Origin of the sequence: Bacillus sp. AFS077874, assembly GCF_002566505.1 — a bacterium.
In the GTDB taxonomy this organism is placed as follows: domain Bacteria; phylum Bacillota; class Bacilli; order Bacillales; family Bacillaceae_G; genus Gottfriedia.
The window spans coordinates 1-57,671 of record NZ_NUYF01000001.1 but is presented as its reverse complement, the minus strand read 5'-3'; the positions used below and the strand labels follow the sequence as shown (position 1 = coordinate 57,671).

53 protein-coding genes (1 of these 53 running past the window's edge) are annotated in these 57,671 nt (G+C 32.6%); 33 read left to right on the top strand and 20 right to left on the bottom strand.

The window, feature by feature from the left end:
* From COJ46_RS00265 to COJ46_RS00235, 7 genes are all read left to right on the top strand, one after another.
* Positions 1-587, top strand: the 3' portion of a protein-coding gene (locus tag COJ46_RS00265) for a MurR/RpiR family transcriptional regulator (protein ID WP_097978271.1). It extends 268 nt beyond the left edge of the window; only the last 587 of its 855 coding nucleotides appear in the window; the start codon falls outside the window, past its left edge; the stop codon is at positions 585-587.
* A 403-nt stretch (positions 588-990) separates the two neighbouring features.
* Positions 991-3,369, top strand: coding sequence for an immune inhibitor A domain-containing protein (locus tag COJ46_RS00260; protein WP_097978272.1), 2,379 nt, complete (start codon positions 991-993; stop codon positions 3,367-3,369).
* 209 nt (positions 3,370-3,578) lie between these two features.
* On the top strand, positions 3,579-4,643 hold the full coding sequence (locus tag COJ46_RS00255; protein ID WP_098565573.1) for a DUF871 domain-containing protein: 1,065 nt from the start codon (positions 3,579-3,581) through the stop codon (positions 4,641-4,643).
* A 157-nt stretch (positions 4,644-4,800) separates the two neighbouring features.
* A complete protein-coding gene (locus tag COJ46_RS00250) occupies positions 4,801-5,409 on the top strand; it encodes a methyltransferase domain-containing protein (RefSeq protein ID WP_097978274.1) in 609 nt (202 codons plus the stop codon).
* A 91-nt stretch (positions 5,410-5,500) separates the two neighbouring features.
* Complete coding sequence (locus COJ46_RS00245) at positions 5,501-6,592, top strand: threonine aldolase family protein (RefSeq protein ID WP_286145479.1); 1,092 nt, start codon at positions 5,501-5,503, stop codon at positions 6,590-6,592.
* A 57-nt stretch (positions 6,593-6,649) separates the two neighbouring features.
* Positions 6,650-7,048, top strand: coding sequence for a VOC family protein (locus COJ46_RS00240; protein WP_097978276.1), 399 nt, complete (start codon positions 6,650-6,652; stop codon positions 7,046-7,048).
* Positions 7,049-7,221: 173 nt separating this feature from the next.
* Positions 7,222-9,444, top strand: a complete 2,223-nt coding sequence (locus tag COJ46_RS00235; protein WP_098565571.1) for a glycoside hydrolase family 65 protein — start codon at positions 7,222-7,224, stop codon at positions 9,442-9,444.
* 61 nt (positions 9,445-9,505) lie between these two features.
* On the opposite strand, the gene gloA2 is transcribed toward COJ46_RS00235, so the two are convergent.
* Complete coding sequence (gloA2, locus tag COJ46_RS00230; RefSeq protein WP_097978278.1) at positions 9,506-9,892, bottom strand: SMU1112c/YaeR family gloxylase I-like metalloprotein; 387 nt, start codon at positions 9,890-9,892, stop codon at positions 9,506-9,508.
* Positions 9,893-10,087: 195 nt separating this feature from the next.
* On the bottom strand, positions 10,088-10,306 hold the full coding sequence (locus tag COJ46_RS00225) for a hypothetical protein (RefSeq protein WP_056468254.1): 219 nt from the start codon (positions 10,304-10,306) through the stop codon (positions 10,088-10,090).
* A gap of 223 nt (positions 10,307-10,529) precedes the next feature.
* Between COJ46_RS00225 and COJ46_RS00220 the strand changes: the two genes are divergently transcribed.
* Positions 10,530-11,564, top strand: a complete 1,035-nt coding sequence (locus tag COJ46_RS00220) for a DUF3048 domain-containing protein (RefSeq protein ID WP_097978279.1) — start codon at positions 10,530-10,532, stop codon at positions 11,562-11,564.
* 186 nt (positions 11,565-11,750) lie between these two features.
* Positions 11,751-12,611: a pentapeptide repeat-containing protein gene (locus COJ46_RS00215; RefSeq protein WP_098565570.1), complete on the top strand. Its 861-nt coding sequence runs from the start codon at positions 11,751-11,753 to the stop codon at positions 12,609-12,611.
* A gap of 789 nt (positions 12,612-13,400) precedes the next feature.
* On the opposite strand, the gene COJ46_RS00210 is transcribed toward COJ46_RS00215, so the two are convergent.
* Positions 13,401-14,246 (bottom strand): FtsW/RodA/SpoVE family cell cycle protein, encoded by an 846-nt coding sequence (locus COJ46_RS00210; protein WP_141437825.1) that lies wholly within the window; start codon positions 14,244-14,246, stop codon positions 13,401-13,403.
* 31 nt (positions 14,247-14,277) lie between these two features.
* A complete protein-coding gene (gene pdxR, locus COJ46_RS00205; protein WP_097978282.1) occupies positions 14,278-15,711 on the bottom strand; it encodes a MocR-like pyridoxine biosynthesis transcription factor PdxR in 1,434 nt (477 codons plus the stop codon).
* A 138-nt stretch (positions 15,712-15,849) separates the two neighbouring features.
* On the opposite strand from pdxR, the gene COJ46_RS00200 reads away from it, so the two are divergent.
* The 7 genes from COJ46_RS00200 (at position 15,850) to COJ46_RS00170 (ending at position 22,674) form a co-directional block, all read left to right on the top strand.
* On the top strand, positions 15,850-16,779 hold the full coding sequence (locus COJ46_RS00200) for a DMT family transporter (protein ID WP_097978283.1): 930 nt from the start codon (positions 15,850-15,852) through the stop codon (positions 16,777-16,779).
* A gap of 493 nt (positions 16,780-17,272) precedes the next feature.
* Positions 17,273-18,670 carry a DEAD/DEAH box helicase gene (locus COJ46_RS00195; protein WP_098565569.1) on the top strand — a complete coding sequence of 466 codons (1,398 nt, stop codon included), beginning with the start codon at positions 17,273-17,275 and terminating at the stop codon, positions 18,668-18,670.
* Positions 18,671-18,775: 105 nt separating this feature from the next.
* Positions 18,776-19,732: a glutaminase A gene (glsA, locus tag COJ46_RS00190; RefSeq protein ID WP_097978315.1), complete on the top strand. Its 957-nt coding sequence runs from the start codon at positions 18,776-18,778 to the stop codon at positions 19,730-19,732.
* A 605-nt stretch (positions 19,733-20,337) separates the two neighbouring features.
* Positions 20,338-21,087, top strand: coding sequence for a sulfite exporter TauE/SafE family protein (locus COJ46_RS00185; protein ID WP_097978314.1), 750 nt, complete (start codon positions 20,338-20,340; stop codon positions 21,085-21,087).
* Between the two features lie 107 nt (positions 21,088-21,194).
* Entirely contained in the window at positions 21,195-21,686 is a 492-nt protein-coding gene (locus COJ46_RS00180; protein WP_097978313.1) for a DinB family protein, read from the top strand.
* A gap of 12 nt (positions 21,687-21,698) precedes the next feature.
* Positions 21,699-22,175 carry a GNAT family N-acetyltransferase gene (locus COJ46_RS00175; protein WP_097978312.1) on the top strand — a complete coding sequence of 159 codons (477 nt, stop codon included), beginning with the start codon at positions 21,699-21,701 and terminating at the stop codon, positions 22,173-22,175.
* 16 nt (positions 22,176-22,191) lie between these two features.
* Positions 22,192-22,674 (top strand): methylated-DNA--[protein]-cysteine S-methyltransferase, encoded by a 483-nt coding sequence (locus COJ46_RS00170; RefSeq protein WP_097978311.1) that lies wholly within the window; start codon positions 22,192-22,194, stop codon positions 22,672-22,674.
* Between the two features lie 70 nt (positions 22,675-22,744).
* On the opposite strand, the gene COJ46_RS00165 is transcribed toward COJ46_RS00170, so the two are convergent.
* The 4 genes from COJ46_RS00165 to COJ46_RS00150 form a co-directional block, all read right to left on the bottom strand.
* Positions 22,745-23,896, bottom strand: coding sequence for an AI-2E family transporter (locus COJ46_RS00165; protein ID WP_097978310.1), 1,152 nt, complete (start codon positions 23,894-23,896; stop codon positions 22,745-22,747).
* A gap of 185 nt (positions 23,897-24,081) precedes the next feature.
* Positions 24,082-26,004: an LTA synthase family protein gene (locus tag COJ46_RS00160; RefSeq protein ID WP_097978309.1), complete on the bottom strand. Its 1,923-nt coding sequence runs from the start codon at positions 26,002-26,004 to the stop codon at positions 24,082-24,084.
* Positions 26,005-26,226: 222 nt separating this feature from the next.
* Positions 26,227-28,104 (bottom strand): vWA domain-containing protein, encoded by a 1,878-nt coding sequence (locus tag COJ46_RS00155; protein ID WP_097978308.1) that lies wholly within the window; start codon positions 28,102-28,104, stop codon positions 26,227-26,229.
* A gap of 19 nt (positions 28,105-28,123) precedes the next feature.
* Positions 28,124-29,017, bottom strand: coding sequence for an ATP-binding protein (locus COJ46_RS00150; protein ID WP_097978307.1), 894 nt, complete (start codon positions 29,015-29,017; stop codon positions 28,124-28,126).
* A gap of 385 nt (positions 29,018-29,402) precedes the next feature.
* On the opposite strand from COJ46_RS00150, the gene pflB reads away from it, so the two are divergent.
* From pflB to COJ46_RS00135, 3 genes are all read left to right on the top strand, one after another.
* Entirely contained in the window at positions 29,403-31,628 is a 2,226-nt protein-coding gene (gene pflB, locus COJ46_RS00145; RefSeq protein ID WP_420488157.1) for a formate C-acetyltransferase, read from the top strand.
* A gap of 95 nt (positions 31,629-31,723) precedes the next feature.
* Positions 31,724-32,473: a pyruvate formate-lyase-activating protein gene (pflA, locus tag COJ46_RS00140; RefSeq protein ID WP_098565568.1), complete on the top strand. Its 750-nt coding sequence runs from the start codon at positions 31,724-31,726 to the stop codon at positions 32,471-32,473.
* 177 nt (positions 32,474-32,650) lie between these two features.
* On the top strand, positions 32,651-32,830 hold the full coding sequence (locus COJ46_RS00135; RefSeq protein WP_091023201.1) for a hypothetical protein: 180 nt from the start codon (positions 32,651-32,653) through the stop codon (positions 32,828-32,830).
* A 106-nt stretch (positions 32,831-32,936) separates the two neighbouring features.
* On the opposite strand, the gene COJ46_RS00130 is transcribed toward COJ46_RS00135, so the two are convergent.
* The 4 genes from COJ46_RS00130 to COJ46_RS00115 all read right to left on the bottom strand — a co-directional run bounded on the left by COJ46_RS00130 (position 32,937) and on the right by COJ46_RS00115 (position 36,054).
* The gene (locus tag COJ46_RS00130; RefSeq protein WP_069035250.1) at positions 32,937-33,062 is read right to left on the bottom strand and encodes a YfhE family protein; all 126 of its coding nucleotides are present in this window, start codon (positions 33,060-33,062) and stop codon (positions 32,937-32,939) included.
* A 68-nt stretch (positions 33,063-33,130) separates the two neighbouring features.
* Positions 33,131-33,691 (bottom strand): GNAT family N-acetyltransferase, encoded by a 561-nt coding sequence (locus tag COJ46_RS00125; RefSeq protein WP_025671591.1) that lies wholly within the window; start codon positions 33,689-33,691, stop codon positions 33,131-33,133.
* Between the two features lie 317 nt (positions 33,692-34,008).
* On the bottom strand, positions 34,009-35,139 hold the full coding sequence (locus COJ46_RS00120; RefSeq protein WP_025671592.1) for an amidohydrolase: 1,131 nt from the start codon (positions 35,137-35,139) through the stop codon (positions 34,009-34,011).
* Positions 35,140-35,157: 18 nt separating this feature from the next.
* Positions 35,158-36,054, bottom strand: a complete 897-nt coding sequence (locus COJ46_RS00115) for a TIGR01777 family oxidoreductase (protein WP_097978304.1) — start codon at positions 36,052-36,054, stop codon at positions 35,158-35,160.
* A gap of 79 nt (positions 36,055-36,133) precedes the next feature.
* On the opposite strand from COJ46_RS00115, the gene recX reads away from it, so the two are divergent.
* Both recX and COJ46_RS00105 read left to right on the top strand, forming a co-directional pair.
* Entirely contained in the window at positions 36,134-36,952 is an 819-nt protein-coding gene (recX, locus tag COJ46_RS00110; RefSeq protein WP_097978303.1) for a recombination regulator RecX, read from the top strand.
* Positions 36,953-37,014: 62 nt separating this feature from the next.
* Positions 37,015-37,338, top strand: a complete 324-nt coding sequence (locus tag COJ46_RS00105) for a YfhH family protein (protein ID WP_069035247.1) — start codon at positions 37,015-37,017, stop codon at positions 37,336-37,338.
* Between the two features lie 17 nt (positions 37,339-37,355).
* On the opposite strand, the gene sspK is transcribed toward COJ46_RS00105, so the two are convergent.
* On the bottom strand, positions 37,356-37,511 hold the full coding sequence (gene sspK, locus COJ46_RS00100; RefSeq protein WP_084007022.1) for a small acid-soluble spore protein K: 156 nt from the start codon (positions 37,509-37,511) through the stop codon (positions 37,356-37,358).
* 120 nt (positions 37,512-37,631) lie between these two features.
* Between sspK and COJ46_RS00095 the strand changes: the two genes are divergently transcribed.
* Positions 37,632-37,910, top strand: a complete 279-nt coding sequence (locus COJ46_RS00095; RefSeq protein WP_097978302.1) for a YfhJ family protein — start codon at positions 37,632-37,634, stop codon at positions 37,908-37,910.
* A 48-nt stretch (positions 37,911-37,958) separates the two neighbouring features.
* Here COJ46_RS00095 and COJ46_RS00090 read toward each other — a convergent pair whose 3' ends face one another.
* On the bottom strand, positions 37,959-38,936 hold the full coding sequence (locus COJ46_RS00090) for a metal-dependent hydrolase (protein ID WP_097978301.1): 978 nt from the start codon (positions 38,934-38,936) through the stop codon (positions 37,959-37,961).
* An 86-nt stretch (positions 38,937-39,022) separates the two neighbouring features.
* On the opposite strand from COJ46_RS00090, the gene mutY reads away from it, so the two are divergent.
* Positions 39,023-40,123 (top strand): A/G-specific adenine glycosylase, encoded by a 1,101-nt coding sequence (gene mutY / locus COJ46_RS00085; protein ID WP_097978300.1) that lies wholly within the window; start codon positions 39,023-39,025, stop codon positions 40,121-40,123.
* Positions 40,124-40,173: 50 nt separating this feature from the next.
* Here mutY and COJ46_RS00080 read toward each other — a convergent pair whose 3' ends face one another.
* Complete coding sequence (locus tag COJ46_RS00080) at positions 40,174-40,398, bottom strand: hypothetical protein (RefSeq protein ID WP_056468341.1); 225 nt, start codon at positions 40,396-40,398, stop codon at positions 40,174-40,176.
* 129 nt (positions 40,399-40,527) lie between these two features.
* Between COJ46_RS00080 and COJ46_RS00075 the strand changes: the two genes are divergently transcribed.
* The 4 genes from COJ46_RS00075 to COJ46_RS00060 all read left to right on the top strand — a co-directional run bounded on the left by COJ46_RS00075 (position 40,528) and on the right by COJ46_RS00060 (position 43,906).
* On the top strand, positions 40,528-40,827 hold the full coding sequence (locus COJ46_RS00075; RefSeq protein ID WP_097978299.1) for a gamma-type small acid-soluble spore protein: 300 nt from the start codon (positions 40,528-40,530) through the stop codon (positions 40,825-40,827).
* A gap of 304 nt (positions 40,828-41,131) precedes the next feature.
* Positions 41,132-41,389 carry a YgaB family protein gene (locus tag COJ46_RS00070; protein ID WP_025671838.1) on the top strand — a complete coding sequence of 86 codons (258 nt, stop codon included), beginning with the start codon at positions 41,132-41,134 and terminating at the stop codon, positions 41,387-41,389.
* Positions 41,390-41,519: 130 nt separating this feature from the next.
* Positions 41,520-42,050, top strand: coding sequence for a nucleoside tri-diphosphate phosphatase (gene ntdP / locus COJ46_RS00065; RefSeq protein ID WP_097978298.1), 531 nt, complete (start codon positions 41,520-41,522; stop codon positions 42,048-42,050).
* 95 nt (positions 42,051-42,145) lie between these two features.
* Positions 42,146-43,906: an ABC transporter ATP-binding protein gene (locus tag COJ46_RS00060; protein WP_097978297.1), complete on the top strand. Its 1,761-nt coding sequence runs from the start codon at positions 42,146-42,148 to the stop codon at positions 43,904-43,906.
* Positions 43,907-44,281: 375 nt separating this feature from the next.
* Here the strand turns inward: COJ46_RS00060 and COJ46_RS00055 are convergent, their stop codons facing one another.
* From COJ46_RS00055 to COJ46_RS00045, 3 genes are all read right to left on the bottom strand, one after another.
* Complete coding sequence (locus tag COJ46_RS00055; protein WP_097978296.1) at positions 44,282-45,379, bottom strand: FUSC family protein; 1,098 nt, start codon at positions 45,377-45,379, stop codon at positions 44,282-44,284.
* Between the two features lie 336 nt (positions 45,380-45,715).
* A complete protein-coding gene (locus COJ46_RS00050) occupies positions 45,716-50,107 on the bottom strand; it encodes a glutamate synthase-related protein (protein WP_097978295.1) in 4,392 nt (1,463 codons plus the stop codon).
* A gap of 95 nt (positions 50,108-50,202) precedes the next feature.
* Entirely contained in the window at positions 50,203-51,504 is a 1,302-nt protein-coding gene (locus tag COJ46_RS00045; RefSeq protein ID WP_097978294.1) for a glutamate-1-semialdehyde 2,1-aminomutase, read from the bottom strand.
* 273 nt (positions 51,505-51,777) lie between these two features.
* Between COJ46_RS00045 and COJ46_RS00040 the strand changes: the two genes are divergently transcribed.
* The 6 genes from COJ46_RS00040 (at position 51,778) to COJ46_RS00015 (ending at position 56,078) form a co-directional block, all read left to right on the top strand.
* Positions 51,778-52,791, top strand: coding sequence for an ABC transporter ATP-binding protein (locus COJ46_RS00040; protein ID WP_097978293.1), 1,014 nt, complete (start codon positions 51,778-51,780; stop codon positions 52,789-52,791).
* A complete protein-coding gene (locus tag COJ46_RS00035; protein WP_097978292.1) occupies positions 52,784-53,575 on the top strand; it encodes an ABC transporter permease in 792 nt (263 codons plus the stop codon). The genes COJ46_RS00040 and COJ46_RS00035 overlap by 8 nt, the downstream gene beginning before the upstream one ends.
* Before the next feature lie 3 nt (positions 53,576-53,578).
* Entirely contained in the window at positions 53,579-54,364 is a 786-nt protein-coding gene (locus COJ46_RS00030; protein WP_097978291.1) for an ABC transporter permease, read from the top strand.
* A 52-nt stretch (positions 54,365-54,416) separates the two neighbouring features.
* The gene (locus COJ46_RS00025) at positions 54,417-54,824 is read left to right on the top strand and encodes a potassium channel family protein (RefSeq protein WP_097978290.1); all 408 of its coding nucleotides are present in this window, start codon (positions 54,417-54,419) and stop codon (positions 54,822-54,824) included.
* Positions 54,825-54,847: 23 nt separating this feature from the next.
* Entirely contained in the window at positions 54,848-55,312 is a 465-nt protein-coding gene (gene bcp, locus COJ46_RS00020) for a thioredoxin-dependent thiol peroxidase (protein WP_097978289.1), read from the top strand.
* Between the two features lie 328 nt (positions 55,313-55,640).
* Positions 55,641-56,078, top strand: a complete 438-nt coding sequence (locus COJ46_RS00015; protein WP_025672070.1) for a Fur family transcriptional regulator — start codon at positions 55,641-55,643, stop codon at positions 56,076-56,078.
* A 41-nt stretch (positions 56,079-56,119) separates the two neighbouring features.
* On the opposite strand, the gene COJ46_RS00010 is transcribed toward COJ46_RS00015, so the two are convergent.
* Entirely contained in the window at positions 56,120-56,479 is a 360-nt protein-coding gene (locus COJ46_RS00010; RefSeq protein ID WP_091023209.1) for a YgzB family protein, read from the bottom strand.
* A gap of 138 nt (positions 56,480-56,617) precedes the next feature.
* A complete protein-coding gene (locus tag COJ46_RS00005) occupies positions 56,618-57,343 on the bottom strand; it encodes a YwaF family protein (protein WP_098565567.1) in 726 nt (241 codons plus the stop codon).
* Positions 57,344-57,671 lie beyond the last annotated feature (328 nt).

Genomic DNA, 57,671 nt, shown 5'->3' with positions numbered 1-57,671 from the left:
TGGATAAAAAAGACACACCGTATGATTTATTTAATAAAGTAACTTATGTAAATAAAGCCGCTATTGAAGCTACAGTATCAACTTTAGATAAAAGAGAATTAGAAAAAGCAACAGATGAAATTGTAAAAGCTAAGAAGATTATATTTTATGGGGTAGGCGGTTCAGCTGTATCAGCTATGGACGGAGCATATAAATTTGGGAAAATTGGCTACCATGCCATTATGTCTCCTGACTTCCATATGGTAATCACTTTAGTAGGTCATATGGAAGAAGGCGATATTTTTGTTGCCGTTTCTAATTCAGGGAAAACAAAGGATGTATTAGAGCTTGCTCGTTTTGCTAAGAAAAAGGGAGCAACGATCATTGCGATTACTAAGCTTGGCAAGTCTCCGTTATTTAAGGAAGCTGATATCAAACTTTGTACACCTGACATGGAACAAGATATTCGAATTGGAAGTATAGCTTCTAAAATGGCACAACAAAATATAATCGATTCATTATATGTCATATGCTTTAACCGAATCGGTAACAAAGTATCTAGTAAACTTCATGAGTATAGTGAAGAAGCAGGTAAATTAAGAAGGTAATCTCAATCTAGTCAAGGAAGATAGGTAAAAAAAATTTACTTATCTTCTTTTTTGTTATACTGATGAGGAAAAAAATGTCAAAATTTGAAAATGGAAATTAACATTAAATAGTTACAATTACATGTATTATTTTTCATTTTTTATTTTAATACAATTTTAATAATTCTAAAGTTCTAGTTATAAAAACTAGATAAAAAGATTAATACAAGACTAAAGATAGATGTTGTAAAAAAGCAAGTTATAAAAATTGACGAAACTCGACGTGCTTTTATGTGATAAAGTAAATTTTTTGTAAAAATATTGCGAATTTTGTAAGTATTTGATGAATAAAACCCTCTATAATCCTTAGAATTTTTAGAATATTATTAAAATGTACTTTGAAAATTATTAAGGGGGGCTTATTTTGAACAAGTTTGTAGTAACTAGTTTTGCATCAGTAATGGTTGCCGGAACTTTATTTTCTGGAATTCCATTAAAAACAGCATCATCTGAAAGCTTAAGTAAAGTACATAGTGCATTAGCTAAGCATTCAAAAAGTACTTTAGATTTATCGTTAGTTAATGACGAAAAGTTATTAGATGCATTAATTAAACGTGGTGTGGTTTCTGCTAATGCTTCAGAAGCACAGAAACAAGCTGCATTACAAAGTTATTTAGCGGTTAAAGGTCAATCGGATCAAGTAACAGAAAAAGATCCAATTGCAAGCAAAGTAAAAAAAGCAGATGCTGCTAAACACGGAGAATTTAAAGACTTCAATAATGGCCTATTACACGGAAACGGTAAGAAAAATGGTCAATTAAAAGGTACTCCTGATCCAGTTCAAGAGTCAGCTTCACCAGGAATTCAAAAGAAGGGTAAACTTCTAACATTAATGGTAGAGTTTTCTGATTTTTCTCATAACAATATTAAGAAGAATGAAACAGACAACTGGTACCCAGATTTTACTCAACAACATTATGAAGATATGATTTTTGGTAAAAATGGTGTGAAAGGTCCAAACGGAGAAACGTTCCTTTCACAAAAACAATATTATGAACAACAATCTGGTGGAACTTATACAGTTGATGGTAAAGCATTTGGCTGGTTAAAAGTACCAGGAACTGCAGCATATTACGGAAAAGATTCTAAAACTGGACATGATAACGTAACACCAGGTGGATCAAAACAATTAGTAATTGATGCTTATGCTGCTGCAAAAGCTGCAGGAGTTCCTTTACAAGATTACGATTTAGAAGATCCACATGATTTAGATGGAGACGGTAACTACTGGGAGCCAGATGGTTTAGTTGATCACCTTCAAATCATCCACTCAGGTATGGGACAAGAAGCTGGCGGTGGATCACTAGGAGACAACGCAATTTGGTCTCATCGTTCTGCTAAATTCGTTGACCCAGATGGTCTTGGAAAAGGTTTACCTGGTTTCTATGACTACACAATGATGCCAGAAGATGGTGCAACAGGCGTATTTGCACACGAATATGGACATGATTTAGGTTTACCAGATGAGTACGATACAATTTACTCTGGTGCTGGTGAAGCTGTTGAATATTGGTCAATCATGTCAGCTGGTTCTTGGGCAGGTAAGGTTCCGGGAACAGAGCCAACAGGTTTCTCTCCTTGGGCAAAATCATATTTCCAATCAACATTAGGTGGAAAATGGACTAACCCAACTGTTGTCAATTGGGAAGATGTATCTACTAAAGGTACTCAATTCTTATTAGATCAAGCAAATTCACCACTTGGACAAAACAACCAAGCTGTTCAAGTGAATTTACCGAAAAAAGTTTTACCAGTCAATAAACCGGCTGCTGGCACATATGAATATTGGGGTGGACAAGCAGACGAAATGGATAACAGCATGGTTACTTCTGTAGATTTAACAGGAAAAGCTTTAGCAACATTAACGTTTGATGCTTGGTACGATATGGAAGAACAATGGGATTTCGCATTTGTTCAAGTTTCAACTGATAATGGTGCAACTTGGAAATCATTAGGTAACAGCCACACTAGAAGTGATGTTGTAGCTGAAGGATATCCAACAATCTTAAATTCAATGCCTGGTTTCACTGGAAAATCAAATGGATGGGAAGCACAAAGCTTTGATTTATCAGCATATAAAGGCCAAAAAATTCAGCTTCGCTTACGTTCTGCAACTGACTGGGGTACTTCAAATATTGGATTCTTTGCTGATAACATTAAAGTAGTAGCAGATGGTGCAACAATTGTTGATGATGGTGCTGAAAATGCAACTTCTCCATTCACATTAAAAGGTTTTTCAAAATTCGATGGAAACAAATATGCAAATCATTACTACTTATTAGAATGGCGTAATCATAAAGGTGCTGACGAAGGTTTAGCTCATATTAAACGCGGAAACTCTCTATTAAGCTATGATGGTGGTTTAGTAGTATGGTATGTTGATGATAGCTTTACAGAAAACTGGACAGGTATTCACCCAGGTGATGGTTTCTTAGGTGTTGTTGATGCTCACGATGATACAAACTTATTATGGAACTATGGCGCTGAAGCATCTTCTCGTTTCCATGTAGCGGATGCAGCATTCGGATTAAATCCGACATCAGGTTATGACATTTCTTATGCAACTGGAGAAGCATTTACATCTCCAAGTCAAGAAGGTGTCTCTTTATTTAACGATAGCAAAGACTACAATAATGCATTCTTACCAGATGCTGGTCGTAACATCGGACACTATGGTTTAAAAGTTCGTGTTAATGGTCAATCTACTGACAAATCAGTTGGATCAATCGTAGTGTATAAATAATAATGAACTGAAGAAAGGCAACTTAATGTTGTCTTTCTTTTTTTGTTTTTAAATGATTAATAGGAAACCATTAGATAGACTAAAAATATATTACTTTTATACGAAATATAATTTCATGTATTTGAATCGCTATATTGACATTTTATTTCGAAAGTTTAAAATGATAACCAAATAGTATAAATCTAATAGTAGGAAGAAGGAAAGAGACTATGCTAGGTATATCAATCTATTTATCTGAAAAAAATATTGAGAAGAATAAAAAATATATCGAAATAGCAAAACAAAATGGATTTCATTCAATTTTTACATCGTTACACATACCAGAAGATGACCCTTCAACTTATAAATCACTTCTTCAACTACTTGGAACATGGGCATTTGAAAATGAAATGGAGCTTATGGCAGATATTTCAGCAAAATCACTTACACATTTAGGGTTAGATTACTCAAATGTGGGTGAATTACAAAATTGGGGTGTTACTGGTTTAAGAGTAGATTACGGATTAAATGAAAAACAAATAGCAGATCTTTCTAAAAAAATGAAGATTGCACTTAATGCAAGTACACTCTCGCCTGCATTTTTAGACGAATTGCTTAAATATGGATTACAAACTAAAAATGTAGAAGCTTGGCATAATTTTTATCCCCGTCCAGAAACTGGATTAGCAACCACTTATTTAATCGAAAAAAACAAATGGCTAAAAAGCTTTGGAATTTCAACAATGGCATTTATTCCTGGAAATGATGAAATGAGGGGACCACTTTTTAAAGGACTACCAACTTTAGAAAAACATCGTGGAATTAACCCTCTGCTAGCTTACTTAGACTTAACTCAAAACTGTTACATTGATAAAGTTTTAGTTGGTGATATTAGTATAAAAATAGAAACGATGGAAGCTCTTTCAAAAACGGAGGACTATATGGAATTAAGATATAAACCATATTCACAAGATGAAGAAATCCTTTCCATTGTAGAGCAAGTTCATACGAATCGAGAAGATCCCGCACGCGACGTTATTCGATCAATGGAGTCTAGACTATATGGAAGCTTTGGTAAGAATAGTTTAAAGCCAGTAAATACAATTACTCGCTCAGTTGGATCTGTGACAATTGATAATGAATTATATGGCAGATATGGAGGTGAGCTACAAATTATGCTTACTAATCTACCCAGCGATGAGAAAGTAAATGTAATAGGAATGATTATTGAAGACGATCTATCATTATTACAATATATTGGAGCGGGTAAGAAGTTTAAGTTAAAGCGTGTCTAAATAACACGTTTCAGTCTGAAAATCAATTTTTTAGAACTTTGTCTACAAAAAAAGCGTGTTTAAATAACACGCTTCTTTTTGTAAGGTTAGACTGAACTATTTAGAAACGGTATGATAAAGATACTTACAAAATATTAGTTCGAATGGTCGTGGAAAAATGGACGATAAGTATTATGATAACCTATTGAATATAAAAACAGAGGGAGAGCAAAAAGGATTTAACGAATCTTTTCATTATCATCGATATGAGCCAACACCTTATAGCGCTTTACAACAACTATTTAAACAATACATACTTTCCAGCAATGACCGAATAGTTGATTTTGGGTGCGGTAAAGGAAGATTAAATTTCTATATAAATAGCTTGTTTAATGCTACTGTTGTTGGGATTGAAATGAGTGAAAAATATTATAATGAAGCGATTGAAAATAAAAAGAATTACATAAAAAAAACAAAGATAAGTGAAGACAAGATCCTGTTTTATTGCTGCTTGGCTGAAGATTATCAAATTAATCCATTAGATAATTATTTCTATTTTTTTAATCCATTTTCAATCCAAATTTTTATGAATATCATAAATAATATTTTAATTTCAGTTGAGCAATCAAAAAGAAATGTTGAAATTATTTTGTATTATAGTTCTGATGATTATATTTATTTTTTAGAAAACCAGACTGCCTTTGAATTAAAACAAGAGATCCTATTAGCAGATGCTTATAATAAAAATCAAAATGAGAGATTTTTAGTCTATCGATTAACTTACTAAGTTTATAAGATTCAAGGATTTATTGGTCGTTATGGAGAATTTTTTTAAGTGGGATAACAGTAAACTAAATAGTCGAAAGGAAGAGTTCAATTTGAATAACATTAATCCTTTTATAGAATCATTTAAAAATACAAACCAACAATTAGCAGGTAATGGATTTAGAAATATCCAAGTACTAAAGGATGCATTAAACGAATTCAATGGTAGTGAAGAAAGCGATCTTTATGGAGCAGGGAATTTTATTGAAGATTTTCAAGAAAAAATGGCAGAGTTTTTAGGTAAGGAATCAGCAGTGTTTTTTCCAAGCGGTACGATGGCGCAGCAAATCGCATTAAGAATTTGGTGTGATCAAAAAGGAATTAATAAAGTTGCTTATCATCCTTTATCACATTTAGAAATTCATGAAGAAGATGGTTTGAAAAAACTACATGATATACAGCCTATTTTACTAGCAGATAAAAGTCGTGTTATTGAGTTAGAGGATGTTTTAGCAATGGATGAGGAAATCTCTTGTTTATTACTAGAATTACCACAACGAGAAATTGGTGGACAACTACCTTCATATGAAACACTAGAATCAATTTCTTCATACTGCCGTGAAAAGGGAATTAAATTGCATTTAGATGGTGCTAGATTAATGGAAATTCTCCCATACTATAAGAAGAAAGCTTCTGAATTATGTAGCTTATTTGATAGTGTTTATATGTCATTTTATAAAGGCATTGGAGGAGTAGCAGGAGCGATTCTTGCGGGTAACCGAGATTTTATCGACGAATCAAAAGTTTGGAAAAGAAGACATGGAGGAGATTTAATTAGTCTTTATCCTTACATAATAAGTGCAAATTATTATTTTGATCAAAGAGCAAATAAGATGGGGCAATACTATGAAGATGCAGTAGAGTTAGCCAAATTTTTTAATAGTTGCCAAGCAATCAATACTGTCCCAACTATTCCCGTTTCGAATATGTTTCATGTCCATTTTAATGCTCCGATCGAAAAGGTTAAAAACATACTTCAATCGATTCATGAAGAAACAAAAATTGGTATTACCGGTAACTTAAGACCAGTTAATGAGGAAGTTTGTTATTGTGAGATTAGTATTGGAGATTTATATTCAACAATTTCTAAAGCGAATCTACACAGTATTTTTAACAATTTAAACGAAGAAATGAAATCACTATAAACCAAAATTGTTTAAGCAATGAATTTTTAATATAAATGAAAAAGGGAGTTGACTTAAATGCAAAAAATTACAACGTTTTTAATGTTTGAAGGACAAGCAGAAGAAGCATTGAATTTTTATATGTCACTATTTAACAATTCAGAAGTTGTGAATATTTCGCGTTATGGTGCAGATATGGGTGAGTTTGAAGGGAAAGTAATCCATGCTACTTTCACATTAAACGGCCAACAATTTATGTGCATTGATAGTACCGTTAAACATAAATTTACGTTTACACCAGCTGTTTCATTATATGTGACTTGTGAAACTAATGAAGAAATTGAAAATGCATACAAACAATTAAGTCAAGATGGTGAAGTATTAATGCCTTTGCAATCATATCCATTCAGTGAAAAGTTTGTATGGGTCAATGATAAATATGGTGTATCTTGGCAATTAACTCTCGCAAAAAGTTAATAAAGAACTGTAAGAAAAAATCGTGTTGGAAACAATGACACGATTTTTTTTAGTGTCAGTAATCTTATTTTTTAACAAAACAGCCACTATTTTTATAATATCAAGTTTAAAATAAGAAGATTTATTGCAAACTTTTACTATATGAATTTTTATAAAGGTGAGAATTTAACTATATGAATGAAGTAAATATGATTACTGAAAAAGAATTTGATGAGCAATTAATTAATAAATATGCAAGTTTAATGGCATTAGGTAATGGTTACATAGGTTTGAGATCTTGTCATGAAGAAGACTATGAAGGACAAACTAGGGGGATGTATATAGCAGGTATCTATAATCAATTATCTCCGAGTCAAACGACAAAGATTGTGAATCTTCCAGATCTAATTGGAATGGAAATTGAAATAAATGGTGATATTTTTTCGAATGCAACTGGTCAATTTACATTTTATGATCGAAAATTAAATATGCTGACCGGCGAATTAATAAGAGAGGTAATTTGGAAGAATAAAGATGGAAATCGATTCCACTTTTTGTTTCAGCGTTTTATTTCAAAGGATGATTTACATTTACTTGCATCAAAGATTACTGTCACAGCTTTAGATTGTAATGCCAAGATTAAAATAAAAACAGGTATTAATGCTGAGTGTGTCAGTCAACAAAAGAATGAACTTACAGAAGAATTAGTAAGAATAATGGATAATAGAATAATGCATGGTGTTTATCAAACTACTGAGACTAAACATAAAATTGCGATCGCAACATGCTGTGTAACTCCTGATGAGAGTGAAGTTTCATATTTTACGTTAAATAATCAGCTTCTAGCCTCAATTACACAAGATCTCGTAGTAGATCGAACGGTTGAGTTTTCAAAAATTAGCTCAGTTTATACCTCTAATGATATGTTACGAGAAGATCCTTCTGCAGCTTGTGTTAATACTGTACAGAAATTTTTATCAGAGGGTTATGATAATTTGAGAAATAGTACGACTATCAAATGGCAGGATTTTTGGAAGCAAAAAAGAGTAGTCATAACCTCAAAGGATCAAGCAGATCAGTTAGCTCTTGATTTTTCTTTGTACCACATAGAAGCAATGACTCCTGGACATGATGATCGATTGAGTATAGGCGCAAGGGGGTTAACTGGCGAGGGCAATAATGGTTTGATATTTTGGGATACAGAAATGTTTATTGCACCGTTTCACTTATTTACTGAACCAGATATTGCTAAAAGATTACTAAGATATCGCTATCATCATATTAAAGAAGCAAAAGTAAATGCCTATCAATCAGGTTATGAGGGTACTTTATTTCCTTGGGCAAGTGCTTTTTCCGGAAAAGAAGAAACACAAAAAGGTTCAGCGAATAATACAAAACCCGAGATTGTGCAAAGCTCAAATTTAGCAAAATCAAGTGAACATATTGTAGCTGACATTGCATTTGCTGTCGTACAATATTATGAAAATACACTAGATGAAAGTTTTATGGCCAATGATGGACTTGAGCTACTCAAAGAAACTGCACGCTTTTGGGTGAGTAGGACAACTGATAAAAATGGTGATTTAATCATTAAAAATGTCATCGGTCCAGACGAATACACAGATCAAGTAGATAATAATGCCTATACGAATTACATGGCTTTTTATAATGTGCAGAATGCGTTAAATTATATGGGAAAATACAATGATCCTGATGCAGAATTAAAGCAAAAATGTACTGATTTTTTAAAACGATTATATTTACCAAGCCAAAATGATGAAAATGTCATCCCACAAGATGATACATTTTTAAGTAAACCCGAGATTGATTTAACTGAATATAGACAATCCATTGCAAGTCGGGAAATTCTATTAGATTATTCCCTAAAAGAACTTTATGAATTACAAGTGTTAAAACAAGCTGATGTTGTCATGTTGCTCTATCTTTTCCCGGATTTGTTCTCAACGGAAATCGCTAAAAAGAATTTAGAATACTACGAAGAGCGTACTGTTCATGATTCTCCAATAAGTAAAGCAATTCATGCAATTGTTGCTGCAAGATGTGACTATCAAGAAGAGTCTTACCAATTATTTCAAGAAGGATGTTTAATCGATTTAGGACCGAATCCAAAATCATCAGATGATGGAATTCATGCTGCGCCTATGGGAGCAAATTGGCTAGTAGCAATCTTTGGCTTTGCAAATATCTCCATGGACATAAATCGTTTAAAAATTGATCCAAAATTACCTTCAAATTGGGATAAAATGATTTTTCCTTTCCTATGGCAAGGAGCAAGACTTGAAATAACAATTGCCAAAAAATCGATAACAATCACAAAGGAATACGGTCCACCAGTATCATTAGAAATTAATGGTGAAACTTATAATTTAACAGATAAAATAAAGGTTTCTCTTTAAGAAGATAAAAAGGAAAAAACAAAACACAATCTTTCATTGAGATTGTGTTTTGTTTTTAAATCTACTCTTCATACAATTCTAATGGTAAACCATCAGGATCCTGGAAAAATGTAAATCTTTTATTTGTTAACTCGTCAATTCGAATTGGTTCTACAAAGACAGCATTTTGTTTTAAGTATTGAATACTTTCTTCTATATTAGACACAGTAAATGCTAAATGGCGTAACCCAACTGCTTCTGGATTTGTACGTCGTTTCGGTGGATTAGGAAAAGAAAATAGCTCAATTTGTCCATTTTCTCCAATACTTAAGTCCAATTTATAAGAGTCTCGCTCCTCACGATAGGTTTCCTTAATTACCTTACATCCTAATAAATTTATGTAAAAATGCTTAGATAATTCATAATTTGAACAAATAATAGCGACATGATGGATATTCTTAATTTCCATATTAAAACTCCTTATTACTTTGATTTACTAAAACTTTTCCTAGTTTATCATGATTAGTCCAGTTTGAAAAAAGAATACATTCCATTTAGACAGTATAGTTCATAGTTTTAAGTGGAAAAATGAATTGTGAAACTGTAAAACTGGGAAAAATTCAAAAAAAATAATGGGAATAATCTCCCATTAAGTTTTAGAAATTTATCTTCTTCTTTTTTTATCATCTTTTGCTAAAACCTGTACTTTCTTTATAACTTCTAGTTCTACAATTACATGCACATGTTTATCATTTATTTGATTAACACTTAATACTTTACCTTTTCGACCTTTAATGGAAATAGTATCTCCTTCAGAGGGGACATTTTTGAGTAGTTGGTTTAATAGTTCAACGTTTTTCTCGATATAATGAACTACAATCATATAGCTTCAACTCCTCTAATCATTCTTATCTTTATACAATATTTAAGGTTAAATAAAATAAGAACAAATTTAAGCTGATTATTTAACAATACAAGTTCATATATTAAGGAAGAACTCCAAATAGAAGACTGTTATATTATTTTTTGGAAAATTCAAACAAATACTTTCTATTTTATAAGTTATTTAATACAATTTAAGAAAATAACAGATTGTGAGGGAGCCAATGCATAAGAAAATTTTATCAATAATTGTGATAAGTATGCTTCTAGTAGGATGTAAGCATGGCGAAAAGTCTGTAAAAACAGTTAAAAATGATGATAAAAAACCTTCGAATGAACATGTAATTGATAAAGGAGAAATTGATACGATTTATGCTCCTTTAAGTGGATTACCAATAAGTCAGGCTAGTGAACAGAGACCTGTTGCAGTTATGGTTAATAATTATTATTTAGCTAGACCTCAAAGTGGATTAAGTAATGCTGATGTTGTTTATGAAATTTTAGCAGAAGGAGATATTACAAGATTTCTAGCTATTTTTCAAAGCAATATTCCCGAGAAAATTGGTCCTGTAAGAAGTGCGAGAGATTATTACATCAATTTGGCAAACGGTTATCATGCATTATTTATATGTCACGGAAATAGTCCTAAAGCGAAACAAATGATGGATTCAGGGATGATCGATGCATTAAACGGACTGATCTACGACGGTACGTTATTTAAAAGAGACAAAACGAGAAAAGCACCTCACAATTCTTATATTTTGAAAGAAGGTATTGAAAAAGGAGTTGCTCAAAGGCATTATTCTTATTCAGAAAAAGTTACTCCATTAGATTTTACGCAGAAAGACTTAGTATTTGATAATTCTTGGAAAAATGCTGGTGAAGTATTTATAAAATACTCTCATGATGCAAGAAATAATGTGACTTACAATTATTCGAATTCAACTAAACAATTTCAGCGAGTTCAAAATGGAATTGTAGCAAAGGATGCTTTGAACGGGAAAGAGCTTCAAATTAAAAATATTTTAGTCGTAGAAGCTACTCATAAAATTATTGATAGCTATGGTCGCCGTTCAATTGATCTCGAACATGGAGGAAAAGGATATTATATTGTTGATGGAAAGTATATGAATATACAATGGAAGAATGTAGATGGCCGAATCATTCCGTTTACACTTGATGGAACTGAAATAAAACTTTCACCAGGTCAAACTTGGATTAACTTCGTTCCATTTTTAAAAGATGTAACAATTAAATAAAGTACATTAAAGCAGATAATTTTATATAATTATCTGTTTTTTATTGCTAAAGGATGAAAAGTAACACCGCCTAATGAATGTTGAAAGTTACACTTAATAAGCTGAACTACGTTTGACCAAAAAAAATTACGATGGTACGATAAAAATTATTATTCATTTATATATGGTGGGTAGGGGGCGCAGGAAGTGGCTAGTAAAATTGAAAATATAAGATTAGTAAATGAGCGTTATAAAAATCTAAAAGCGGACTGTGAGAGTTGCTTTGGTCTATGTTGTGTTGCATTACCTTTTGCTGCCTCGGCTGATTTTGCTAATGATAAAATTGCAGGCAAACCTTGCCATAATTTAAAATCAGACTTTCGTTGCGGAGTTCACAAGAATTTAAGAGAGTTAGGTTTCAAAGGCTGTACTGTTTTTGATTGCTTTGGAGCGGGACAAAAAGTATCTCAAGTAACCTTTAATGGAAAAGACTGGCGACAACATCCAGAATTGGCTAATGAGATGTATGAAGTATTTCCAATTATGAAGCAACTGCATGAAATGCTTTGGTATTTAAATGAAAGTTTGACGATTAGTGCTGCAAGTGAGATTCATAATGAAATAAAAACAGTTTTAGAAGAAACTGAAAAATTAACACTTATGGACCCTAAACTAATACAAAACTTAGATATCACAGTCCACCGTGCAGAAGTTAACTCTTTACTTATACGTGTTAGTGAGCAAGCAAGGACTGTGGCTTTGAAAAAATTTAAAAACAATAAAAAACGTCAAAAAGCTACCGGTAGAGCTATAGACTTTATTGGTGCTAAGTTAAAGGATGCGAATTTTATCGGAGCTAACTTAAGAGGAGCCTATCTAATTGCCGCTGATTTAAAGGGAGCCGATTTAAGAGGTGCTGATCTAATCGGTGCAGACTTACGAGATGCTAATCTGAGTGGTGCGGACCTTACAGGAAGTATTTTTCTTACTCAAGCTCAAATTAACTCAGCAAAGGGAGATTATCACACTAGAATACCAGAAACACTTAAAAGACCATCTCATTGGTGAGAAAAATAAAAATGGACCATTTTGATGGTTCATTTTTTTTAACGTGTGGAAATAAAAACAGAGGAAATATTAAAATAACTTCCTCGTGACGGGTTCATGAGTAAATAAAACAGCAGAAATATAAAAAGAACTTCCTCATGACGGGTTCATGAGGAAGTAAAACAGCAGAAATATAAAAAGAACATCCTCATGAGGGATTCATGAGGAAGTAAAACAGCAAAAAACAGAAAAGAACTTCCTCATGACGGATTCATGAGGAAGTAAAACAGCAAAAAACAGAAAAGAACATCCTCATGACGGGTTCATGAGGAAGTAAAACAACAAAAACCTGAAAAGAACATTCTCATAACGGGTTCATGAGGAAGTAAAACAACAAAAACCTGAAAAGAACTTCCTCATAACGGGTTCATGAGGAAGTAAAACAGCAAAAACCTGAAAAGAACTTTCTCATGACAGGCTCATTAGGAATTAAAAACAGCCCAACCGCATTTTTTCAGAGTGTTGAAATATAAAATGGTCAAAAGGGAAAACGGACATTAAATTGAACATTTATTTAATTATGAAATTATTATTTTTGGACGATCTATTAATGGTTTTAATTGTTAATATGTTTTAGTAATTTCATGATTCCAATAATCACTAGTAATGATTTTTTTCAGAAGTTAAATATATTATGAGCTAATTTTTAGAAAAATAAATTGAGTTGATTAGTTTAATTAAAGTTCGATATTAGTTGACCTAAAGCTGACTAATACTCAACAGCTTGAAAAAATGAGCCATTTTAATGGTTCATTTTTTATTATATACATACCAAGAAATAGCAATTAAGTAACCGATAAAAGGTGATGTTCCATAACCCATAATCGGTACTGGGAAGTTTCCATAAAAGCTTGAAAGAATACTAATTAAAAAATAGATACCCAAACTAAATGATAATGGTTTTGCACTGTTAGGCGGAAATAAGAAAAATGGCATTAATAAAATTAAAAGTGAAATTATCGCTAAGACTAGCCATCCGATTCCCATTTCCTTTACTAAACTTAAAATGTCCTCTACATAAGGAACTGGGGCAAGTTGGTCTAAGTGAGACCAGCTAAAGATAATTAAAAGTATAAAAACAATTAATAGGAGTATTTGAACACTTTTATTCTTTATAATATTTAGTAATAGAAATGAGATGGCGAACGTAAAAGCTGTTAGTTGAGATGCATCTGGTTGAAAAAGTAATAATACTGTAAAGATTAATGCAAAACCAAAAGTAAGCCAAAATGGTTTTGATTTCATTAAGCTTGATAGTTGAATTAATAATAACGGAACTAAAACTAAAGCGATATTAAATCTTAATGGACCAATTGCTATCCAGCGGTGTACACCGTGTAATCCATTGTCCAAAAAGGTAAGTAAAAATAATATGAGTATGCATGTAATGACAATGATATTTGTCTTTTTCTTTGCGGTTCTCTTATCTCTAAATAGTACTAAAAAGGAGATGATTCCTCCTACAATAGCAATTAAAATATTTTGAGCGTAAATGGACGGGGAAACTTGGTTATCGATCATGGCAAGTACTCCGATTATCATTGCTGGCATGGTTATGACGAGTGGTAATAAGTTTATTTTTTTGAAAGTAAGCATCTTGTTCTATATGGCCTTCCTTTAAAAAGTTTTATATTTGTTTAATTATATTGCGTAGTTTCTCTAACCCCTCGGCTAAATCATTTTCGCTAACTAGTGAGTAACTAATCCGAAATGAAGAGGTATCTGTATTATTGTTAAAACAAGCTACACCAGGTAAGAATGAGATATGTTCATGATTGGCTTTTCTTAATAAATTAAAAATATCTAGATTGGATTTATTAAATGTAAGCCACAAATTAAAGCCGCCATCAGGGATCCGAAAATTTAATTGATCATTAAGAGATGAAAGTATTTCAACACTTTTATCACGCCGAATTTGTAGTGCAATTCGTAGTTTTTCAACGTGACTTCGCATTCGATCTGTTCGTAGAAATGGTAAAATCGCTTTTTGTGTTAGCAAAGGGCTACCGACATCCATTGAAGCTTTAACCGCAAGTAGCCATTCCAGAACTGGTCCATTTGCCAGCATCGCAGCAATTCTAACTCCGGGTGCTAAAGTTTTACTAAATCCTTTAATGTAGATGACGTGGTCTGATTGATCATAATATTTAATTGGGTAATATTGAAATGTTTTTTCGAAATAAATATCACTAAATGAATCGTCTTCAAGAATAAAAAAATGATACTGTTGTGCTAGTTCAATTAATTCTTTTCTACGACTATTACTCATTGAGATTCCAGTTGGGTTTTGAAAGGTAGGGTTAACATAAATTAATTTTGGTGTAAATTTAATGCACATATCTTCAATTAAGTCTGATCGAATTCCCTCTTCATCCATCTCGACAGGTATTATATGAATCCCCTTATTGATAAAAATATCAAGTGCACCACCATAGCATGGACTCTCGACTATAATTGAATCCCCAGGTTTTAATAGTGCTTGTGCTACTAAGTCAATTCCTTGCTGAACCCCACTTGTAATAATTAGATTTTCAGCTTTAGATCGTATTTTTTGAAATTCATATAAATGTTTAATAATTTCCGTTCTTAATTCAATATCTCCTTGAACCGGTCCGTAGGTTGTTAATATTGAAGCATCATTTCTTAATAGTTTTTGCATTTCATCCGCTAAAAATTTATTAGGAAGCAGACGTGGATAGACAACTGCTTTTGAAAAATCATATTTTAACTGTTCTCTATTTATCAAATATTGGGATCGTACAATATTGATTCCTAAAGTCTGTTGCCAGTTATTACTTGGATCAACTTGTGCTGTTTTTTTTACTTTCTTACTAATAAATACTCCTTTACCTGGCATCACTGTGACATAGCCGTTTGTCTCTAACCATTTATAAGCCTTTCTAACGGTTAAAACGCTTATTGAAAGCTCCTCAGCCAGTATCCGTAAAGATGGTAATTTTTCGTTAGATAAAAGTAGACCACTTTGTATGCTACCTGCAATTTGAGTGCCTACTTGGAGATAAATCGGGACTGTTGATTTTTTATGGATTTGAATTTTCATAGATCACCACTAGTTTTTTAGTATTAAATTAATTAAAAAAAGATCAATCGTCAATGGAAAAAGAGCTAACTGTTATATGCTCTATTATACTGTTATACTCCGACTTTAATATAATACTTTTATCAAAGGGGTGATGAAATGATCATTATTAATTATATTTTTATTTGCATGATTTTCGGTACAACTTTTCTAGCAATAAAATTCGGAATTGAGTCAGGCGTTTCGCCATTATTTTCAGCCGGCATTCGATTTACATTAGCAGGACTGATTGTCATTTTATATTTCCTTTTTAAAGGGGTAAATGTGAAGAAATTTATTTTTTCAAAACGAATTATGTATATTGGATTCTGCTTAACTTTTATGACATTTTCAACATTGTATTGGGCTGAGCAGTATATAACATCAGGGTTAGCCGCAGTTTTGTCTGCAACTGGCCCAATGATGATTTTACTTTTCCAATTAAGGAGAAATAATAAGGGAATTGAGCGCAAACAACTAATAGCGTTATTAATGGCTTTTGCAGGTGTAATTTTTGTCTGTTTACCTGGGATAAGTCAGCATGTCTCTTACTTATGGGTTGCTGCTTGTATCGCAGTATTATTAGGAGAAGCTTTTTACGGATTTGGATCAATTTCCTCAAAAGAAATATTAACAGAATACAGTACTGTATCACCATTTTTAATCAATGCTTTTCAAATGTTATATGGTGGAATATTTCTACTATTAGTGTCGTTTTTATTAGAAAAACCAAAAATTGAAAGTTTAGGTTCTTGGGACGCCGTGTGGCCAATATTGTATCTTGTATTTATAGGTTCAATAGGGGGACATGGATTATACAGTTGGTTATTATCTAAAACGAACCCGGTCTTCCCCTCAACATGGCTTTATGTATCACCATTAATTGCAAGTGTCCTAGGTTATTTCGTAATGGACGAACCGATCAAACCAATTATGGCGATTGGTGGCATACTAATCTTATCCGGTGTATTCATTGCAAATTGGTCAACGTTTTCTATGTATAGAAAGCAAGGAAGACTTTTAAAAAAAGAAGTGAATATTTCAAAGTAATATCATTAATCTAAAACTAAAAAAATAAAGAAAATCCACATGGAAAATGAATTTATCCTGTGGATTTTCTTACTTTAATTAATTATGATTTTTGAACAAATGCCCATTTACCGTTTTTATTCATGCTGAAGAAAAATGATTTTGTCAATTATACAAGGATTCTTTATTGGTTGATTAATTCTTAAAGGGCATAGCAGAATTTAATTAAGTAAACTTTTTTTGAAGTGGAAATCAACTAACATATACTTTCTTAACAAAATATAGTAATATCTGGTCCCTAAATTTATATAAATTATTGATTATTTTACCAAGGAATTGTGAAAAATAACTTGATGCAGAAGAAATCTGATCGATTATACTTACACAGTTAAATAAGAATAATTTTAAAAGATTAATAAACGTTGTGATACAATGGATTAGTCATCTTTGAGTAAATATATGAAACAACCATTATTATTTATAATGATAGAAAATAGAAAGTAAGGTAAAATTAATGAATAAATTTTCTAGTTTAGGTTTAAGTGAGGAATTAACTGAGTATTTAACTGAATTAGGGATAACAGAGCCTACTCCGATTCAAGAGAAGGCAATTCCAATTGTATTTGAAGGTAAGGATTTAATAGGACAGGCGCAAACAGGAACTGGTAAAACATTTGCGTTCTTATTTCCAATCCTAGAAAGAATTAATTTAGAATTACCACATACACAAGCATTAGTCGTTGCTCCAACAAGAGAGTTGGCCCTTCAAATAACTGCTGAAGCTAAAAGGATTGTTAGTGAAGATTTTGGAGTACTTGCTGTGTACGGCGGACAAGATGTTGACCAACAAGCTCGTAAACTAAAAAGTGGTGCACATTTAATCATTGCAACACCTGGTAGACTTTTAGACCATTTAAGACGAGGAACAATAAAATTAGATAAAGTTGATTTCCTAGTGCTCGATGAAGCAGACCAAATGTTACATATTGGATTTTTACACGAGGTAGAAGATATTATCAATCAAACTCCTGTGTCGAGACAAACCTTATTATTTTCTGCTACAATGCCAGATCAAATCCAATCACTTGCAAAGCGTTACATGAAAAAGCCAGAAATAATTAAAGTAAAAGCTAAAAGAATTACACTAGATGAAATTGAACAATTAATTATTGAAACAACAGATCGCGGTAAATTTAATGCATTATTGAATCAAATCAAAGAAGCAGAGCCGTTTCTAGCAATTATTTTTTGCAGAACAAAAAGAAGAGCTAATAAATTAAATGAACAGCTTAAAGGAAAAGGTCTTTTATCTGAAGAATTACACGGAGATCTAACCCAAGGCAAGCGCGAAAAAGTTATGAAAATGTTCCGCGAAGCTAAAATACAATATCTTGTAGCAACAGATGTAGCAGCTAGAGGAATTGATGTCGAAGGTGTTACTCACGTATTCAACTACGATATACCATTGGATACAGAAAGCTATGTACATCGAATTGGAAGAACAGGACGTGCAGGAGATACTGGTATTGCGATAACATTTGCTACTCCAAAAGATTTTCAAGATATGAGAGTAATTGAAAAAGAGCTTAATCTTTCAATTAAGAGAATAGAAATGGAAAGAGGAGAAAGTTCAGGCAGAGCGGATCGAACAGAAAATGCAGGCAGAACAGAAAGATCGAGAAATGCAGGTAGAGCGGAAAGAACGGGTAATGCAGGCAGAACTGATAGAACAGGAAATGCCGGTAGAGTAGAAAGAACAGGAAATGCAGGCAGAGCAGAGAGAACGGGAAGTGCAAGCAGAGCAGATAGATCAAGAAATGCAGGTAGAGCGGAAAGAACAGGAAATACGGGAAATTCAAGAAGTACAGGGAAATCAAGAAATGAGGGCAGGTCTGGTAGGAGAAGTAGATAAGAAAAACGTGAAGAGTAGGTAGGGATTTAATTATTGTAGGCATACTCTTATAAAGTGATTTTGGGAATGGCTTTTCCCTTAAAAATAAAATAAACAGGTGATTTAATGACGCAGACTGGTTTTCGAGAGGAAAAAGAAGTTCACAACATGGAGGAATTGAAAGTCCTTATTGAAGAAGCAAAGGAGTTTATTCAGTATGGAAAAGTAGCCAATTATATTCCTGCTCTTGCAAAGGCAAATAAAAAGGATTTATCATTGGCTGTGTTTTTGCCTGATGGACGACATTTTGAAGCTGGTAATACGAGCATTCGTTTTACTTTGCAAAGTATTTCGAAGGTAATTTCGCTAGCTTTAGTTTTAATGGATCGTGGAGAAGATTTTGTATTTGAGCGAGTAGGGATGGAGCCTACAGGTGATCCGTTTAATTCAATTGCAAAATTAGAAGTTAGGTCTGCTGGAAAGCCGTTAAATCCAATGATTAATGCGGGGGCTTTGGCAGTTACAAGTATGATTAAAGGTCATAGTATAAATGATCGCTTTAATCGACTATTAAACTTTATGAGGGTTTTAACAGGTAATAAAGATCTTTCTTATTCGAAAGAAGTTGCTACATCTGAATTTGAAACAGCGCACTTGAACAGATCGCTTTGTTACTTTATGAAAGAGTATGGAATTATTACTGAAGATGTTGAATTGTTATTAGATTTATATACAAAACAATGTTCAATCGAAGTAAACTGTTTAGAAATGGCGAGAATTGGACTTATTTTCGCACTTGATGGTTGGGATCCAATTTCTAAAGCGCAGCTTATACCTGAAAAAGTAGCAAAGATTTGTAACACTTTTATGGTTACTTGTGGGATGTATAATGCATCGGGTGAGTTTGCGATTAAAGTTGGAATTCCTGCTAAAAGTGGTGTTTCTGGTGGTGTTATGGGTGCGGTACCTCGCCGATTTGGAATTGGTGTTTATGGACCGTCACTTGATGAAAAAGGAAATAGTATAGCTGGTATTAAATTATTAGAGTTACTGGCTTCACGATATAACTTGAGTATTTTTTAATATAGAGGGCTGTCCATAAGTCAGATTAATTGACGAGTGGGCAAGCCCTTTTTATGTTGAGGTGGGGTATCTTGTCAGTATTATTCATTTGTGATGAATTTTACTGCTACTCTTTATAGTAAACTAGCAAATTTTTTTCGTTTTTTATCAGATTAGAGAAAACTTAGAGCAATTTTGCTATTATTCCATATGAAATTAGCTACTTCAGTACAATTATTATGTTCTAATTCCTTTACCACTATAGTTATTTTTCTACCTTATTTGCGATTCTTGGGATTTTAATTGCAGTTCATCGTTTATTTGCATCAATTCTTCATTTAATTGCAGTTCGTCTTTTATCACACCAATTCTTCGTTTAATTGCAGTTCATCGTTTATTTGCACCAATTCTTCATTTAATTGCAGGTCGTCTTTTAGTGCTTTCTTAAAGTCAGTTTTACATTTTATCAAGTTCCTCACTTTAGTGATAAAGTCCCAACTCCCCTTTAATTTCTCTCCTTAGTCCTGCTATTCCATAATCATCCACATATAATGAGGTCTTTAGTTTCCCTTTTTTTGAATATTTTGTGTATAGTAAGGATAGACGCAAAAAAGGGAGATAGGAAAATGGACTCACTATTATTACTTTTTATTTTAGGAATCGGTGCAGCAGTAGTTGGAACATTAGCAGGTGGTGGAGGATTAATTACTCTCCCGATGATGATTTTTCTTGGCATTCCTATTCAAACGGGTATTGCCACAAATAAGTTTGCTTCAGGTTTAGGGTCGTTTAGTAGTATCCTTTACACAATTAAAAAGAAAGATTTTAAGGCCTCAGTCATTTTTCAATTTATATTCGTTTCGTTTATTGGTGGGGGAATTGGTGCATTTGTAACGAGTATGTTAGATGAACAGGTAATGAATATCGTGGCATTAGTTTTATTAACTGGTTCGTTATGGTTAACGTTTGCAAGTAAAAAGTGGAACTATGAAACTACGAATAAAAGTGGTGTTGAAAAGCAAACATTGTTAGATAGGGGTATCTTAACGGGGATTGGTGTTTATGACGGGGGCTTCGGTCCAGGTTCTTCAACATTTGCAATCTTGTATTTTATTAAAAAAGGATTTACTTATGTTAATGCAGTTCAGTTGGCTAGAGTATTAAATTTTGGGAGTTGTTTATCAGCATTTATCATATTTTATATGACAGGGCACTTCCAATGGAAAATTGCTGTGACGATGGCTGCTGCTTCAATTGTTGGTAATCAAGTAGGGTTAAGATTTGCAGAATTTGTTCCAATGAAGCTAGCCAGAATTCTATTAATTTCAGTTTCTGTTTTATTAATTGTTCAAGTAAGTTTAAAGTTATTTGTATAAACAAAAAGGTCTGTAGGTATATACAGGCCTTTATTTTTTTACTTAAAGGTAATTTTTACCTCTTAGTAGAATAGCTTAATTAATCAAAATTGTAAGAGGTGACTGTAGTGAATCTGAAGGAATATCAATGGGTAAAAGAAAATCGTGAGGCATTGTTAAATTTTTGTGGTGAATTAAAGCCAGAGGATTTTACTCGTAAATTAGACGGGTTTGGTTTCAAAAGTGTTAGAGAAACTTTACTACATATGGCTGAATGTTATATTGCATGGATTGGATCTTTTATATTATTGAAAACGAAAAAGCCAATTACGACGAAGGAAAACGTTGTAAATCTTAGTCTTGATGATATTAAATCAAGATTTGATCAAGCTGATTTATTCGTGAGTGAATTATTGGATATGACAGTTGACCGTTTGAATAAATCAATTGTTAGAAAGATTCCATGGAGAGAGCATAATGAAGAAATATCTATCACACCGATGAAATTGCTAGTACATACGATCACACATGAATATCATCATAAAGGACAAATTGTCGCGATGGCTCGACAGATGGGTTATATTCCACCTAATACCGATGTTTTAGGTACAGAGGATTAAGGGGGGAATAAAATGAATTTGAGGTTGGCAGAAATAAAAGATATAGATCAATTAATTAAGATGAGATGGGACTTTACTTTAGAAGATTACGAGACTGGAAGAATGAAAGAGAGCGAATACAATGACTTTTACAGTGAATGTCGTGATTTCTTACTAAATGCAATAAACAGTAAACAATGGTACATATGGGTTGCTGAAATAGAAGGTACAATTGTTTCCCATATTTATATTGAACTTATTCAAAAAGTACCTCGACCTGGTAGAGTGACTAAACCTTTTGCTTTCATGACGAATGTATATACATTAAAGGATTATCGAGAGAAGGGGATTGGAGGAAAATTAATCTCCCAAGTTAATAAATGGGTAGGCGAAATGAACTTCGAATTTGTTATTGTTTGGCCAAGCGAACAAGGTGTTAATTTTTATAAGCGAAACGGTTATAATCAATGTATTGAAGCAATGGAGTATTTTCCAAATTTAGATAAATAATCTAGGAGAATGATTTATGAATCAATTAGATACAGCTTATATAGACACTCCGTTAGGTACATTAAGGATCGTTGGGAATGAAAAAGGAGTAGCATTTATTGATTTTGTCAAAGAAGAGAATGACGAAATTCAAAAAATAGTGCCACCTTCTTTGAAGAATGCAGGAAATGAATTGATTGAATATTTCAGTGGATTTAGGAAGGAATTTAGTATTCAGTCAATTGCAAAAGGAACTCCTTTTCAAGAAAGTGTGTGGCGGGAATTAGTTAAAATTAAATATGGAGAAACTGCTTCATATGCAGATATTGCTAATCGTATAGGGAACCCGAAGGCAGTAAGAGCTGTTGCGAATGCAAATGCAAGAAATCCATTAAGTATCATCGTTCCATGCCATCGCATTATTGGGTCAAATGGTAAGCTAACAGGCTATGCTGGTGGACTGTGGAGGAAAGAATGGCTCTTAAATAGAGAGCAGGGAAGAGAGACGTTTAAATTGTAAAAAGAAAGAGCAGGAATAAAGGAAGTGTTAAGAGTGAATATCACTCCGGCTTCATTATTCTTGCTCTTATTTATTCTTTTGGCTCGTTATCGTTATTAATGTTTATTTCGATATTTGTTTCAATATCGTCATCAATAATCTTATCCGCGAATTTCGCTTTTTTCCTTAAATTGATGATTCTAGTTATATTAACAATCACTACTTTACATATTGCGTATGTTGGCACAGCTAAAACCATACCAAGTACACCTGCAAAGTTACCAGCGAATAATAATAATAGAATAATCGTTAAAGGATGAATATTTAACTTTTTCCCCATGATATATGGTGAGATTAAGTTGGAATCAATTTGTTGAACAATTAAAATGATCAGTACAACGAATAAAGCTAATTTAGGAGAAATTAGAAAAGCAACGATCACTGCAGGAGCTCCACCAATAAACGGGCCAAAGTAAGGGATAATATTTGTAATAGCAGCTACTAACGCTAAAATTAAGGCATTAGGTATGCCGATAATACTATATCCAATAAATGTTCCAATTCCAACAAAAATACAAACAATCGTTTGACCTTGAATGTAAGAAGCCAATGTTTCGCTTGTTTCATTTGCAATATGAATTGCTTCATTCCTTAAGCTTTGTGGTAAAAAACGAGACATCGCAGCTGGAAATTTATGACCATCTTTAAACATATAAAACAGTATAAATGGAACTGTTAATATGATTAACGTTACATTACTTAAAATATTGAAAAATGCACCAATTCCACCAGTTATGCCACCGATAAATACTAGGGCATAGTCTGCAACTTTCTTTTCTAAATCTTTAATTTCAACGTAATTTTGACTTCCTAACCATTTCTCTAATAGGCCAATCTTATTTGTTGCTTCATTTACAATTGTTGGCATATTATTTACCAAATCTTTAAATTGTTCAGTTAAGGTTGGGAATACATTAATGATAGATACTACAGCAATTAGGATTAATCCGAGATAGAGAAGAAGAATGCCTATCGAGCGGGGCACTTTTTTTCGCTCTAAAAAATCAACTATTGGTGCAAATAGGAAATATAGAAAGATTGAGACAAGTATTGGCGCAAATAAAGTACTAATTAAAATAGCAATTGGTTGAAATAAGAATGATATTTTTGTTCCAACGAATAAGACTAAGAATAATAATAGTAGTTCGATCGTCCAAAATAATAACTTAGAGTTTTTATACAATTAATATCCTCCCACTATATTTTAATTAAAAAACTATGTATAAATACCATATTATAACAAAAAGAGATGCTTGTAAAAGCATCTCTCGGTGTATAGATAAAATACAAAAAAATGATTTTCATATTCAGACTGTTGACAAACTAAAAATTTAATAACTAGACTGTGAGGTTCTTTTGAAGTACACTTTACTGATTTGGGTCAGTTATTGTTTGCATTGTACCTGTTTTATGCTTGTTGCCACTGTAGAAACGGAATAAATCACCGTAAACAATATTATCTGAAAGTGTTAGCTCTTTTTTGGCTTTATCAATTAGTAGTTTCGCTTCTTGATCAGGAACTTCTACTTTTTCAGCAGTTAATCGATTATAAAATTCATTAGAGCCAGCTACATAATAATATTTACTTGTAACGAAGCTGCCATCACGGAAAACAATGAATTCCGAATAATCTGGGCTAAATAGATCTTTACCAAATTCAATATCTGTTTTTGTATCAACGCCTAACAGATGAAGAATGGTAGGTTTTACATCAATTTGACCAGCAACCTTTGAGATCGTTTGACCTTGTTTTTGCTTAGGTAAATGAATAATAAATGGCGTACGTTGTAAATCCATATGGTCATATGGAGTAATTTCGTCTTTACCTAAGAACTGAGCCATTGCACGATTATGGTTTTCAGAAATACCATAATGATCACCATACATAACAAGAATTGTATTATCATATAGACCTGATTTTTTCAGACCTTCAACAAAGTGTTTAATTGATTCATCCATATATCGTACTGTTGTTACATAACGATCAAGTGTCTCGTCACCAGAATTATATTGATCAATGTATTGATCTTGTGGATCAAGTACGAAAGGATAGTGGTTTGATAAAGTTAAGAATCTAGTATAAAACGGTTGTTTCACTTGTGATAAAAGAGGAAGTGATTGTTCAAAGAAATCTTCATCCTTTAATCCCCAGTTTACAGAGTTTTCATCGGTAATATTATAATCTACTTCATTAAAGTAGCGATCGTAGCCTAAAGAAGGGTACATTACATTTCGATTCCAGAAGCTTTTATTATTTGCATGGAAAACAGCTGAATAATAGCCTTGATATTTTAAAATTTCAGGAGTAGCCATATATTCGTTATTTGCATGTGTAAAATAGACAGCACCGCGGTCTAATGGATATAAAGAGTTATCAATAATGAACTCAGCATCAGATGTTTTTCCTTGACCAGTTTGGTGATAGAAGTGGTCAAAATAATAACTTTCTTTAATGTATTTATTTAAAAATGGAGTTATTTCTTTACCATTAACCTTTGCGCCAATTGTGAAATTTTGCATTGACTCTAAAGAAATAACAATAACATTTTTACCTTTATATTTACCGAAAAGCTTTGCATTTGCTTTTGCGCCGTTACTATTTACATAGTTTTCAATTTCAGTTAATTTACTGCTATCTGCAAAGGCCTTTTGTGTTGAAGTCTTTGTTTGAAGTGATAAATCATAACCTTGGTAAACATATAATCCAAGATTTTTTACTAGCATTTCACGATCAAACGAACGAGTAAGCAATTCAGGTCTTTCCATTTCAGCTAAACCTAAGTTTAAAACTGCAATTGCAATCGTTATTAAATAGTAAGTTGACTTCATAAATGAAGGTACACGACCAGTGTTTGAAAATTTAGGAAATTTCTTTGAGATCAAATATAGGATAAGAATATCAATAAACATAAATAGAATTTTAAAGCTTGCTAGTTCTTTTACACTTGATCCTAAATCACCCATATTACTAGTTTGGAACAGCACTGGTAATGTTATGAAGTCGTTAAAGAATCCGTAAAATAAAACGTTTCCACATAAAAGCAAGGTTAAAATGAAATTAATCAATAGCGCGATCGTATTCCGTTTTTTCCCTTTGAAAAAAAGTGCGATCCCTACAAGGAATAATGAGGATGCCAAAGGGCTAATAAATAATATTACATTTTGAAAGACTGTATCAATTTTTAAATCGAATCCAAACAGAGTAACAATATACGTTTTTAGCCAAACTACTAACGCAACCAGTAATACGAATCGTACACGTGAAAATGTTGCTTTAATTGAAGTAGGCATAGTCCTAATCCCCCTTAAATACAAAACAAACTAGCGGTTATTCACTAGCTTTTCTTTAAATATGCATCTCTCTAAGTCGTCAAAATTTATCGTACTCCGTTTAATTTTAAAAATCAATAGGAAATACGATTTCGTTATGTAAATCTGTTCGACAAAATTTATAAAATAAAAAGAAATAGGCCACTAGTAAGCCTATTTCTTTTCATTTTATGGACAACTATCTTATTCTATGCTTCTTAATAATAATTTTTTTAACATTGGTTTTAGTTGAAGTCTTAAATCTTCTGCATTTGAGGCGATTAAGTAATGGTGCTGATAAATATTTTTCATTAATTGTGAAGTTTCTTCTTGATGTTCTTCTTCCTCAATGAATGTACCGATTACCTCAATTCCAAGTTTTCTAGCTTGTTTAACTGCTTCATGTGTATCGATAATCCCATCCTGGAAATAATCTAATGCTGAAGGTTCGCCATCTGTAAACACGAGCAAAAATTTATGCTTTTCCGAACGTTTAGCGAGTTCTTCTGAAACAATTCGAATCATTAAGCCGTCACGATTATCCTCTTCTTCTTGAAGTTGCATAATGTTTGGACCTACTGAAGGCGATAAAGAGCTTGAAAACGGAATGACTTGATGTAAAATATTTGGTTTGTCTTCTTTTGTTGCATTTGAAGCATCCTCCCAAAAGCCACTAATGCTATGAGAGATTTTTAATTGTTTTAATGTTTCATGGAATAAAATGACGCTTTTTTTCACTTCATCCATTTTATTAAACATCGATCCAGAGCAATCAACTAATAAGTAGAAAACGGCATCTAATTCTTTCGATTCAGTTTGTTTTTTATAAAACATTTTAGGATTTTCTTCTGTGAAAAGTCGAATCCATTTTTTATTTAACCTGCCATAGTATTTATCAGTAGGTGCATTTTGTTTATTTTCTAATGATTTTTCAATCGTTTTTCTTAGTTCTTTAACATCTTTAGATACCATTGAAGACAATGTAGAATACTGTTTCTTTTCGGTAACTGTTTGCCCAATTGCCTCTTTATATTTAATAGAAACATTACTATTGTATTTACCAAAAGGATTTTGCTGTGAAGAGGATGAATTCGTAGCCTCATATGAATCAGTTTGTTTTGACTTTTTATTTTCCCCTTGTTTGGAGGAACCAAATGCATTTGCAATTGCCTGATCGCTGGCCTCTTCTTCACGTGCAAAGTTTGCTTTAATAGAAGTTTTTGTACCACTTTCAACTTCAAATCGTAAAAAATTATCATCTGTTTCATTATTTTTGCTTTCTCTATGCCAGGTTGATAATCTTTCGTCTTCGCTATTTCTTTCATCAAGACCCTCTTGCTGGTCGTCATTTTGAAGCTCTTTTACTTTACTATTACATGAAGCTAATTCGTTAATTTTATTTAACGGTAAATAGCCAAAATATGTGTGAATCATATCTTCCTTATACAATGAGAGTAGTCTCTGCTGCACTCTAAATACAATGGAAGAAACATCACTTGTTTTCTTAGCTTCAAACGCTTGGAAGAGGATTGGTAAAATATCCTCGAGTTGTTCATTCATTTGATAAGTTAATTGAGTAGAAGTAAGTGAAAGATAAATTAAACAAAACAATTGATCTAATTGGAAATTACGCATTTCATTTGCTTTAAATTGTGATTGAAAATAATGTCTATATATTCTTTTTCTCGTAGAAAATAACTGTCTTGTACCTGGTCTTTGATGAATAATTAACTCTTCAAGTCGGATATCCTCAAGAAGGACAAACAATTGTGTGAAAAAACTTTTTAAATGAGTTTCCTGTAATTCCTTTAGTGTATCTTTGAATTCACTAAAATCTGAGTAATGTTTATTACCTAAAGCTTTTAAGTATACATCTGATTTCAAACCTTGTAGCTGTGTATTATACTCTTGTGTATCCCAAAAATGACTTACAGTAAATTTTTGCTCTTCATCGTCGTAATACGCCTGAAAATCAAATTCTAAAAATGAACTTCGATCTTTCGAAAGAGAAATCGATAAATTTTCCATTTGAAGAAAAGTGGAAGCGTCGATTTTTTTATTGTTAAAAATGATTTGTTTCATATGTTAATCATCACTCATTTCAAGAAAGAAAATAACTTTCAGCTAGTTCTCTAACAGTCTCACGCTCAATGTCATCACTTAATTTAGCGATAATTGTGCGTTCAATTGCTCGAAGTACTGGTATATGAACAGATAAATCACATGCGTCAAGAACACCGCGAATACTTGCTGCATCTTCACTAATTCTGCCTTCACTTGCTAATGGGATTAAATCACTTGAAAAGCTTGTGAATTTCTTTAGTAGGTCTTCATCTTTTAGTTCAGATTCATCTTTTAATAACTGAAGTAATGATTCCCCGTTAATGTATGGAACATCTATAATAATGAAGCGATTTTTTAAAGCTTCATTTAATTCGCTTGTTCCTACATATCCTTCATTTATTGCGGCGATTACCCTAAAGTTTTCGTCACCTTTAACTACTTCTTGAGTAAATGGATTTGTAATCATTTTTCGATAATCAAGTGCACCATGTAGTAATGGTAATGTTTCTGGTTTAGCCATGTTAATTTCATCGATGTATAAAATATGACCTTTTTTCATTGCTTTCATTAAAGGTCCATCGATGAAAACTACTTCAGATCCGTTCGAATTAGAGGCAATTGTGTTGTATCCAACAATACCTTCTAAATCTAAATCAACTGAACAGTTTATGCTATGCATCGGTTGATAAAGCAATTTTGAAAGAGTCTCAGCTAAAACCGTTTTACCACTTCCTGTTGGTCCTTTTAATAATATATTTTTACCAAGAAGAAGGGCAGTAATAGCATCTTCTAAAATCGTTGTGTCTTGAGAAACATATTGTTTTGTTCCGATTAATAATTGTTCTTCTTTTAAAACTTTTTGAATTTGTTCATTATATATTAAATTTAATTTTTCATTAATCGAATTAGAAAGATTTAGTTTTGTATTCATAATTACTCCTTTAAAGAAACATTGTTCAATTTGAGATTATTCATTTTTGTATTAACCATTGTATTATCGTATATCCGGATTGTGAATGTCTTGTCCACTTTTTTAGTGAATTTGCTAATACAGTAACTATCTTTTGAGTATAACAGTTTGTTGTTTAACTGGAAAGTTTTCAGAGTGAATTACTATATATATGAAGCAAATGTAATTTAGTGGAAAGAATTAGTTGTTTATATGAGTTAACTTCTTAATTACTTTGTTCAATGTTTCACAATATGTTCATAATATAAGTGAAAGTTTCAGTTCATCGTATGATAAATTAAATACGTAATCTGTTATATACTTAATTAACTTTCTGTATTATATGCAGAAGAGGAGGAGTAATACGATGGAACAATGGAGACAATTTGAAACTGGACGATGGGAAAAATCGATTGATGTAAGAAACTTTATTCAAAAAAATGTTAAATCTTATGTTGGGGATGAATCTTTTCTTGTTGGGCCAACAGATGCAACTAGCAAACTTTGGGATATAGTACTTAAATTATCTAAAGAAGAACGCCAAAAGGGCGGAGTTTTAGATATGGATACGAAAATTGTATCTACAATCACTTCACATGAACCTGGTTACTTAGAGAAAGAATTAGAGCAAATTGTTGGATTCCAAACGGATAAACCTTTTAAACGATCATTACAACCATATGGTGGGATTCGAATGGCTGAGGCAGCTTGTGAATCCTATGGATATAAAGTTGACGAAGAAATAAGCAAAATATTTTCAGAATACCGAAAAACACATAATCAAGGCGTATTTGATGCTTATACAGCAGAAATGAAAGCAGCAAGACGTTCGGGTGTTATTACAGGTCTACCTGATGCATATGGTCGTGGAAGAATTATAGGTGACTATAGAAGAGTAGCATTATATGGTGTAGATCGACTGATTAAAGATAAAATTGATACTTTAAATAAAACGACAAGTGTTATGTCAGAAGAAGTAATACGAGATCGTGAAGAACTAAATGAACAAATCCGTGCATTAAATGAATTAAAACAAATGGCTGCAAAACATGGATTTGATATTTCTGGACCTGCAACAAATGCAAAAGAAGCTTTCCAATGGTTATATTTTGGCTATTTAGCAGCAATAAAAGAGCAAAATGGAGCAGCAATGAGCTTAGGCCGAGTATCGACATTTTTAGATATATATATTGAACGCGATCTTGAAGAAAATACTTTAACTGAACAAGAGGCTCAAGAATTAGTCGATCATTTTGTAATGAAACTACGATTAGTTATGTTTGCTCGTACACCTGATTATAATGAATTATTTTCTGGTGATCCTACATGGGTAACTGAATCAATCGGTGGAATTGGAATAGATGGTCGTCCACTTGTAACGAAAAACTCGTTCCGCTTTTTAAATACATTAGATAACTTAGGACCGGCTCCAGAACCTAACTTAACAGTACTTTGGTCAGCAAAATTACCAGTCGGATTTAAGCAATATTGCGCTAAAATGTCAATTAAAACTAGCTCAATTCAATATGAAAATGATGATATCATGCGTCCGGAATATGGTGATGATTATGGTATTGCATGTTGCGTTTCTGCTATGACAATCGGTAAACAAATGCAATTCTTTGGTGCACGTGCAAATCTAGCTAAAGCATTGTTATATGCAATTAATGGTGGTAAAGATGAAAAGTCGAAAGCACAAGTAGCACCTATGTATGCTCCGATTACATCAGAGTATCTTGACTATGAAGAAGTAAAAGTTAAGTTTGATGTTTTATTAGATTGGTTAGCAGGCTTATACGTTAATACATTAAATTGTATTCACTATATGCATGATAAATATAGCTATGAACGAATTGAAATGGCACTACATGATGCAAATATAAAACGTACAATGGCAACAGGTATCGCTGGCTTGTCAGTTTGTGCTGATTCATTATCTGCTATTAAACATGCAAAAGTTAAAACAATTCGAGATGAGAATGGTATTGTCGTTGATTTCGAAATTGAAGGAGAGTATCCAAAATACGGAAACAACGATGATCTTGTTGATGACATTGCAGTTGAACTTGTTGAAAGCTTTATGGCTAAAGTAAGAAAACATAAAACATATCGTAATTCAATTCATACAACATCAGTTCTAACGATTACGTCAAATGTTGTATATGGTAAAAAGACAGGTAATACACCAGACGGAAGAAAAGCAGGTGAACCATTTGCCCCTGGTGCTAACCCATTACACGGACGCGATACAAACGGAGCGTTAGCATCATTAAGTTCTGTAGCAAAATTACCTTATGAAGATGCACAAGATGGAATTTCAAATACTTTCTCAATCGTTCCAAAAGCATTAGGTAAAGATGAGAGTACACAAAAATTAAACTTAGTAGCTATGTTAGATGGTTATACAGAAAAGGGCGGACATCACTTAAACGTAAATGTATTCAATCGAGAAACATTAATGGATGCGATGGAACATCCTGAAGAATATCCACAATTAACGATTAGAGTCTCGGGTTATGCAGTTAACTTCATAAAACTAACTAGGGAACAACAAATTGACGTAATAAATAGAACTTTCCACGGTTCTATGTAAAAATCCCTGTAATTCATGCCTAGTGAGGGAAATGCTTCACTAGGCTTTAATGTTTTTACTAAATTAGGAAAATAATAGTTAAGAGGTGAATGACAATGGTTTCAGGAAATATACATTCAATTGAAACTTGTGGAACTGTTGATGGACCAGGTCTTAGGTATGTAATCTTTACTCAAGGATGTTTATTAAGATGTCAATATTGTCATAACGCAGATACGTGGAAAATTGGAGTAGGTAAAGAAATATCAGTTGATCAAGTAATGAAGGATATCAAGACCTATATCCCATTTATGAGATCATCTGGAGGTGGCGTTACGGTTAGTGGTGGAGAACCATTATTACAATTAGACTTTCTATTAGAACTGTTTAAATCTTGTAGAAAAAATGGGATTCATACAACGATTGATACATCTGGTGGATGTTTCAGTACTGATCCAAACTTTCTATTAAAATTAGACGAAGTATTAGAATACACAGATTTAGTATTATTAGATTTAAAGCATTTTGATGAAAAAAAACATATAAAACTTACGGGAAAATCAAATGAGCAGATTAAATGCTTTGCTAAATACTTGGACAAGAGAAATATCCCGGTTTGGATTAGACATGTCTTAGTTCCTGGAATGACCGACTCTGAAGAGGATCTAATAAAACTAGGTGGCTTTATAGACACTTTAAGTAACGTGGAAAAAATAGAAATTTTACCATATCATCAATTAGGAGTTTATAAATGGGAAGTATTAGGATTAAAATATCCTTTAAAAGATATTCAACCACCATCAAATGAAAGTGTAAATCATGCTTATCAACTATTAACTCAAATGAAAGAATGTCAAACTTGTTAATAAAACTAATTACTTTGAACTGTCCTTTAAATTTTAGTAGGCGTCTAACATTTAAAGGGCAGTTTATTTTATAAGCTTTTTAAGATTATTTAGACGATTGACTAAAATAAATTTGAGGTTAGTGAATATAATGAAAAATAGTCATTTTTAGTTTCTTATTTTAAAGGGTGAATTTTTATGAAGGAGTTTCGATTTTCTTGGTATGTTTTACTAGATGATCAGAATGGAATCGAAGGGGGATCTTTTGTTCGAGGAGAAAAAATTGAAGATGAAATGCATCGAATAAAGGAAAAACTTAGTAAGGAATATTATGTTAGACCGTCCTCGGTTTATATTATTGAATCAAGTGAAATTTAAATAAGATATTGTAAATTTTGCAAGATGGTTATACGGAGCATTACTGGTTATAAAGTTATTCTAGAAAAACAAAAAAGGCTTCCTAAGAAAGCCTTTTTGAATAAAATTATTTGCCTATGCCATTAAAATTAGTATAACCTGCAGCACGATCAGCTCTTTTAAATTCCTTTGCATATAATACTTCTTGAGTAGAACTTAAATTACGTCTCGTTTTATCTTTTCGTTTATCCACAAAAAACACCTCGCTAAGTTATAAAATCCTTAGTAAGTCTCTCCATTTTTTGTGGCTGATATACTTAATTATGCTTCTTTTAAATGTGTAACTTCATGTTGTTGGTAATCTTCACGCATTGTATGCAATAAATAATTGTCTTTAGTAATTTCAAATAGATCGTAAATTTCTTCATTTTGATTTATTTCATCATATAGACATTTACGTGATTCATTTGCTAATGATGCGTATGGTAGTTTACTTGCAGCATAAAAAGAGCGTTTATTCACTTTACGAATACGCATAAAAATAGAGTTGATTCCTAAATCGTGAAATAACTCATGGAAGAAAGCGTCTTTTGCTGGTTTATTATAACCCATTCCGTGAAAAGGTTTGCCTAACCAAGTTCCTAAAAAGCCATATCCATCTTCAATATCATGTAAAGAAATGTTACCAATAGGGTTACCCCACTCATCTAAGATTGTTCTTGATATCATTTTTCCTTGTTCTTCTAGTTCGATTGCTTGTTTTGTGATAAATAAGAATTCTTCGTACGAATTTGCTTTATGGCGCACAAAGGGAAAGACATCAGGATGCACCATAAGTTCAAAAAGTACAGAACAATCTTGTAAATCTCGCTGTTTCAGCATCTCTACTCCTCCTCATAATAAGGGTAGCGAAAGAAGGTTACGCCACCCGCGAAATTTTTGTGAGGACTAAACAATAAAATTTAAAGTCCTGTGAAGTGCATTAATTATGAATAAATTATGAATAATTTTTTAATGCACCCTAAAATTTCGGGGTGGGAATCGAACCCACTAGGACCAGCGATTTACTGGTGGCTCACCATTTGCCTTTCCCGTTAAAATACTATATAAGAAAAGTGTTTTCACACTTTCTATTTAATTTACCGCAAACGTTCTTACTATACTATAATAAACGATTTTGTTCAAATTGCAAACTAAAATTATTCGATATTTTTATACACAATTCTACCATCTATGACAGTGAGTAATGGTTTAGCCATATAATGAAACGGATGATGGGACCATAATACTACATCACCGTCTTTACCAATTTCTAAGCTACCAATTCTATGAGATAAATTAAGATTTTTTGCTGGATTAATCGTAATTGCTTTTAAAGCTTCGAGCTCAGGTAAACCTTCTCGAACTGCTATAGCTGCACATACATTTAAATACTGAATTGGCGTATAAGGGTGGTCAGTTGTAATTGAAACACTTACCCCAATATCAGCAAGAGCTTTGTATGTAGTCCAGGATTTATTTTTTAATTCGATTTTTGAACGTCTAGTTAATGTAGGACCAACAGATACTTGAAGGTTTCGATCCTTTAGATGGTCAATAATTAAATGACCTTCTGTACAATGTTCAATTCGTATATCTAAGTTAAATTCTTCGCCAAAACGTATAGCTGATAAAATATCATCTGCACGATGAGCATGAATTCGTACTGGAATTTCTCTATTTAAAGCTTTAATAATTGGTAAAATTCGAAAGTCATCTGGGTTATGCGAGTTTTTAGCTTCATAGAATGCTTCACGAAGCATTCCCATAATACCCATTCTAGTAATTGATTCTTTATTCCCGTTACTGTGAGTTCTTTTTGGATTTTCACCAAAAGCGATTTTCAATCCAGACGGTTCTTGAATAATCATTTTATCGACACTTTTACCATATGTTTTAATTGTACAAGTTGTTCCACCAATTACATTTCCACTACCAGGCATAATATGAGCTGTTGTAATTCCATGTTGGATTGCATCAGTAAAAGCAACATCAAGTGGCAATATTCCATCCATTGATCGAATATGTGGAGTCAATACTTCAATTGTTTCATTCGCATCATTTCCAGCCCAACCAGTTCCTTCGTCATATAGTCCTAAGTGAGTGTGTACATCAATAAAACCTGGAAAAAGTGGTTTTCCTGCACATTCTATGACAATTGTTTGATCTTCAATCGAAAAAATCTCAGGTGCAATTTCTTTAATTTTCCCATTTTCAATTAACAAATCATGGTTATATAAAACTTGAGATGTAATGGGAAAAATGGTTGCATTTTTAAATAATAGATTCATGATAAATCCTTTCAAATACTAATTTAAAGTTAACAGTAAAGCTTCTTTTAAAGTTGGGAATTGAAAGTTATAATTAGTTTGAATGGCTTTAGAAGGCATAACTTTTTGGCCTTCTAAAACTAGCATACTCATTTCACCAAGTAATAATTGAAAGGCAAAATTTGGAACTTTCAATAAATTCGGTCGATGTAAAGCTGCTGAAAGGGATCTGCTAAACTCGTTCATTGTTACTGGATTAGGTGACACTAAATTGATTGGCCCTCTAATTTCGGTATTTTTTATCGAATGAAGAATTAGTCCAACAACATCCTTCTCATGAATCCAAGATATCCACTGGGTACCTTTTCCGATAGGACCACCAATAAATAATTTATAAGGCAAAATCATTTTTGGAAGTGCTCCACCGTTTAACCCTAAAACAAGACCAAATCTAGCGAGAATAGTCCGAATTCGCAGTTCCTCAGCTTTTCTGGCAACAGTTTCCCATTCTCTTACAGTTGATGCTAAAAAATCATTTGAAATAGGCTTGTCATCTTCATTAAAAGTTATAGATCCCGAGGTTCCATAAAACCCTATTGCGCTAGCATTAATAAAAAGGTTTGGACGATGGGCTTGTCTTTCAAACCATGTAATTAGTATATTTGTAGATTTTAAACGACTTTGTAAAATTTTGTCTTTTAATTGTTTAGTCCACCTACCGCTGTTTATTGATTCACCGGCTAAGTTAATGACTACATCAATGGACTCCCCAAAAGAATTCGAGGTTAATTGATCCCAATTAATATAAGTAATAAATGGATTAGATGATGTTCTTATATTTCTTGTGACAATATAACATTGAATTTCATGTCGAATAAATTCATTTATTAATTGAGATCCAATAAACCCTGTACCGCCTGTAAGAAGAATCTTCATCCACGCATCTCCTTAATACATAATATGATATTATTATTTTTATGTGTACATAAAAACAAAATTTATTTTGAGGTAAATTATGTCTATAATAACGAAAATTCAAGTTCAAAAAATAAATAAAGAACGATTTAATATTTACACAGATAGTGGGAATGGTGAAGAGTATTCATTTAGTGTAGATGCTGATACTCTTGTTAAATTTAACATAAAAAAAGGTCAATCATTTGAGCCATTTGAACTAGAAGAGATATTAAATGCCGATCAACTTAGAAAGGCATATCTTTCTAGCATTGTTTATTTATCTAGAATGATGAGAACAAAAAAAGAAATAGAACAATATTTAACAAAGCAAGAATTCTTAATTGATACAATACAAACAACAATTATCCGACTTGTAGAAGAAGGTTATATTAATGAAGAAAAATACGCTGAAAGTTATGTCCGTACGTCTATTAATACGACATTGAAAGGACCAACAATCATTAAGAATGAATTACTAGCAAAAGGTATTCACAATTCTGTAATAGAGAAAAGCTTAATTTTATTTCCAAAAGATAAACAAATTCAACATGCTATTTCACTTTGTCAAAAAAAGGTTTCTGCACTTTCGAAGTACTCAACAAATCAAAAAAAGGCAAAGCTTGAAGAACTGCTGAGAAGAAAAGGATATTCTGCAAACATCACTTCGATTGCAATTGAAGAAACACAATATGAAAGTGAAGAAGATGATGAATTACAAGCTCTTTTAATACATGCTAGAAAAGCGAAAAAAAAATATGAAAAATTAAGTGGCTGGGAATATACTCAAAAAATGAAAACAGTATTATTTCGAAAAGGTTTCCCAATTGATTTAATTGAAAAAGCAATTTTAATTTTAGAGGAGGAAGACCTAAATTAATTGGTTGTGTGTTATTAGCTTGATATAATAAAAATATCTAAATGATTTAGAGGAGACTTAAAATGGAAATTCCAAAACGATATAGTGATTTAACGAAAGATGAATTAGTTCAAGAAATCAGCAATTTGAATCATCAAGCTAGAAAAGCTGAACAAATGGATATGATCAATGAACTTGAAGTTATACTTCGTAAAAAAACGATGGCTCAATCATATTTATTAGACGCAAGTCAATTTATTCCTGGGGAACAATATGAATTAATTGAAGAACCCGGTGTATTATTTATGATCACATATATGAATGGTATTTTTGCTTGGGGGCATAAAAGCACTAGTGAAGAAGAAATAGGAATCCCAATCGCATTATTAAAGAAACCAGGGATGTAAAACCCCTGGTTAAATTTCTATTCATCTCGATTACTTTTTGCCATACGATCTCTTGGATTTGTATTAATGCTCCCATTTGGACGGATCGAAGCATTTTGTGATTTGTAATCTATATTACCATCAATAGCCATATCATGCTTTTGTTTTGAAAAACGTTCACTTTTTGTTGTCATCTTAAAAATCCCTCCTAGTGATTAAAACTAATTGATGAAATGAACCATCATCAATATGATGACCATTTTGAATTTAGATATGATGATAATAAATGTTTAAAAATTGGAAGGTGTAATTAAATGGAGAAATATTTAGAGCAATTAACTGAGCTATTACTAAAAGAAAATAGTCATTTAACATACTCACAAGCAAAAATTTGGGTTGAATGGTTATGGGAAGATTTTGAAGCAACTTATGCTAAAGCTGGGGAATATCATGGAGAACAAATGTCTAAAAAGGTTGTTCAACAATTTATTTTCCAATATGGAAAATATTTGCATGAAACAGATATAAAAATTGCAAAGCCACCAGGTTTAGAAATGATAGAAACGAAAGAGAAGGATAATCTTCTTCATTAATTTAATAACCCTTAGCAAAAAATTGCTAAGGGTTATTTTTTGGTTTTTTTAAGATTCAACTTTTAGTTTTTTCTGTAATTTTTTCTCGCTAAAAATCCAGCCTGTGAATGAACTGATAATATTATGTTCGTAGTCGAATTTGACTACTGCGACAAATGGGTAGTATGTTTCGGTCCTGTACCTTAAATCGATTAGTCTTAATTCTTTATGGTCGTCATGTCCAATCAATTCCCAAATATAAACTGGTGAAAATGCCAGGAATGATTTAACGTTTTCATCCTTAAAGGCTGCTTTTACGTCTTCAATTACTGGTAACGGGATTCTTTTAAATACGTCGTGGATTTTAAAGATTCTTTTCTTTATTTTGCCAACGTAATGATGAGAATCTGTACTTGCTACAATATGATAATGAGTGTATTTTATAGAAGGTGAAACATAGACACGTTTTACATCTGGTAATTTTTTTGTGACTGTCTGAATCACGATTTGTTTTTGTCGATATCTAAACGCATAGTAAAAAATCATAATGAAATAAAGCATGACACAGATCGGACCGGCTCTAAAATGAAAAATAACAAATGGAACTCCAACTAAATGGATTGCAAAAATAATTGGATCGAAAGTATTAATGATGCCAAAAGCAATCCAGCGTTTTGAAAAAGGCCTTAGTGCTTGGGTTCCGTAGGCATTAAATAAATCAACGAATACATGTACACTTACTGCTAGGAAAGACCAGAGTAAATAGAGTCCAAAGTGTTCTCTATTGTTAAATAATGTCATAAGGGCAGAAAGTGATAATGTCCATAAAATGACTGCTGGAATTGAATGCGTAATTCCACGATGATGTTTTAAATATTTTGCGTTATTTCTTAATTTTAATATCGTGTCACTGTCTGGTAATTGTGATCCGATGATTGTTGTTAATAAGAGTGAGTTTGTCAAATGTGGGTCATGTAGGACAATTGGACTCAGGGTTGCTAATCCGCCAAGTGTAAATCCCATTACAAGATGAGTACCAGTATCCATTTAGTTCCTCCCTTTACTTACCCTTTTAATTTTTATAGTATTGACTATTAACAAAAACATATAGACGTTAGAGAAAGGTATAAGTTATGAATAATGATTTAAATACGACATTAGAAGTTTTCCCCAAAAATGACTTTAAAAATAATTTAGTTAATTGGTTTTTAGCAGAACAAAGAGATTTACCTTGGAGAAAGAATAAAGACCCATATCGAGTATGGGTTTCAGAAATAATGCTTCAGCAAACACGTGTGGATACAGTAATCCCTTTTTATAATAAGTTTATGCAAAATTTCCCTACGATTGCTGACTTGGCTAATGCCGACGAAGAAAAAGTACTAAAAGCATGGGAAGGACTTGGTTATTATTCCAGAGCTAGAAATTTGCAAACGGCTGTCCGTGAAGTCCATGAAGAGTATTCAGGTAAAGTACCAGATACGCCAGAATTAATAAGTAAATTAAAAGGTGTAGGACCCTATACTGCTGGAGCGATCCTTAGTATTGCATACGGTAAACCAGAGCCAGCGGTTGATGGGAATGTAATGAGGGTATTATCTAGAATATTAACAATTTGGGAAGACATTGGTGTACCGAAAAATCGAAAAATTTTTGAACAAGCTGTAAGAGCTTTAATTAGTCATGAAGATCCGTCTGCATTTAATCAAGGTTTAATGGAGCTTGGAGCATTAATCTGTACACCAACAAATCCTGCGTGTTTACTATGTCCTGTGAGAGAACAATGTTTAGCTTTTGAAACTGGTGTTGTGACTGAGTTACCGATAAAAAGTAAAAAGAAGGCACCAAAACCGATTGATCTAGTAGTAGGTGTCATTAAGAATAGAAATAATCAATATTTAATTCAACAAAGACCTTCTAGTGGATTACTTGCTAATATGTGGGAGTTTCCAACTGCTGAATTACAATCAACGTTGTTATCTAAAAGTGATACACTTAGCTTTTTCTTAAATCAAGAATCTCAATTAGTAGTTGAAGGATTATCTTATCAATTTAATATTGAGCATGTTTTTTCACATCTTGTATGGAAAATGGAAGTATATGTTGGAGAAGCAATAAATGAAGGTAGTTTATCAAGTAATCAGAAATGGGTAACATTGGATGAGTGTAAAGGACTCCCGTTTCCGGTAGTGCATCAAAAAATTTATCAGCAAATCGAAAAGCTTCAGTCATGAAACAAAGAACCCCAACAAAGAGTTGGGGTTTTTGTGCTTTATGATTCCCTTCAGTCAATAGTAGGGCGAGTACCACTAGTCCAGTCTGCTTCATTTCTATGAAGACCACCACGTGATTCAATTTCTTTTATTATTTCTTTTTGCATTGTGCTACCTTCAATATTTAAATAACCAGTAATTTGCTGAAATGAATGATGATAGTATTCCAATTCACTATCTTTCCACTGAGTTTTTGGAGTCATTGATAATTCTGAAAGATCTCTGCCTACGTACATAATAAGCCTCCTTATAATTTCTTCTCATAGTTTTCCACTCAAATGGTTCAATAAACAAAAAAAAAAGTAAAGTTTTTTACATATTCCTCCGACTAATGGACATCATATTATTCGTGGAGGTGATAAATCATGAACAACAACAATCAATTCAATGCTGGAAAAACAGCATCTGGAACTAACATTGGCAAAGTAAAACAACAAAACCAAAGTTTTGGACAAGAGTTTTCAAGTGAAACTGATGTTCAAGCAGTTAGACAAGCAAATGCTCAGTCTACTCAAAAAGCTGCTTCTAAAAACTTTGGACAACAAAACCAAAGTTTTGGACAAGAGTTTGCAAGTGAAACTGATGTTCAAGCTGTAAGAGAAGCAAATGCAAAATCTGCACAAAGATCTTCTTCTGGCAACTTTGGACAACAAAACCAACAATAATTACCTAAAAGAAAATTACTAGAAGTGCGCTGTTGATGAGGAGATCGTAAGTATAGTCTTACTTTCTATATTCATCTTCCTGTCTGATGAGAGATCATGCAGTCTAGTTGTTATAAAGAACGTTCAAAAAGAGCACCCTTATGTTAAGGGTGCTCTTTTACCTACGAGTAATTTATGTCCAACATTTAAATCCACATAGAATGATTAATTTCTTCTCAATAGTCAAATATCGTCAAATGTAGTCAAAGGGATTATGTTAGTTTTCAAGAAATAGTGTAATAATGAAATAAGGATGGTGAATGGTATGCAAGTATTCGATGAATTGGTAAGTCGTCAGCTTGAAACAATGGATCAGTTAATAAAGATTCAAGAAGAAATTGAACGATGTCAAGAAATTGAAAACCAACTATTTGAATTAGAGGATTTGTCAAAATTGTCTTCTATCCAAGATGAAATACATATAATGAGATCTGAATTAAAAGCTATCCAAGACACCTTTTTAATCCAAACACAGCAAATTATTAAATCTTTCTCAGATGAGAGGAAAATTGCATTAAAATAAAAAAACAATGGGGCATTTTACCAAATTAACCTCCCTTTTGTTTAAAAATGGATAAGAACTAGTTATAATAGAAGTGTAAAGTATAAATAAAGTGTTGAAATGCGTCCACACTAGAAAGAAGGGAGAAACAATGAACGTTCCCAAACCAGGAGAAAAAATACAGATACATAGTTACAAACATAATGGACATATTCATCGTATATGGGAAGAGACAACCATTTTAAAAGGGACGCAGCAGTTAGTAATTGGCGCAAATGATCGCACGCTTGTAACTGAATCGGACGGTAGAACATGGGTTACACGAGAGCCAGCAATTTGTTACTTTGATATGGATTATTGGTTTAATGTCATTGGAATGATTAGAGAAGATGGAGTTTATTATTACTGTAATATTAGCTCACCATTCGTCTATGAAGATGGTGCCATTAAGTATATTGACTATGATCTAGATATTAAAGTTTTTCCAGACATGACTTACGTGCTGTTAGATGAAGATGAATATGAGAATCATCGACAAATAATGAATTATCCTCCTATTATTGACCCAATCTTAAAAAAGAACTTAGGTTATTTAAAGGAATTAATTCATCAACGAAAAGGGCCGTTTGCTTCCGATTTTATTGATAATTGGTATGAACGTTTCTTAATGTATCGTGATTAATCGAAACTGTTGAGCGGACATAGTCTTTTTGAGAATTAATATCTCAAAAAGATTGCTCAACAGTTTCTTTTTGAATGATATGAAAGGATGAAAATATGGGAAGTATTAAACGTTATTTAAAATTTGTTAAACCATATCGATTTCATATTTTTTTAACGATTGCTATAGGTATCGTTAAATTTGGAATCCCATTGATATTACCGTTTTTATTAAAATATGTAGTTGATAATATCATTAATTCATCATTACCAATTGCAACTAAAAGCTCACATCTTATTTACATCATGTTAATTGCATTCGGGATTTTTGTTATAGTAAGACCACCTATTGAGTATTTCAGACAGTATTATGCTCAATATATCGGTAGTCGAATTTTATTTGATATTAGAGATCATTTATTTAAACATTTACAAAAACTCAGCTTAAGATATTATGCTAATGCAAAAACAGGTGAAGTCATTTCACGAGTAATAAATGATGTTGAATCTACTAAAGACTTTGTTATTACTGGATTAATGAATGTTTGGTTAGATTTAATTACAATCTTAATCACAGTTACAATCATGTTAACAATGGATGTAAAGCTAACGCTTGTATCATTAATCGTTTTGCCATTTTATACATTAGCAGTAAAGTACTTTTTTGGTCGACTTCGATTTTTGACTCGTCAAAGATCTCAAGCTTTAGCTGTTTTACAAGGGTTCTTAACAGAAAGAATTCAGGGGATGCAAGTAACACGAAGTTTTGCATTGGAAGATTATGAAAGTGGACTATTTAAAGAAAAAAACGGTGAGTTTTTAGATCGTGCTCTTAAACATACAGGGTGGAATGCAAGAACATTTACAATTATAAATACATTAACTGATATTGGACCATTATTAATTATCGGATTTTCTGCATATCAAGTTATTCATGGTCACTTAACACTTGGTGAGATGGTAGCATTCGTTGGATATATTGATCGTTTATATGATCCACTTAGAAGATTAGCGAATTCTTCAACGGCATTAACACAATCGTTTGCATCGATGGATCGTGTCTTTGAATTAATGGATGAAAAGTATGACATCGTTAATCGAGATAATCCAATTTATGCAAAGAAGTTAGATGGTCAAATTCACTTTAATAACGTATCTTTCCAATATAATGCCGTTGATGCAGAGGTCATTCAAGATGTAACTTTTCAAATTGAACCTGGTCAAAAGATTGCATTGGTTGGATCGAGTGGCGGTGGAAAGTCCTCGTTAGTTAGTTTAATACCACGTTTTTATGATGTAACAAAAGGGTCTATTAAAATTGATGGTGTCGACATAAGGGATTTTGATTTAAAAAGTATGCGTGAAAAAATCGGTATCGTTTTACAAGACAATTTTCTATTTAGTGATACTGTAAAATCGAACATTCGTTATGGGAATCCGAGTGCTAGTGAAGAAGAAATTATTGCAGCTGCCAAAGCAGCCAATGCACATGATTTTATCATGAGTTTACCAGATGGATATGACACGCTTGTTGGGGAAAGAGGAGTAAAGCTTTCTGGTGGTCAAAAACAACGTGTAGCAATAGCTCGTGTATTTTTAAGAAATCCTTCTATTCTAATATTTGATGAAGCTACTTCAGCTCTTGATTTAGAAAATGAAAGATATATTCAAGACGCGATTCAGGAGCTAGCAAAGAACCGAACAACAATATTTATTGCACACAGATTATCTACCATTACACATGTAGATAAAATCGTTTATATTGATCAAGGTCATATTGTCGAAATTGGTTCGCATGAAGAATTAATGGCTAAAAAAGAAGCTTACTATCATTTGTTTGAAATTCAAAATTTAGAAACAAGTTCGAGTTCGGTATAGACGATTAGCACAAAGATATTCTTTGTGCTTTTTTTTATTTGAAGAAGTAAGTGTGAATTAAACAACGAACTGCAAATAAAATCCGAAAATCGCAAATAAAATCAGCAAAACTGCAATTAAAGTTTCAAAAATCACAAATAAGATAAAAAATTACTTATACGGGTCAGCGTATTCCGAGGGAAGAATGATTCAAAATAGATACTCTCTGCAAGAAAACGAGCAATATTACTCTAAATTCTTTCCATTCAATCTAAAAATGGATAAAAATCGGCTTACAAGGATTGAAAAATCAACATCAAATATAAAACCCCGTCGAGATACGCCACATACTTTGATTCAAACTCAAAACAAAAAGCCTCCATAATTCGGAGGCTTTTACATTGTTTCAACCTGTTCAACTTGAACTTGGTATTCTTTATGATAAGTTTGATGGCTATCAACTAGTGTATTTAAATGCTCAACATTTTCGCTATATTCTAAAATGGCGGATACTACTTGGAATAAATGTAACCATGTTTTTTGTTTTTCTTCGTCATTAATATCATGGTGATCCAAGAATGCCTTTGTTAATTTATCTTTTAATATATTTTCTTCTCTATGAAGTGGAGCAGTTTGATCAAAGTTTACTTTGCCGATTAATTTCATTAAAGCATGTTCGTGAAATTGCATTAAGCATGTTAGTTCATTTTTTACTAAATCTTGGAACTCTTTCGGAGATGCATTAATTTCATATTCTAATCGGTTTAAAGCTTTTAACGTATCAAATGCATTATCGGCTGTGACAAGCATTTGTCTAAACAATACGATTTTACGAGATTTTTCATGCTCTTTTTTCTTACGACCAACAAGAATGATTCGGTCTTCTTTATATAAGCGATAGATTTTCGTAACATTTCTCATGATTTCTTTTAATTGATAAATTTCATCTTTTAATCCATTATGGCTAACAGTTTTGTGTAGAGCCATCATCATTAATTTATTTGTTTGTTCAGTTATCGAAATCATGCCACGAGATAATTTTTTTTCATAATTTGGAGGCATTAAGAAAATATTTACAAATGATGCAGCTAAAACACCAATTGTTACTGCCAAAATACGATCAAAAGTAAAAATGGCAAAGTGTTCGGTACTTGTACTTACTTCCATAATAACGACTACAGTAACTAATGTTGTAGCAATTGTATTTTCGAGTTTTAGTTTTAATGTAATGATAATCACGAGAATACATGTAAATCCTATAATTACTGGATTATTCCCTAGAGTAATCACTGCAATAATTGCCAGTATTGCACCAATCAAGTTAGCTTGAAGTTGTTCGATTAACGATTTATATGATTGGTTTACTGATGATTTTAATGCCGAAATAGCAGAGATACCTGCAATCGAAGCTGTTGATAAATCAAAAAACATCGCGCTATAAATGGCGAGCGTAATAGCTATACCAGTTTTTAGAACACGCGCTCCTAATCTCATTGTATTACTCCTTTTTTTGTCTAGCTTAATGCTTGTAATGAAATATGAACGTTTAACTATATTACTACTAAACTACTATTTATTACATCGAGTGTTTTTCAAAATTGCTTCAATTAAAAGTAACTTTCTTATTTTTTTCTCATGTAACATCCTGTAACTATACAATGAACTACACGCATTATCAATACAATTTTTTAAGAAATTATGTTAATTATATGAATGAGAAAGAAGATTAAATTGTTAGTTAAGTTAAAAGATTTCGAACTTAGAAATGAAAGGGCTTTACTATTAAATAATGAAAAAAGAAGCGAAATATTTCGCTTCTTTTTTATAAAATCATTCAGTTGAAACAGATGGATCCGCTTGTTCTTTTTTAGGTTTAATTTGTAAGAAGTTTTGTACAATGTCGTCTAATAAACTTTGAACAAATTCAGCTTCGTCATGTTGGTTATGCTGAGTTAAAAGTGAGATATATTTCTCTAATAATTCATTTAGATCGTTTTTACCAGTTTCATCGACTGGTACAATACTTACACTTGCACCTTTTGCGATTCGATTTTGGTATGCTTCCTTAGTAAGGCCTAATTCAGATGAGTTTCGAACGTAAATTACTCCGCCAGTCATACCCGCACACATCCATGGACCTGGATCTCCTAGAACAACTGCACGACCACCAGTCATATATTCAAAAGCAAAACCGTTTATATTTGATTTCGCACCAAGGCGAGTTTTCTGTGATATAGGTTGACTAGATTGATTACGGCCACCAATTACAACATCGGCACCTGATAAACGAATGCCTGCTCGAGAGTCAGCGTTACCTTGGATAAAGAATTGTCCTTTTTGTGCTCCATATGCAAAGCATTTTCCGACCGAACCACCAAAGTATTGTCCGTTAGCACCTAAAGCTTTACTAATAAAAATTGTTCCACCAAAAGCAGTTTTCGCTACGCCATCTTGAGCTCCGCCTTGAACGTATACAGAATAATCTTCTACTGTATACGTTCCTAAGCCATTTCCAGGAATGGATTGATCCTCGAAGCTTATCTCGACAGGGGAAGCTACACCTTGGGATTGTTTTTTTACTACTAGGTCATGGATTAATAAACTGCCGGCATGGCGATATTCATTGTCAACCTTTGCATAAACTCCACCGTCATTACTTTGAAGTACTTTAGCAGATTCTCCATTCGAAAGTACATATTCTTTATCCTCAATTTTATTAGTAGATAATAAATTAGTTAAACTTAGCGTATCTAAAAATCTTGTTTGTTTTAAGAATTCAGTTTTACCAACAAGTTCTTGAGCATTTTTTACTCCTAATGAACCAACAATCACTTGTAATTCATCTTTGAATGCAGTGAAGAATTGTACTAAATTTGTTACTGCTGTTTCTAATTGTCTAGGTGTGAATTTTCGTAAACCGTGACGCATTGCTTCAATTTCTGATTCAATTTGTGTTGCAATACCAACGTGGCATGTATCTAAATGGCAACCACGACATGTCGTACAACCGATTGCAATCATTGATAAAGTTCCAAACCCGATTCGGTTTGCACCTAAAATCATCATTTTTACTACATCATTTACGCTTTTCATACCGCCATCCGCCCAAATCTCGACAGAATTACGTAAACCAGATTCTAGTAGTGCATTGTGGGCTGCACGAACACCAATTTCAACTGGTAAACCTACATTTTGAATTGCATGAACACGGGCAGCACCAGTTCCTCCATCAAAACCGCTAATATTGATAAAGTTTGCACCCGCTTTTGCAATACCAACAGCAATTGTGCCGATATTAGGAACAACAGGGACTTTTACAGCAACTTTTGCTTTTGGATTAACAGCTTTAATTTCACTAATCATTTGAGCTAAATCTTCAATTGAATAAATATCATGATTATTTGAAGGTGAAATTAAATCAGAACCAAGTGTTGCATTTCTCGTTTCCGCAATTTTTTGTGTAACCTTTGAAGCAGGTAAATGACCACCTTCACCAGGTTTTGCACCTTGACCAATTTTAATCTCAATTAAGTTAGAAGAGTGAAGTAAATTAGCATTAACTCCGAATCGACCAGAAGCAATTTGCTGTCCACGAGTGTTTGGATATTTTCCAATCATATCTTGGATTTCTCCGCCTTCACCATTTAAGCTAATCATATTCAGTCGATTTGCACCTTCAGCATATGCTCTAAAAGCAACCTCATTTTGAGATCCGAATGACATTGAACTGATAATAAATGGTAGTGAGTGAGTACCTATTTCTAATGAGACCTGACTTGAATCAACTGGTTTACTACTTTCAACTAAAGAAAGCGCATGACGTACTGTAGTTGGTCGCTCTTCTTCAATTTGATTTAATTTTTGGCGGTATGTTTCATAACTACCTGTTTGTGCTGTTTCACCAATAGCTTTCCAAATTCGAGGGAATACGTGGAAAGATTTTGGCATAGTTGCGTTATTTGCGTTGTAATCTTCAGAACGTTTTTTCGAATCAGCCTCTAATAATTTGAATCCAGACACGGTTTGATCTCCAAAGAAGTTTATAACGCCTAAAGACGAAGCGATATCTTCTTGTAATCCAATGCTACTGAACATTTTTGCATAGCCACGTAGCTCATGCATCCCTATTGTTGAAATTACTTTTTCGATTCCTTTATTTAAAACATCATAAAGTTTTACTATTTTTTCAGGAGCTTCCAATTCTGAAATAGTTCCAAAAAGGAAATGAGGATTAATTGCATCTGCTCCTAAGCCTTTCATTACCATTAAATCGTGAAGATTACGGACAGCAGCTGTCTTTAAGACAATTGAACAGTTTCTTCTTAACTTAGCATTCACAAGTCCATTATGGATTATTGCTGTAATAAGAGCCGGATCAATCCAGTATTGATTATTTTTATGAGCTTCATCATCTGTAATAACAATACATTCTGCACCATTTTTTACAGCTTCTACTGCTTCGTATTTATATTGGGACAATGTTTCTTCTAAAGGCAAATTAGAAAATGTACTTTGAATTGTATATAGCTTATTTTCTAATTGATATAGATTTAAAATTTCTTCATATGAGATTTGTTGACGACTAGCTTTTAACGTATTTCCTACAAAACCATCACCTAATATCGGAGAAGGGAGCTGTAGAACAATTCCTGAATCTTTCTTTGTAATGGATGGCCTTTTTCCTAATAGGACAGAAATAGAGAAATGCTCTGTTTCACGATCACGATCGATCGCAGGGTTCGTTACTACCGCAACTGTTTCTTTCATAAAGTCAGAAAGATTTTTTCTAGCTTCATCTAAACATGCTAGTGGTGCGTCATGCCCTAATGAACGGATAGGTTCTGCACCTTTTTCTGCCATTTGTTCAACTAATTGGATTTGTTCCTTTTGCCATCCAAAAGCCCCATATTCAAACGGATGAATTGAAGGAGGTGAGTGTTCTACGTAATCAGTTGAATTTGCTTCTTTATTTGCTAGATTCATTGTTAATTTTTCGTTTAATTTCGTTGTAACGAAATGCGTTAATTCACGGTGTGTTAATAGTTGAGCGCGGTCTTTTAATAAATTAATACCGACTTTTTCTCCAGGCGAAAGAGCATGTGGCTCAGATATAAATAATTCTGGAGATAGAATACCTTGCTCGGATGAAAATACATAATAATCATTTGTTTCAAGCAACCAAACTGGACGTAAACCTAAAGCGTCCACACTAGCAACAAATTCATTTCCTTCTCTTGTAAGTACTCCTGCGGGACCTTGACAATATGGACCGAATGTACTTCGAATCGTATTGTAAATGGAGTTTACTTCTGAATTTGATTCAAATTCTGCTGGTACAGGAGGGAATAACAGTTCCATTGCTTCTTTCAAAGAGTAGTTATATTTATGAATAAGCGTCTCAAGTGTTATGTTTACATCTTGTGAATCACTATTTCCATGCTTAATATTTGCACCTATTTGTTTTGCTTCAATTCTTAATTGTTCGATTGTGTTAATTTCTCCATTATGAGCTAGCATGCTAAATGGTTGAACTCTTGAAAATGAAGAAGATGTATTTGTTGAATATCGATTATGACCAACCACAACAGATGATTGAAAATTAGGATGCTGTAAATCTGAATAGTATGACAATAAAGTGTCGATTGTTCCCATTACTTTATAAACACAAGTTGATTGACTGAGAGAGACAACAGTTACATTTGTTTTTTTGCTAATAATATTTGTTAAATCAAATAGAGTTGTACTTTGGTGATTTTTAATTGGGAGTAATGCTACTTGTAAGAACTCAGGTTCTACTGCTTGAGCGATTGGACCAAGTGCTGAAGTAAAGGTTTGATTACTATTATGATATAAAGTTTCATAACCATTTTCTTCAAAAATTTGGAGCAAAGTTTGTATTTCTGATTTTTCATCTAAGAAGAAATGTCCAACTGTAAATGAAGGATGTGAAACAACTTCTGGACTAATTCCTACAGATGTAAGTTTTTCTTGCCAAAGTAGAGTAGGGATGTCAGTCTGAATTCCTACACCATCACCTTCACCGTTCGTAAATCCCGCTCGATGATTCATCTTTCGTAAACTTTCGGCAGCAATATCGATCGTATCTCTTGTTTGAGTTATTGAACGATTGATAAAGGCAACAATCCCACATGCATCATGTTCGTTATTGTAATAATCTCTAAATAAACCTGGTGACCATTCTGTTTTTGTTTGAAATTTCATTTAACTACCTCCTATTTTATGGTAAAAAAATTGATTATTCAGAATTAACTATGTATGAATAGAGGTCACTTCAAGTTGTAGTGACCTCAGATATATCATAGTTTAATCGTAGATAATTTTAGGAACGCGTTCCCAACAGCATTAATAGTTTGGTGAACATCTTGTTCAGTATGAGCCGTAGTTAAGAACCAAGCTTCATATTTTGATGGTGCTAGATTAATACCTTCTTCTAATAGAAGTTTAAAGAATCTACCGAAAACTTCTCCATCTGATTCTTTTGCTTCTTCATAATTCGTTACTTCGTCTACATTGAAATAGACAGTTAAGGCACCTTTTAAGCGATTGATTTTTATATGGATGTTGTGCTCATCAGCTTTTTCCTGAATACCTTTTTCAAGAATGGCACCTAGACGATCTAATTCTTCATAGACACCTTCTTGTTGTAATACTTCAAGACATGCAATACCAGCTGCAATTGATGCTGGATTACCTGCCATCGTACCAGCTTGATATGCAGGACCAAGTGGGGCAACTGTTTCCATAATTTCTTTTTTACCACCATAAGCTCCGATCGGTAATCCACCGCCTATAATCTTTCCAAGAGCTGTTAAGTCTGGTTCAATTCCTAATAAATTTTGTGCTCCTCCATACATAAATCTGAAGGCAGTTATTACTTCATCATAAATGACTAAAGCACCGTGATTGTGCGTAATTTCATTTAAAGCTTCTAGGAATCCTTCTTTTGGTTCAACGATTCCGAAGTTACCGACGATTGGCTCAACAAGTACACCAGCTACTTCATGACCCCATTTTTCCATTGTTTCTGCATATGCTGTGGTGTCATTAAATGGAACTGTAATAACTTCATTGGCTATACTTTGTGGTACACCAGCCGAATCAGGAGTACCAAGTGTAGATGGTCCAGAGCCTGCAGCAACAAGTACTAAATCCGAATGACCGTGATAACATCCAGCAAATTTAACGATTTTAGTACGACCAGTGTATGCTCTTGCTACACGAATAGTTGTCATTACGGACTCAGTACCTGAATTTGTAAATCTGACTTTATCCATACTAGGAATCGCTTCTTTTAGCATTTTGGCAAATTGTACTTCAAGTTCATGAGGAGTACCATAAAGGACACCATTTTCTGCTGCTTTTGTGATTGCTGCTGTAATATGTGGGTGAGCGTGGCCAGTGATAATAGGACCGTATGCTGCTAAATAATCTATATATTGATTGCCATCAACATCCCAAAAATATGCGCCTTTTGCACGCTTCATTGTGACAGGAGCTCCGCCACCAACTGCTTTAAACGATCTTGAAGGACTGTTCACTCCTCCAACGATGTGTTCTAAAGCTTCATTATGTATTTCAATTGACTTTTGATTATTCATGGAGTACCTCCCATTATTGATAAAAAAATGAAAGAATTTAACCGGCATCTTTACATTATTTATGTGGTTAAATTACATTCTAGCACGAAATTTTAGCGCGTGGTAAATGTAAGCCTTTACAAATTAAAAAGAAATTTGAACATTTTGTAGAATCTATATTTTTCTCAAAAATAGTCCGATAAAAATTGGAAACTACTTTTTAGTACTTTTTTATTGTACTTAGTTCGTATTTCAAATACACTAAGCGACGGAATAAAAAATGGAGGAAGTCTTATGGAAAACATAATCGAAGTTCAGAACTTACACAAAGAATTTAAAACTTTCTTGAGTCGCTCTGGTGTAAAAGGTGCATTTAGAGATTTGTTTACAAGAAACTATAGAACAAAAACAGCCGTTAATAATATAAGCTTTTCTGTAAAAAAAGGTGAAATGATGGCTTATATCGGAGAGAATGGTGCAGGGAAGTCGACTACAATTAAAATGTTGACGGGAATACTAACACCTACTTCTGGTGATGTAACAGTTAATGGTTACCATCCTCAAAAAGATCGAGAGCGTTTTGTTAAATCAATAGGTGTCGTATTTGGGCAAAGATCTCAATTATGGTGGGATATTGCAGTACAAGAATCATTTCGATTACTAAAAAAGGTTTATCAAATACCAGATAAGCAATATGAAGAACATATGGGTTATATCATAAAGACTTTGGATATTGAGCCTTTATTAGATCAACCTGTAAGAAAGTTATCTTTAGGTCAAAGAATGAGATGTGAATTAGCAGCTGCGTTAATTCATAATCCACCTTTATTATTTTTAGATGAACCAACAATTGGATTAGATGTATTAGTAAAATTAAAAATTCGCGAGTTTTTAAAAGAGTTAAACCAAAAATATGGCACAACAATTCTTTTAACAACCCATGATATTTCTGATATTGAGGCATTGTGTGATCGAGTAGTTATGTTAGATGAAGGAAAAATTATATATGATGGAAAACTTGAACAATTAAAAGGGCAATGGGGCGAAGAGAAAGAAATTCAATTCCAGTTTATTAAGCCAGTAAATCATACTACATTATATGAATTGATCGGAAGAACTGATGTAAAATGGAAAGAAGAAGAAGGCGAAAATATTTGGAGTGTTACATTACCGAATGATGAAACGCTTATTTCTATGATTATTGCAAAAGTAGTTCAATCAAATCCCGTTAAAGATATGAAGATGTTAGAAATTTCTACAGAAGAAATTATACGAAACATCTACCAAGAAGGTATTAGTAATGGGTAAGTATATTGAAATCATTCGAATCCGTTTTTTAATGATGTTAGCGTATCGTACTAATTATTACACTGGGATTGTTATTTATACGATTAATATAGGTGCTTATTTCTTTTTATGGAAAGCAATCTATGGTCACCAAGGATCAATTCAAGGTGTTTCAGTAAACCAGATGACTACTTATGTAGCAATTGCTTGGATGGCAAGGGCGTTTTATTTTAATAATCTTGACCGTGAAATTGCTGAAGAAATTGTAGAAGGTAAAGTAGCAATAGAACTTATTAGACCTTATAACTATTTACTTACTAAAGTGATGCAAGGGTTAGGTGAGGGGATTTTTAGATTCTTTTTCTTTTCAATTCCAGGCTTTATTATAGTAGCTTTAATTTTTCGGTTAGATGTTTCATTTAATTTAAAAACTTTAGGTTTATTTTTAATTGCTTCGATTTTCAGTTTTGCTATTAATACACAATTGAATTTATTAACAGGTTTAATGGCATTCTTCCTTCAAAATAATATGGGATTTATTCAAGCTAAACGTGTCATCATCGATTTATTTTCAGGTTTAACGATTCCAATCACGTTCTTTCCGGTTTGGGCACAAGATGTAATGAAGTACTTACCATTTCAAGGGATCAGCTATATTCCTAGTATGATTTTTGCTCAAGGCATAAAAGGTGAATTGATTTTAAGAGGCCTTTTATTTCAAGTAATTTGGATCATTATTTTATGTATCCCTATTACTCTTATATGGTATAAAGCTAAAAAGCATCTTGTGATACAAGGAGGTTAAAGAATGTTTTATTTAAATATATTTCTTCAATATTCAGGTCAATATTTAAAAACGAAATTACAATATAGAGCAAACTTCTTTTTATCATTTTTATCAGATTTGATGGCTCAGGCTGTAAATTTAATTTTTATATTATTAGTTTTCAATCATACTTCACTTATTGAAGGATGGAACCGAGATGAAATTGTATTCATTTATGGTTTCTTTTTAGTTCCGTTTGCTCTTTTTGGTTCATTTTTTAATATATGGGATTTTAATGATCGTTACATCGTAAAGGGAGAGTTTGATCGTATTTTAACTCGACCAATTCATAGTCTTTTTCAAGTAGTATTAGAGAAAATGGAGTTAGAATCGTTACTAGGTGCTATTACTGGATTGATTATTATGATCTATGCAGGTTTTAAATTAGGACTTTCAATCACTTGGTATGATCCATTTTTATTTCTATTAATGGCTTTTGGTGGAATGTTTGTTTATGCCGGAATCTTTATTGCTTTAGCAAGTATCGGTTTTTGGTCAGATGCAAGAACGTCAATTATGCCGTTAATGTATAATATAGGAAACTATGGTCGTTATCCGATTAATATTTATCATCCAATCATTCGCTTTGTATTAACATGGATTTTACCATTTGCATTTGTTGGTGTTTTTCCGGCTGCGTATTTTCTACGTAGAAGTGAATGGTATGTCTATTCATTTTTAACGCCTGTTATGGGATTAGTTGTTTTTGTTATATCTGTTTTAATTTGGAACCAAGGTGTAAAAAAATATAAAGGTGCGGGTAACTAAGCAGTATTCTATTTCAATAGCTTGTTTCATAAATTGAAATGAGGTGATTGAAATGGGAACTGCTTTTTTCTTTTTTATTGCTATCTTTGCAATTTTGTATAGCCTAGTGTATTTATGGAATACTTCAACTACAAAAGTCAATAAAAGTCTTATTTCAATTAATAATTACATTCTTTTATTTTTAATATATGGAACGGTACTTATCGGCTTTAGCGCAGTGTATTTTATACTAGAGCGCGGGCCACATCCAATTTTAATTGAGCATTCTATTCCTATTGAAGGGACTAATTACCATATAATGGGGTTATGCTTATATTTTAGCGCAATCACCCTTTTGTCTGTAGGCTATGGGGATATTGTACCAGTGGGGATCGGAAGATGGGTTGCTATGGTTGAAGCGCTCATCGGTTATACGATGCCAGCGGCTTTTGTTTTACAAGTATTTAAAGAAGAACGTTAATATTTATGATTAAGGAGATTATTATGACTGTTGAAATTGGAATTAAAGCACCGGAATTTACTTTACCAGCAAGTAATGGAGAAGATGTAACTTTATCAGACTTTAGAGGAAAGAAAGTAGTTCTTTACTTTTACCCAAAGGATATGACACCAGGTTGTACTACGGAAGCTTGTGACTTTAGAGATTCATACGAAAGGTTTATGAATAGTGGAACTGTCATTTTAGGAATAAGTCCTGATCCTATAAAAAGACATGAAAAATTTATAGAAAAACATCAATTACCATTTTTATTACTTTCAGACGAAACAACTGAAGTTGCAAAGTTATATGATGTATGGAAGTTAAAGAATAATTTTGGTAAGGAATATATGGGAATAGAACGTACAACATTTTTAATTGATGAAGAAGGTTGTATCGAAAATGTATGGCAAAAGGTTAGAGTAAAGAATCATGTTGAAGATGTTTATAGTGTCATTAGTCGTTCTTAAAATTGTACAAACTATTTTGGGTCAATTAATTTGATTTATGTTAAGTTTTTTTGAGAAAGAATCGTTTTATCTAAAAAAATCGAGCTTTTCGTCTATACCTATATTGCTTTCGAGAATATATTGGAGTATAGGGCATACCTCCTCAGATGATAGCATATTGAAGTGCGAGAGAATTCTCGCACATTTTTTTGTTTTCATATATGGAATACAAGCATAGGCTAATTTTTTTAAGAAATTCTCAAAAAGTTGACAAATATTCTTGCAGTTGAATAAACTAATAATAAGTAATTAATTTTGGAACTATTTTATAGAAACGGGGAGAGCGGCGTTGCATAAGGAAAATATTCAAGATGCAATTTTACATTTAAAGAATAGCGGCGTACGTATTACACCTCAGAGGCATGCAATTATAGAATATTTAATAGGAAGTGGAACACATCCAACTGCTGATGAAATCTATAAAGCACTTGAGGGAAAATTTCCAAATATGAGTGTGGCAACAGTTTACAATAATCTCAGAGTATTACGTGAAGTAGGAATGGTTAAAGAATTAAACTTCGGTGATTCTTCTAGTCGTTTTGATTATATAACAACTGATCATTATCATATTATTTGTGAAAAATGTGGTGAAATGAATGACTTTCATTACGACGGATTAGAAGGAATCAATCTTTATGTTGAAAAGGAAACGGGATTTGAAGTAACCAATCATAGAATGGAAGTATACGGTATTTGTCCTAAATGTAAAGAAAAAACATTATCATAATAAAGCACATTACATAATTGTAATGTGCTTTATTTATTTTGCTATTGTTTAGCATCTCGTTTGCTATTATATTTTTCATTAAATTCTTTACCTTCTAATGAAGGATCTAATGTAAGTGGCTCATTACAATACATACAGATGTCAACTTTACCAAGCATTTTAGTCGTTTTGTTACAATTCGGACAGATGACTTGAATTGTTTTTGTAGACAGCATTCCGATCCAAAAATAAACAACTGTACTACCAATAATCGCTAAAAATCCCACAAGCATAAAGATCGTCATGACAATCTTATGCTCTCTGAAAAATACACCACCATACATAATGATGAAGCCAATAAATAATAATGAAAGTGCAAACGTTCTTATATTATTAATTTTACTACTTTTCTTTTTTGCCACTTTGTCCACCCCATTCATTGTAAATATAGCATAAATGAGATAGGAAATGTTAGTGCTAACATGGAAAACAATTCGAACTTATTTAATGAAATTGATGAATTTTGAATTTACGCTAAGTACAGGAGATCCACTCATTAATTAATTGATAGAATGATCGGATGGTACTTGGTTTATCTTCAGCTTTTTGTTAAATAAATGAATTGTGAGATATAAAATCAAAAAATAGGGGAAAAGAATTAAGCCTAATACAATTAAGTAATATGGCCATGGCCCAAAAAAGTCTAGCAAGTTTGCCCCAGCAGGTTTAGCTCTTAAAAATAAGTAGTTTCCTTTTATAACATAATCCAGTAAGTAAATAGGTATAGCCAATAAAAATATATAGAGGAAGGACTTTAAAAATGAACGGTGAGTTGGAGTATATCCAAAGATAAATGTCATATAACAAATAGAAATAATGATTCCTCCGTGAGTAGTGAAAAATTGTATATATTTAAAATGAGGGAAGCTATATTTAATATCTGGAGTAAGTACAGCTTGGATAGCCCCAGCTAATCCCCAAAAATAGATAATCTCATAAACTTTATAATTTTTTGTAATAAGTGTATAACAGCATAGATACATACTTATACCGCATAGTTGGAGAGGTAATGAATCGCCCCAATCCCACTGATTCGTTTTAATAAGCCATCCATATAATAGAAATTCTACTGTAAGCATTGAGACGATTAATAGGGTACGGAGGAATAAATCTACTTTGTTCTTATTGTTTATTAAATTTCTGAAGTAAAACAAACAGATAAGAAGGAGGAGAATGATTAATAATGTAATTATGTGTTGCTTTGAAAACAATACGAAACCATTCATTAATTATACCTCTCTCAAATCGGATAGATGATATTGAACAATTCGCTACTGTTAAGTTTATTCAGCTTGTTTGTATTAAAGTATTATGACTTACTATTTATATGTCCAAATACATGTGTATTCTATTTAGAAAAGAGTTTTCATCTTTTTTTAAAAAACTTTCAAAAAGTGTTGACGGTGTGATTTATCGATGTTATATTATTATATGTCGCCAAGAGATGACGGCGTCGAAAGAAAAAAGATTCAAAAAAATGTTGACAGGCTCTTCTGAGGATGTTAATATGAAAAAGTCGCCAATGACGCGACGGAATGAACTTTGAAAACTAAA

Bases quoted from the DNA above. Each gene is read 5' to 3' on its own strand.
- COJ46_RS00030 (WP_097978291.1), top strand. From the start codon at position 53,579: ATGTTTTATTTAAATATATTTCTTCAATATTCAGGTCAATATTTAAAA.
- COJ46_RS00225 (WP_056468254.1), bottom strand. From the start codon at position 10,306: ATGATTGTAGTTCATTATATCGAGAAAAACGTTGAACTATTAAACCAA.
- gloA2 (WP_097978278.1), bottom strand. From the start codon at position 9,892: ATGGAAATTAAGAATATCCATCATGTCGCTATTATTTGTTCAAATTAT.
- sspK (WP_084007022.1), bottom strand. From the start codon at position 37,511: ATGACAACAAAAAGTGAACGTTTTTCAAAACAAAAGCATGATATGGCT.
- COJ46_RS00150 (WP_097978307.1), bottom strand. From the start codon at position 29,017: ATGAATACAAAACTAAATCTTTCTAATTCGATTAATGAAAAATTAAAT.
- COJ46_RS00090 (WP_097978301.1), bottom strand. From the start codon at position 38,936: ATGGATACTGGTACTCATCTTGTAATGGGATTTACACTTGGCGGATTA.
- COJ46_RS00035 (WP_097978292.1), top strand. From the start codon at position 52,784: ATGGGTAAGTATATTGAAATCATTCGAATCCGTTTTTTAATGATGTTA.
- COJ46_RS00060 (WP_097978297.1), top strand. From the start codon at position 42,146: ATGGGAAGTATTAAACGTTATTTAAAATTTGTTAAACCATATCGATTT.
- COJ46_RS00240 (WP_097978276.1), top strand. From the start codon at position 6,650: ATGCAAAAAATTACAACGTTTTTAATGTTTGAAGGACAAGCAGAAGAA.
- COJ46_RS00120 (WP_025671592.1), bottom strand. From the start codon at position 35,139: ATGAATCTATTATTTAAAAATGCAACCATTTTTCCCATTACATCTCAA.
- COJ46_RS00195 (WP_098565569.1), top strand. From the start codon at position 17,273: ATGAATAAATTTTCTAGTTTAGGTTTAAGTGAGGAATTAACTGAGTAT.
- COJ46_RS00005 (WP_098565567.1), bottom strand. From the start codon at position 57,343: ATGAATGGTTTCGTATTGTTTTCAAAGCAACACATAATTACATTATTA.
- COJ46_RS00185 (WP_097978314.1), top strand. From the start codon at position 20,338: ATGGACTCACTATTATTACTTTTTATTTTAGGAATCGGTGCAGCAGTA.
- COJ46_RS00135 (WP_091023201.1), top strand. From the start codon at position 32,651: ATGAAGGAGTTTCGATTTTCTTGGTATGTTTTACTAGATGATCAGAAT.
- COJ46_RS00170 (WP_097978311.1), top strand. From the start codon at position 22,192: ATGAATCAATTAGATACAGCTTATATAGACACTCCGTTAGGTACATTA.
- COJ46_RS00075 (WP_097978299.1), top strand. From the start codon at position 40,528: ATGAACAACAACAATCAATTCAATGCTGGAAAAACAGCATCTGGAACT.
- COJ46_RS00080 (WP_056468341.1), bottom strand. From the start codon at position 40,398: ATGTACGTAGGCAGAGATCTTTCAGAATTATCAATGACTCCAAAAACT.
- COJ46_RS00050 (WP_097978295.1), bottom strand. From the start codon at position 50,107: ATGAAATTTCAAACAAAAACAGAATGGTCACCAGGTTTATTTAGAGAT.
- bcp (WP_097978289.1), top strand. From the start codon at position 54,848: ATGACTGTTGAAATTGGAATTAAAGCACCGGAATTTACTTTACCAGCA.
- COJ46_RS00105 (WP_069035247.1), top strand. From the start codon at position 37,015: ATGGAAATTCCAAAACGATATAGTGATTTAACGAAAGATGAATTAGTT.
- COJ46_RS00175 (WP_097978312.1), top strand. From the start codon at position 21,699: ATGAATTTGAGGTTGGCAGAAATAAAAGATATAGATCAATTAATTAAG.
- COJ46_RS00115 (WP_097978304.1), bottom strand. From the start codon at position 36,054: ATGAAGATTCTTCTTACAGGCGGTACAGGGTTTATTGGATCTCAATTA.
- ntdP (WP_097978298.1), top strand. From the start codon at position 41,520: ATGAACGTTCCCAAACCAGGAGAAAAAATACAGATACATAGTTACAAA.
- mutY (WP_097978300.1), top strand. From the start codon at position 39,023: ATGAATAATGATTTAAATACGACATTAGAAGTTTTCCCCAAAAATGAC.
- pflA (WP_098565568.1), top strand. From the start codon at position 31,724: ATGGTTTCAGGAAATATACATTCAATTGAAACTTGTGGAACTGTTGAT.
- COJ46_RS00125 (WP_025671591.1), bottom strand. From the start codon at position 33,691: ATGCTGAAACAGCGAGATTTACAAGATTGTTCTGTACTTTTTGAACTT.
- COJ46_RS00160 (WP_097978309.1), bottom strand. From the start codon at position 26,004: ATGCCTACTTCAATTAAAGCAACATTTTCACGTGTACGATTCGTATTA.
- pdxR (WP_097978282.1), bottom strand. From the start codon at position 15,711: ATGAAAATTCAAATCCATAAAAAATCAACAGTCCCGATTTATCTCCAA.
- COJ46_RS00235 (WP_098565571.1), top strand. From the start codon at position 7,222: ATGAATGAAGTAAATATGATTACTGAAAAAGAATTTGATGAGCAATTA.
- COJ46_RS00220 (WP_097978279.1), top strand. From the start codon at position 10,530: ATGCATAAGAAAATTTTATCAATAATTGTGATAAGTATGCTTCTAGTA.
- COJ46_RS00055 (WP_097978296.1), bottom strand. From the start codon at position 45,379: ATGAGATTAGGAGCGCGTGTTCTAAAAACTGGTATAGCTATTACGCTC.
- COJ46_RS00070 (WP_025671838.1), top strand. From the start codon at position 41,132: ATGCAAGTATTCGATGAATTGGTAAGTCGTCAGCTTGAAACAATGGAT.
- COJ46_RS00155 (WP_097978308.1), bottom strand. From the start codon at position 28,104: ATGAAACAAATCATTTTTAACAATAAAAAAATCGACGCTTCCACTTTT.
- COJ46_RS00045 (WP_097978294.1), bottom strand. From the start codon at position 51,504: ATGAATAATCAAAAGTCAATTGAAATACATAATGAAGCTTTAGAACAC.
- COJ46_RS00095 (WP_097978302.1), top strand. From the start codon at position 37,632: ATGGAGAAATATTTAGAGCAATTAACTGAGCTATTACTAAAAGAAAAT.
- COJ46_RS00250 (WP_097978274.1), top strand. From the start codon at position 4,801: ATGGACGATAAGTATTATGATAACCTATTGAATATAAAAACAGAGGGA.
- COJ46_RS00255 (WP_098565573.1), top strand. From the start codon at position 3,579: ATGCTAGGTATATCAATCTATTTATCTGAAAAAAATATTGAGAAGAAT.
- COJ46_RS00025 (WP_097978290.1), top strand. From the start codon at position 54,417: ATGGGAACTGCTTTTTTCTTTTTTATTGCTATCTTTGCAATTTTGTAT.
- pflB (WP_420488157.1), top strand. From the start codon at position 29,403: ATGGAACAATGGAGACAATTTGAAACTGGACGATGGGAAAAATCGATT.
- glsA (WP_097978315.1), top strand. From the start codon at position 18,776: ATGACGCAGACTGGTTTTCGAGAGGAAAAAGAAGTTCACAACATGGAG.
- COJ46_RS00210 (WP_141437825.1), bottom strand. From the start codon at position 14,246: ATGCTTACTTTCAAAAAAATAAACTTATTACCACTCGTCATAACCATG.
- recX (WP_097978303.1), top strand. From the start codon at position 36,134: ATGTCTATAATAACGAAAATTCAAGTTCAAAAAATAAATAAAGAACGA.
- COJ46_RS00040 (WP_097978293.1), top strand. From the start codon at position 51,778: ATGGAAAACATAATCGAAGTTCAGAACTTACACAAAGAATTTAAAACT.
- COJ46_RS00200 (WP_097978283.1), top strand. From the start codon at position 15,850: ATGATCATTATTAATTATATTTTTATTTGCATGATTTTCGGTACAACT.